The sequence below is a fragment of the Paenibacillus sp. LHD-38 genome (assembly GCF_031157315.1).
Lineage (GTDB): Bacteria > Bacillota > Bacilli > Paenibacillales > Paenibacillaceae > Pristimantibacillus.
In genome coordinates, this window is sequence record NZ_JAVIFU010000022.1 from 57,672 (window position 1) to 115,342 (window position 57,671).

General features: G+C 46.4%; 56 protein-coding genes, 4 pseudogenes and 1 other annotated feature (2 of these 61 cut by a window edge). Of the genes and pseudogenes, 16 read left to right on the forward strand and 44 right to left on the reverse strand.

Translation table 11 applies throughout. The features are described from left to right. The 3 genes from RCO25_RS19200 to uvrA all read right to left on the reverse strand — a co-directional run. A protein-coding gene (locus RCO25_RS19200) for a hypothetical protein (RefSeq protein WP_308997748.1) crosses the window boundary here: on the reverse strand, nt 1-167 show its 5' portion. It extends 121 nt beyond the left edge of the window; 167 of the gene's 288 nt are visible here — the first part of the coding sequence; its start codon is at nt 165-167; its stop codon lies off the left edge, out of view. A 137-nt stretch (nt 168-304) separates the two neighbouring features. Next, nucleotides 305-1,828 (reverse strand): MDR family MFS transporter, encoded by a 1,524-nt coding sequence (locus RCO25_RS19205; RefSeq protein ID WP_308997749.1) that lies wholly within the window; start codon nt 1,826-1,828, stop codon nt 305-307. Nucleotides 1,829-1,884: 56 nt separating this feature from the next. Continuing rightward, nucleotides 1,885-4,389, reverse strand: coding sequence for an excinuclease ABC subunit UvrA (gene uvrA, locus RCO25_RS19210; RefSeq protein WP_308997750.1), 2,505 nt, complete (start codon nt 4,387-4,389; stop codon nt 1,885-1,887). A gap of 204 nt (nt 4,390-4,593) precedes the next feature. On the opposite strand from uvrA, the gene RCO25_RS19215 reads away from it, so the two are divergent. Next, entirely contained in the window at nt 4,594-5,031 is a 438-nt protein-coding gene (locus tag RCO25_RS19215) for a MarR family transcriptional regulator (protein ID WP_308997804.1), read from the forward strand. Continuing rightward, nucleotides 5,028-5,162 carry a hypothetical protein gene (locus RCO25_RS19220; protein ID WP_308997751.1) on the forward strand — a complete coding sequence of 45 codons (135 nt, stop codon included), beginning with the start codon at nt 5,028-5,030 and terminating at the stop codon, nt 5,160-5,162. Before RCO25_RS19215 ends, RCO25_RS19220 begins: the two co-directional genes overlap by 4 nt. Nucleotides 5,163-5,288: 126 nt before the next feature. Here RCO25_RS19220 and RCO25_RS19225 read toward each other — a convergent pair whose 3' ends face one another. The 6 genes from RCO25_RS19225 to RCO25_RS19250 all read right to left on the reverse strand — a co-directional run bounded on the left by RCO25_RS19225 (nt 5,289) and on the right by RCO25_RS19250 (nt 9,955). Next, nucleotides 5,289-5,510: a helix-hairpin-helix domain-containing protein gene (locus tag RCO25_RS19225; RefSeq protein WP_308997752.1), complete on the reverse strand. Its 222-nt coding sequence runs from the start codon at nt 5,508-5,510 to the stop codon at nt 5,289-5,291. Nucleotides 5,511-5,531: 21 nt separating this feature from the next. Continuing rightward, nucleotides 5,532-6,062, reverse strand: coding sequence for a hypothetical protein (locus tag RCO25_RS19230; RefSeq protein ID WP_308997753.1), 531 nt, complete (start codon nt 6,060-6,062; stop codon nt 5,532-5,534). A gap of 152 nt (nt 6,063-6,214) precedes the next feature. Next, nucleotides 6,215-6,955, reverse strand: coding sequence for a C40 family peptidase (locus RCO25_RS19235; RefSeq protein WP_308997754.1), 741 nt, complete (start codon nt 6,953-6,955; stop codon nt 6,215-6,217). A gap of 230 nt (nt 6,956-7,185) precedes the next feature. Further along, nucleotides 7,186-8,352 carry an MFS transporter gene (locus tag RCO25_RS19240; RefSeq protein ID WP_308997755.1) on the reverse strand — a complete coding sequence of 389 codons (1,167 nt, stop codon included), beginning with the start codon at nt 8,350-8,352 and terminating at the stop codon, nt 7,186-7,188. 21 nt (nt 8,353-8,373) lie between these two features. Further along, complete coding sequence (locus RCO25_RS19245) at nt 8,374-9,186, reverse strand: HAD family hydrolase (RefSeq protein WP_308997756.1); 813 nt, start codon at nt 9,184-9,186, stop codon at nt 8,374-8,376. Then, on the reverse strand, nt 9,179-9,955 hold the full coding sequence (locus tag RCO25_RS19250; protein ID WP_308997757.1) for a DeoR/GlpR family DNA-binding transcription regulator: 777 nt from the start codon (nt 9,953-9,955) through the stop codon (nt 9,179-9,181). Before RCO25_RS19250 ends, RCO25_RS19245 begins: the two co-directional genes overlap by 8 nt. 212 nt (nt 9,956-10,167) lie before the next feature. Here RCO25_RS19250 and RCO25_RS19255 point away from each other — a divergent pair, with 212 nt between their 5' ends. Beyond that, nucleotides 10,168-10,893 carry a DUF421 domain-containing protein gene (locus RCO25_RS19255; protein WP_308997758.1) on the forward strand — a complete coding sequence of 242 codons (726 nt, stop codon included), beginning with the start codon at nt 10,168-10,170 and terminating at the stop codon, nt 10,891-10,893. Nucleotides 10,894-11,341: 448 nt separating this feature from the next. On the opposite strand, the gene asd is transcribed toward RCO25_RS19255, so the two are convergent. The 4 genes from asd to RCO25_RS19275 all read right to left on the reverse strand — a co-directional run bounded on the left by asd (nt 11,342) and on the right by RCO25_RS19275 (nt 16,561). After that, nucleotides 11,342-12,427, reverse strand: coding sequence for an aspartate-semialdehyde dehydrogenase (asd, locus tag RCO25_RS19260; protein WP_308997759.1), 1,086 nt, complete (start codon nt 12,425-12,427; stop codon nt 11,342-11,344). 146 nt (nt 12,428-12,573) lie between these two features. Beyond that, nucleotides 12,574-12,837 (reverse strand) — a binding site (T-box leader). Between the two features lie 139 nt (nt 12,838-12,976). Further along, nucleotides 12,977-14,224, reverse strand: a complete 1,248-nt coding sequence (locus RCO25_RS19265; RefSeq protein WP_308997760.1) for an ATP-binding protein — start codon at nt 14,222-14,224, stop codon at nt 12,977-12,979. A gap of 116 nt (nt 14,225-14,340) precedes the next feature. After that, on the reverse strand, nt 14,341-14,763 hold the full coding sequence (locus RCO25_RS19270; RefSeq protein ID WP_308997761.1) for a DUF1801 domain-containing protein: 423 nt from the start codon (nt 14,761-14,763) through the stop codon (nt 14,341-14,343). Nucleotides 14,764-15,085: 322 nt separating this feature from the next. Continuing rightward, nucleotides 15,086-16,561 carry a protein adenylyltransferase SelO gene (locus RCO25_RS19275; RefSeq protein ID WP_308997762.1) on the reverse strand — a complete coding sequence of 492 codons (1,476 nt, stop codon included), beginning with the start codon at nt 16,559-16,561 and terminating at the stop codon, nt 15,086-15,088. 346 nt (nt 16,562-16,907) lie between these two features. Between RCO25_RS19275 and RCO25_RS19280 the strand changes: the two genes are divergently transcribed. After that, a complete protein-coding gene (locus RCO25_RS19280; RefSeq protein WP_308997763.1) occupies nt 16,908-17,213 on the forward strand; it encodes a TipAS antibiotic-recognition domain-containing protein in 306 nt (101 codons plus the stop codon). A 26-nt stretch (nt 17,214-17,239) separates the two neighbouring features. Here the strand turns inward: RCO25_RS19280 and RCO25_RS19285 are convergent, their stop codons facing one another. The 13 genes and pseudogenes from RCO25_RS19285 to RCO25_RS19345 all read right to left on the reverse strand — a co-directional run bounded on the left by RCO25_RS19285 (nt 17,240) and on the right by RCO25_RS19345 (nt 30,265). After that, nucleotides 17,240-18,265, reverse strand: coding sequence for an ATP-grasp domain-containing protein (locus RCO25_RS19285; protein WP_308997764.1), 1,026 nt, complete (start codon nt 18,263-18,265; stop codon nt 17,240-17,242). Nucleotides 18,266-18,313: 48 nt separating this feature from the next. Then, nucleotides 18,314-19,111 (reverse strand): HAD family hydrolase, encoded by a 798-nt coding sequence (locus RCO25_RS19290; protein WP_308997765.1) that lies wholly within the window; start codon nt 19,109-19,111, stop codon nt 18,314-18,316. Beyond that, nucleotides 19,108-20,262, reverse strand: coding sequence for a cysteine protease StiP family protein (locus tag RCO25_RS19295; protein ID WP_374992134.1), 1,155 nt, complete (start codon nt 20,260-20,262; stop codon nt 19,108-19,110). The genes RCO25_RS19290 and RCO25_RS19295 overlap by 4 nt, the downstream gene beginning before the upstream one ends. A gap of 27 nt (nt 20,263-20,289) precedes the next feature. Next, a pseudogene (locus tag RCO25_RS19300) lies at nt 20,290-21,591 on the reverse strand (phosphoribosyltransferase family protein); the annotation flags it as partial. Further along, a complete protein-coding gene (locus RCO25_RS19305) occupies nt 21,533-22,738 on the reverse strand; it encodes an HpcH/HpaI aldolase/citrate lyase family protein (protein WP_308997766.1) in 1,206 nt (401 codons plus the stop codon). The gene RCO25_RS19305 and the pseudogene RCO25_RS19300, both read right to left, overlap by 59 nt. A gap of 99 nt (nt 22,739-22,837) precedes the next feature. Continuing rightward, nucleotides 22,838-23,632, reverse strand: coding sequence for a TerC family protein (locus RCO25_RS19310; RefSeq protein ID WP_308997767.1), 795 nt, complete (start codon nt 23,630-23,632; stop codon nt 22,838-22,840). Between the two features lie 24 nt (nt 23,633-23,656). Further along, nucleotides 23,657-24,931, reverse strand: a complete 1,275-nt coding sequence (locus tag RCO25_RS19315; protein ID WP_308997768.1) for a TerD family protein — start codon at nt 24,929-24,931, stop codon at nt 23,657-23,659. Between the two features lie 73 nt (nt 24,932-25,004). After that, nucleotides 25,005-25,583, reverse strand: coding sequence for a TerD family protein (locus RCO25_RS19320; protein WP_308997769.1), 579 nt, complete (start codon nt 25,581-25,583; stop codon nt 25,005-25,007). A 23-nt stretch (nt 25,584-25,606) separates the two neighbouring features. Further along, complete coding sequence (locus RCO25_RS19325; RefSeq protein ID WP_308997770.1) at nt 25,607-26,185, reverse strand: TerD family protein; 579 nt, start codon at nt 26,183-26,185, stop codon at nt 25,607-25,609. Nucleotides 26,186-26,263: 78 nt separating this feature from the next. Next, on the reverse strand, nt 26,264-26,845 hold the full coding sequence (locus tag RCO25_RS19330) for a TerD family protein (RefSeq protein ID WP_308997771.1): 582 nt from the start codon (nt 26,843-26,845) through the stop codon (nt 26,264-26,266). A 27-nt stretch (nt 26,846-26,872) separates the two neighbouring features. Beyond that, complete coding sequence (locus RCO25_RS19335; protein WP_308997772.1) at nt 26,873-27,466, reverse strand: TerD family protein; 594 nt, start codon at nt 27,464-27,466, stop codon at nt 26,873-26,875. 520 nt (nt 27,467-27,986) lie between these two features. Then, the gene (locus tag RCO25_RS19340) at nt 27,987-28,676 is read right to left on the reverse strand and encodes a response regulator (protein WP_308997773.1); all 690 of its coding nucleotides are present in this window, start codon (nt 28,674-28,676) and stop codon (nt 27,987-27,989) included. Beyond that, nucleotides 28,673-30,265 carry an ATP-binding protein gene (locus tag RCO25_RS19345; protein ID WP_308997774.1) on the reverse strand — a complete coding sequence of 531 codons (1,593 nt, stop codon included), beginning with the start codon at nt 30,263-30,265 and terminating at the stop codon, nt 28,673-28,675. Before RCO25_RS19345 ends, RCO25_RS19340 begins: the two co-directional genes overlap by 4 nt. A gap of 265 nt (nt 30,266-30,530) precedes the next feature. Here RCO25_RS19345 and RCO25_RS19350 point away from each other — a divergent pair, with 265 nt between their 5' ends. From RCO25_RS19350 to RCO25_RS19370, 5 genes are all read left to right on the forward strand, one after another. Beyond that, nucleotides 30,531-31,556 carry a Bug family tripartite tricarboxylate transporter substrate binding protein gene (locus tag RCO25_RS19350; protein WP_308997775.1) on the forward strand — a complete coding sequence of 342 codons (1,026 nt, stop codon included), beginning with the start codon at nt 30,531-30,533 and terminating at the stop codon, nt 31,554-31,556. A 73-nt stretch (nt 31,557-31,629) separates the two neighbouring features. Next, complete coding sequence (locus tag RCO25_RS19355) at nt 31,630-32,085, forward strand: tripartite tricarboxylate transporter TctB family protein (protein WP_308997776.1); 456 nt, start codon at nt 31,630-31,632, stop codon at nt 32,083-32,085. A gap of 15 nt (nt 32,086-32,100) precedes the next feature. Next, nucleotides 32,101-33,627, forward strand: coding sequence for a tripartite tricarboxylate transporter permease (locus RCO25_RS19360; RefSeq protein ID WP_308997777.1), 1,527 nt, complete (start codon nt 32,101-32,103; stop codon nt 33,625-33,627). Nucleotides 33,628-33,665: 38 nt separating this feature from the next. Further along, nucleotides 33,666-35,087, forward strand: coding sequence for an NAD-dependent malic enzyme (locus RCO25_RS19365; RefSeq protein WP_308997778.1), 1,422 nt, complete (start codon nt 33,666-33,668; stop codon nt 35,085-35,087). Nucleotides 35,088-35,224: 137 nt separating this feature from the next. Next, nucleotides 35,225-35,470 carry an HPr family phosphocarrier protein gene (locus RCO25_RS19370; protein WP_308997779.1) on the forward strand — a complete coding sequence of 82 codons (246 nt, stop codon included), beginning with the start codon at nt 35,225-35,227 and terminating at the stop codon, nt 35,468-35,470. 116 nt (nt 35,471-35,586) lie between these two features. Here the strand turns inward: RCO25_RS19370 and RCO25_RS19375 are convergent, their stop codons facing one another. Continuing rightward, entirely contained in the window at nt 35,587-35,832 is a 246-nt protein-coding gene (locus RCO25_RS19375; RefSeq protein ID WP_308997780.1) for a hypothetical protein, read from the reverse strand. Between the two features lie 98 nt (nt 35,833-35,930). On the opposite strand from RCO25_RS19375, the gene RCO25_RS19380 reads away from it, so the two are divergent. Beyond that, entirely contained in the window at nt 35,931-36,239 is a 309-nt protein-coding gene (locus RCO25_RS19380) for a thioredoxin family protein (protein ID WP_308997781.1), read from the forward strand. A 7-nt stretch (nt 36,240-36,246) separates the two neighbouring features. Here the strand turns inward: RCO25_RS19380 and abc-f are convergent, their stop codons facing one another. Continuing rightward, the gene (abc-f, locus tag RCO25_RS19385) at nt 36,247-38,064 is read right to left on the reverse strand and encodes a ribosomal protection-like ABC-F family protein (protein WP_308997806.1); all 1,818 of its coding nucleotides are present in this window, start codon (nt 38,062-38,064) and stop codon (nt 36,247-36,249) included. Nucleotides 38,065-38,500: 436 nt separating this feature from the next. Here abc-f and RCO25_RS19390 point away from each other — a divergent pair, with 436 nt between their 5' ends. Beyond that, nucleotides 38,501-40,363: a 3-oxoacyl-[acyl-carrier-protein] synthase III C-terminal domain-containing protein gene (locus RCO25_RS19390; RefSeq protein ID WP_308997782.1), complete on the forward strand. Its 1,863-nt coding sequence runs from the start codon at nt 38,501-38,503 to the stop codon at nt 40,361-40,363. Next, on the forward strand, nt 40,360-41,256 hold the full coding sequence (locus RCO25_RS19395; RefSeq protein ID WP_308997783.1) for a DUF6999 family protein: 897 nt from the start codon (nt 40,360-40,362) through the stop codon (nt 41,254-41,256). Before RCO25_RS19390 ends, RCO25_RS19395 begins: the two co-directional genes overlap by 4 nt. Nucleotides 41,257-41,437: 181 nt before the next feature. Here the strand turns inward: RCO25_RS19395 and RCO25_RS19400 are convergent, their stop codons facing one another. Together RCO25_RS19400 and RCO25_RS19405 are read right to left on the reverse strand one after the other, a co-directional pair. Continuing rightward, the gene (locus RCO25_RS19400) at nt 41,438-42,676 is read right to left on the reverse strand and encodes a TraB/GumN family protein (RefSeq protein WP_308997784.1); all 1,239 of its coding nucleotides are present in this window, start codon (nt 42,674-42,676) and stop codon (nt 41,438-41,440) included. Nucleotides 42,677-42,844: 168 nt separating this feature from the next. Then, nucleotides 42,845-44,458: an S-layer homology domain-containing protein gene (locus RCO25_RS19405; RefSeq protein WP_308997785.1), complete on the reverse strand. Its 1,614-nt coding sequence runs from the start codon at nt 44,456-44,458 to the stop codon at nt 42,845-42,847. A gap of 76 nt (nt 44,459-44,534) precedes the next feature. On the opposite strand from RCO25_RS19405, the pseudogene RCO25_RS35115 reads away from it, so the two are divergent. Next, a pseudogene (locus tag RCO25_RS35115) lies at nt 44,535-44,774 on the forward strand (IS4 family transposase); the annotation flags it as partial. Between the two features lie 117 nt (nt 44,775-44,891). Here the strand turns inward: RCO25_RS35115 and RCO25_RS19415 are convergent. Next, on the reverse strand, nt 44,892-46,646 hold the full coding sequence (locus RCO25_RS19415; RefSeq protein ID WP_308997786.1) for a GMC oxidoreductase: 1,755 nt from the start codon (nt 46,644-46,646) through the stop codon (nt 44,892-44,894). 154 nt (nt 46,647-46,800) lie between these two features. Here RCO25_RS19415 and RCO25_RS35120 point away from each other — a divergent pair. Continuing rightward, nucleotides 46,801-46,951 (forward strand): annotated as a pseudogene (locus RCO25_RS35120) (IS4 family transposase); the annotation flags it as partial. Nucleotides 46,952-47,093: 142 nt separating this feature from the next. On the opposite strand, the gene RCO25_RS19425 reads toward RCO25_RS35120, so the two are convergent. Further along, on the reverse strand, nt 47,094-48,071 hold the full coding sequence (locus RCO25_RS19425) for a ring-cleaving dioxygenase (RefSeq protein WP_308997787.1): 978 nt from the start codon (nt 48,069-48,071) through the stop codon (nt 47,094-47,096). A 59-nt stretch (nt 48,072-48,130) separates the two neighbouring features. Next, nucleotides 48,131-48,574 (reverse strand): MarR family winged helix-turn-helix transcriptional regulator, encoded by a 444-nt coding sequence (locus tag RCO25_RS19430; RefSeq protein WP_308997788.1) that lies wholly within the window; start codon nt 48,572-48,574, stop codon nt 48,131-48,133. A gap of 150 nt (nt 48,575-48,724) precedes the next feature. On the opposite strand from RCO25_RS19430, the gene RCO25_RS19435 reads away from it, so the two are divergent. After that, a complete protein-coding gene (locus RCO25_RS19435) occupies nt 48,725-49,363 on the forward strand; it encodes a M15 family metallopeptidase (protein ID WP_308997789.1) in 639 nt (212 codons plus the stop codon). A 226-nt stretch (nt 49,364-49,589) separates the two neighbouring features. Here RCO25_RS19435 and RCO25_RS19440 read toward each other — a convergent pair whose 3' ends face one another. The 9 genes from RCO25_RS19440 to RCO25_RS19480 form a co-directional block, all read right to left on the reverse strand. Further along, nucleotides 49,590-50,606: an LLM class flavin-dependent oxidoreductase gene (locus RCO25_RS19440; RefSeq protein ID WP_308997790.1), complete on the reverse strand. Its 1,017-nt coding sequence runs from the start codon at nt 50,604-50,606 to the stop codon at nt 49,590-49,592. Between the two features lie 196 nt (nt 50,607-50,802). Beyond that, a complete protein-coding gene (locus tag RCO25_RS19445) occupies nt 50,803-51,246 on the reverse strand; it encodes an Rrf2 family transcriptional regulator (protein ID WP_308997791.1) in 444 nt (147 codons plus the stop codon). Between the two features lie 130 nt (nt 51,247-51,376). Then, nucleotides 51,377-51,787, reverse strand: coding sequence for a VOC family protein (locus RCO25_RS19450; protein ID WP_308997792.1), 411 nt, complete (start codon nt 51,785-51,787; stop codon nt 51,377-51,379). 149 nt (nt 51,788-51,936) lie between these two features. After that, a complete protein-coding gene (locus RCO25_RS19455) occupies nt 51,937-52,845 on the reverse strand; it encodes an aldo/keto reductase (RefSeq protein WP_308997793.1) in 909 nt (302 codons plus the stop codon). Nucleotides 52,846-52,937: 92 nt separating this feature from the next. Continuing rightward, nucleotides 52,938-53,627: a type 1 glutamine amidotransferase gene (locus RCO25_RS19460; protein ID WP_308997794.1), complete on the reverse strand. Its 690-nt coding sequence runs from the start codon at nt 53,625-53,627 to the stop codon at nt 52,938-52,940. 113 nt (nt 53,628-53,740) lie between these two features. Continuing rightward, a complete protein-coding gene (locus tag RCO25_RS19465; protein WP_308997795.1) occupies nt 53,741-54,511 on the reverse strand; it encodes an IclR family transcriptional regulator in 771 nt (256 codons plus the stop codon). Nucleotides 54,512-54,687: 176 nt separating this feature from the next. Continuing rightward, entirely contained in the window at nt 54,688-55,101 is a 414-nt protein-coding gene (locus tag RCO25_RS19470) for a DUF2203 domain-containing protein (RefSeq protein WP_308997796.1), read from the reverse strand. 43 nt (nt 55,102-55,144) lie between these two features. Next, entirely contained in the window at nt 55,145-55,651 is a 507-nt protein-coding gene (locus RCO25_RS19475) for a hypothetical protein (RefSeq protein ID WP_308997797.1), read from the reverse strand. A 99-nt stretch (nt 55,652-55,750) separates the two neighbouring features. Then, nucleotides 55,751-55,879: a hypothetical protein gene (locus RCO25_RS19480; protein ID WP_308997798.1), complete on the reverse strand. Its 129-nt coding sequence runs from the start codon at nt 55,877-55,879 to the stop codon at nt 55,751-55,753. Nucleotides 55,880-56,015: 136 nt separating this feature from the next. On the opposite strand from RCO25_RS19480, the gene RCO25_RS19485 reads away from it, so the two are divergent. Continuing rightward, the gene (locus tag RCO25_RS19485) at nt 56,016-56,804 is read left to right on the forward strand and encodes an RNA ligase family protein (RefSeq protein ID WP_308997799.1); all 789 of its coding nucleotides are present in this window, start codon (nt 56,016-56,018) and stop codon (nt 56,802-56,804) included. A 40-nt stretch (nt 56,805-56,844) separates the two neighbouring features. Here the strand turns inward: RCO25_RS19485 and RCO25_RS19490 are convergent, their stop codons facing one another. After that, a complete protein-coding gene (locus tag RCO25_RS19490) occupies nt 56,845-57,429 on the reverse strand; it encodes a GNAT family N-acetyltransferase (protein ID WP_308997800.1) in 585 nt (194 codons plus the stop codon). Between the two features lie 48 nt (nt 57,430-57,477). Continuing rightward, nucleotides 57,478-57,671, reverse strand: a pseudogene (locus RCO25_RS19495) (N-acetyltransferase family protein) (it continues 332 nt past the right edge of the window).

Genomic DNA, 57,671 nt, shown 5'->3' on the forward strand with positions numbered 1-57,671 from the left:
TTCGGATAATGGCCGAGCTGCTTGGGTATTTGGAAGCCTGAAATAATATCGCCATGTTTGATTACATCGTTAAAGGGCGTCCTATCTTCAAGTGAATAATTTGGAGTTTGATTCACGGTAAGGTGAAGCGTCGCGTCACTAAATGGATTATAGGATGAACGTTTCAAATTAGACCTCCTCGAATCTCAATACCCATAATGTACCATTATTTACAAGTAGATGGAAGGCGTTGTTTAATTTTTCTACCCGTAGCTTATTATTCAATACGGAGCAGCTGCACACGTTAGTTCCGAAACCATCTTAGTTAATGTGAAGCTGAATATTCTTTAAGTTCGGCTGCTGGGTCAAATTTCTCTTTGCTCATGGCCAATGCTGCCACCAGAGCGATAACAGAAGGAATGATTGCCCAAGCAAAGGTATGGACAATTGAAGCGGAGAGCGCCTCAATAATTTTATCAAGAACCTCAGTAGGAATTTTTTCACGCGTTTCCGGTGTTAAGATTTTACGAGGATCGCTTAGATCGACGCCTTCCGGCATTTGGGCACCGCTGCCGAACATGGAAGCCAATTTATTCATAAACACATGACTCTGAATAATACCGAATACCGTTATACCCAGCGTCATACCCAGTGATCGCATAAAGTTAAGCGTAGAGCTTGCAGAGCCGCGCTGCCTTGCAGTGAAGCCATGGATCGCCGCATTGCTTAATACGGAAAATGACGCGCCGATTCCTAAACCGACCAAAATCATAAAGACCGTGACGATGAAGCGCGAAGAACCGGTCGTTAATGTGGTAAGGAGAGCAATACCGATGACAAGCAGCGCTAATGTCGGAATCATGATAGAGCGGTACTTAAACTTAGCAAGGAAGGAACCGCCACCCGCGGCAGTGACGACGGACCCGAGCATCATCGGAAGCAAAACTAGCGCCGAATTCGTAGCCGAGCCGCCAAGTACGCCTTGAATAAAGATTGGAATGTAGACAGAGGCAGTAATAAACGCTGCAGCACTAAACATTGCCATTATGTTACTCGTAGTATAGAGACGATTCTTGAACATGCCGAAGGTGATGATCGGTTCCTCGGCACGGCGTTCGATAAAAATAAAACCAATGATCAGTACCGCAAAAGCGGCGAATAAACCTAAAATCATACTGGAATCCCAAGCATATTCCTTGCCTCCAAGCTCAAGCGCAAACATCAGGCAAACGATTGAGGCTACAAGCGTAAATGCGCCAAGATAGTCGATTTTTTGCTTGGAATGCTCGACCGACTCTTTGTAAAAGAAAGCAATCATAACAAATGCAATGAGTCCCAGCGGTAAGTTGATGTAGAAGATCCAAGACCAATTGATATAATCCGTAATGTAACCCCCGAGCAGCGGGCCAAAAATACTGGATAGACCAAATACGGCGCCGAATAAGCCGCCCATCTTGCCGCGTTTATCCGCAGGAACCACATCAAACATGATCGTAAATGCGATAGGCATGAGAGCCCCTCCGCCAATACCTTGAATCGCGCGATAAATAATCAGCTGTTCGATTGTGCTCGCCGTACCGCATAAGGCAGAGCCGGCCATGAATACAATAATCCCGAAAATGAAGAAACGCTTGCGGCCGTACATATCCGATAATTTACCGAAAATCGGCATGCCCGCCATCTCTGCTACCAAATAAGCAGAAGTCACCCACATCAATTTATCAAATCCGCCTAAGTCCCCGACGATCGTGCCGATTGCTGTTGCTACAATGGTATTATCCATCGATGCCATAAGAATGGCGAGCAGCAGACCTCCAAGGATAACGCCCCTATTATTTTTTTTTGCCATCTTCTCTTATTCCCTCCGCTTAAAAAGCAATAAAATTCTCATACGTTCCTCTATCATCAAAGACCTTCGTCCAAAACCCGTTTCAGGAACATGCCCGTATAAGAAGCCGACACTTCAGCTACCTGCTCCGGCGTGCCTTCGGCTACTAGTCTGCCACCGGCGACGCCGCCTTCAGGACCGATATCGATCACCCAATCCGATTCGCGAATCAGTTCCAAGCTGTGCTCAACAACGATAACGGTGTTTCCCGTATCGACCAGCTTATTAAGCAATACTTGAAGCTGTTTAATGTCTGATGGATGAAGGCCGGTTGTCGGCTCATCGAGCAGATAAAGCGTATGGTTCTTGGAAGGCTTGCTCAGCTCTTTCGCCAGCCTGATCCGCTGTCCCTCGCCGCCGGATAAGGTTTTGACCGATTGGCCCCATTTCAAGTAGCCAAGCCCAACCTCGCACAGCATCGCGATTAGACCTGCAATCTTGGACTTCGACTTCAGGATCGGCAAGCTTTCCTGCACCGACATATTCAGCAAGTCCGAGATGGAGAAGCCTTCATACTGAACCAGCAGCACCTCTTCGGTAAACCTTCTGCCCTTACAGTCGTGGCACTTCACCTCTAAATCGGGCAGGAAATTCATATCCACGGACAGCACGCCTAGACCTTGGCATGTCTCACAGCGTCCTCCTGGCGTATTAAATGAAAAATGCTTCGAGGTCAGTTTTCTTTCTTTTGCCTCTGGCAATCCAGCGAACAACTGGCGCAGGTGCGTAAATACATCGGTATAGGTAGCGACATTCGAGCGCTGCATTCTCCCCATTGGCGTTTGATCAAAGATAACGATATTGCCCACTTGCTCCAAGCCCGTCATTTCCTTGCATCCCGTTTGCTTCACATCATTCGGAGCCCCTTGCGCAAGGATATCGAATACAAGCGTGGATTTGCCCGACCCCGAAACCCCAGTCACGGACACTAGGCATCCAAGCGGTAAGGAAACCTCAGGGATACTAATATTGCGAGCCTGAGCTTCCCAAATCGTAATATGCTGTCCGTTCCCTTTCCTGCGGATGCGAGTGGGAGCCGGGAGCCTTTCACCTCTCAAATAGGCTCCTGTTACAGAAAGCTCGCTTGCCATCAAATCCTCCAGGCTGCCTTCACCCACAACGGTCCCGCCGTATAATCCAGCTCCCGGGCCGATATCGATAATATGATCGGCAGCACGCATCATCTCGACATCGTGCTCGATAACTAGGACTGTATTGCCCAGATCTCGCAGCTCCTGAAGCACACGGATAAGGCCAAGCGTATCCCGAGGGTGAAGACCCGTCGTCGGTTCATCCAGAATATACAGCACGCCTGTCAGCCCTGAACCAAGCAGCGAAGCAAGCCGCAGCCGTTGTGCTTCTCCGCCGGACAATGTTACCGTCTGCCGGTTCATGGAAAGATAGCCGAGGCCGACATCCATAATCCGCTTTAACCGTTTCGGCATATCATGGAGAATTGGCTCAAGAAGATGAAGCCCTTCTAACGGAATCACCGCTTCCAATCCTCTTGTCCACTCATATACATCGCCGAGCGACCAGTCCGAAACATCAGTGATGGATGCATCAGCTACCCGAACAAGTCGAATTTCTTTCTTTAAGCGAGCTCCGTGGCATTCGTGGCAGAGCTGTTCATGAAAAAATCCTCCGTCTTTTTCCTGTGCGCCCGATTCTCCCTCTTTCTCCTTGTAACGCCGCCATAATCCAGGAATAACACCTTCAAATTTAGTGCCCTGGGCCGGCTTCACATTCGGATAATGGCGCTTGAATGCCTCACTCTCAACTCCGTAGTACAGCAAATCACGCTGAATTTCACCGTAATCTTTCAAAGGCTGGTCAGGGTCAAGCTCAAATCCATAATGCTTTCCTGCCGCAGCTAAAATACGGGTCTGAATATCGCGGTGGACGCCGTTCAGAGAGGCAACTCCACCTCCGCGCAAGCTGAGCTCCTGATTGAAAACAGCCGCTTCATTAATGCTTGCCACATGGCCAAGCCCACCGCAAGCAGCGCATGCTCCCTCCGGCTTATTGAAGGAAAAGTGCGACATTCCCAGTTTCTCCAGCTCCGTATTGCAATGCGGACAGCTCATCGACCGGTGGTTCATATCCTCGTCTTCCTCTGCCAGCAGTCCTGCCGGCTCAAAGGATGGCGGGATGCTGCCGCTGCAGCATGGGCATATGCGCTCCCCCAGTCTAGAAAAGATAAAACGGACGTACGTGTATATGTCTGTCACAGTCCCGACCGTCGAGCGCGGGTTCCGGTTAGTAACATGCTGTCCGACGCTGATGGACGGGGACAGTCCTTCGATAGACTCAACCTTCGGCTTGCTAATCGAATCCGATGTCAAACCCATGGATTCCATATACTGTCTCTGGCATTCCCGTTGAAGTGTATCCATGGCAATCGTTGATTTGCCCGAACCCGACGGACCTGTCAGAACAACCAGCTTGTACTTAGGAATCGAAAGTGAAACATTCTTTAGATTATTCTCCCGCGCACCCTTTATAACAATGGCTTCTTTCACAAAATATCCTCCTCTTGCTCTATGCCTTTGCATTTTAGTTATGAGTTCGATAAAATTAATTTGATTAATCATACGCCAATCTAGTATCTCGTTAATCTAATATCTCGATAATCAAGATATATTACATTTTAGAAGGAGGGTTATCCTTTGTCAAGCGACAGACAAGATCAACCAACTGAACTGCAAGAAAATTTCACCTTACGCATGCGAAGCTTAGGAAACCGAACGGTACTGTACCAGCAAAATGTGGCTGCTTCACTTGGGTTATACAATAATGATTTTTTATCCGTAGATATCCTGCGCGAAAAAGGCCCTATCACCGCCGGTGAGCTGTCAAAACTAACTGGGCTCGCTACAGGCAGCGTAACTTCCTTAATCGACCGTCTTGAAAAAAACGGCTTTGTCCGCAGGCAAAATGATCCAAATGACCGTCGCAAAGTGATTATTGTCCCTCTGTATGAACATAAAGAAGAGGTGAGCAATACGTATATGCCGCTGCATGCTTCAATGGTGAAACTAGCAGCCTCCTACACGGACGAAGAGCTTAAGCTCATTACAGAGTTTTTAGGCAAAGCAAGCGATGTCCTAGAAGAGCAAATTCATCAGCTAAGCTCCAAGACAAGCAGTAAATCTTCTTCATGAACCCTCTATGTATTTATATCAGCCCTTCCTCCGGATCTAACGATACGTCTGACGTTTACATTCCGGAGCCAGGAACGGATCCGATGGATGCAATCGAAGAAGCCATTCGGCAGAAGCTTGATGGGAAATAATTAATGCTATTTAATATCATCAAAGCCCAACAACCTTTTAAGGCTGTTGGGCTTCTTTTTGTTCAAACAATTTCCACATGAGCTTGTACTAAAGATAGCGCCTTTCACTATTCAATCCATGTAATTTTATGATTTCTTGGCAAAAGACAACCCTTTCTCTTTAAGAACTTCATTCAGTATCCTCACTGCTTTTGGTCCCACACAATGTAACTTCAAAATTTCCGCTTCAGTAACTTTTTTAAATTGTTCTAGTCTAGAATACCCTGCATTCGTGAGAGCACGTGTAGCAGGCTCACTTATCTTGGGAAGATCGCTTTTTTGTGTTATTTTATTGACATTGTCCATCATTCAATTCCATCCTTTCTTAAGTTATGCGAAACCTCTGGCTTCTTCGAGAACCCTATAAACGTAGTATTCAAATGTCTCTAATATCACCATGTAATTTTCTGAATAATTAACTACAAAGAACACGCTTGTTAATACGGTAGCTCCTAATGGTAACCATTTCAATATTTTTGCCTTTGAATTCTTTAGATAAACAATGTATACAACTAAAAAAATTAATATCGTTAATATCGATAGATAAAAATATAATGGTTTCGGATATTGATAATCTCTTAACATAGCTCTCTCTTGTTCCTTATGAAATCCATCTGGATATCCTTTCCCAGATACATATACGTCTATGATATCTAATTCGTAAAGATTATACTTACCCATAAAATCATATTCTTTTTTGGTAAAACCCAAAAGCTCACTTAATGATAAAGATGCTTTGATATGTGTAGCAATCGATACAGAGCTTACGATAATGGGTATAAAAAATAGAATGTTAAAAAGAATAAAAAAGATAGCGCGATATAAATGACGTCGCAATTGTGCACATCCATTCGTTTTCAACAGAATAACATCTAATTTACTAATTTTCTATTATTGAAGTTTTGGAGAATGGATGTCTAGTGCTGCAGCAACTGCAAAACGATCAAAAACTCCGCCCACTAATGGACGGAGTTCTAAGTCTTCTTATTCTATTATCTACTATTATCTATCAATTACAAAACTCTACGCGCGCTGACGTAATGGCTTGACCACCAGCCGGAGCTTAAGCTGTTAATGGCAATCCCATCGACAGACGGCGTATTATGAATAAATTTCCCGCTGCCCATATAAATGCCAACATGATTAATAACCCGGTTGTTGCTGCCAATCGTATCAAAGAAGACCAGATCGCCTTTGCGAAGGTTGCTCTTGCTTACAGCAGACCCTTGGCTTTTCTGAGCTTGTGTTCCCCACTTTAAATCTACCCCAACCTTCGCGAAGATGAATTCCGTAAAGGACGAGCAGTCAAAGATAAGACGGCTTGGGTTTCTCGTGCCGAAGTCGTAGCTCACACGGCCTTTGTAGCTCTGTGCAAGGCTGATAACCCTATCGGCCTTTGAGCTCGAAGCTGTTTGACTGCTGCCGCTGCTGCTGCTGCTACCATTGTAGTTTGTATATTTGGAATTGGCCGATATGTAACCGGTTTTATTATCTTTGGTGCTTACCTTCAGCCAATAGCTGTTGACCTTGGAGATGACGTTAATGCTCTCGCCTTTGGAGATGAGACGGATCACCTTTCCACTGGTGCTCGGCTGGGATCTGAGATTTACCCCGATCTCGACTTTAGTCTCATAGGTAATGGCTGCTTCAACTTTAGATGTAAAAGGTGCTGGTGCTATCCCTAAAGCACTAAACCCGATAATCGCACTCATCCCGACAATAACAATCTTCTTTTTCAGTAATTCTAGCTGCATTTATTTGTTGCCTCCCATTCGTTTGATTAATAACTAATATAGCAGGAATTATGTTACCTAAATAATTCCTATGAGAACAAAAACCTAGCATTAATAGGAGATTGCACCTTTTTATTAAAAAATAATGAGAGTTGTCTAATCTTCGCAACCCATGGGAATCGCACGCAAAATAGGGATGGACCCGTCGATTAAATGACGAGTTCATCCCTTCGTATCCCCAATAATAATTCCTATATATTCCCTTTTTTATCCACTTTGATTAAGCAGATAAACATGAGTAAAGCAAATAAGACGAGAATCCAGATTGTTTTTCCGGCTTGAAAGTGATCCATGCTCCAGCCGACCAGCAAGGGCAGTACCGCTCCGCCAACTCCGCCCGATGCGATAAGAATGCTTGTCGTTTGTTTCGTATTTCCGGTGAACACGCGATTAGCGAATACGAGTACGATTGCGAAGATGCCTGATAAAAAAAGCCCGATCAGTAACACGAATATGAAAGCGACCATAGCGTTCTTAACTAGAGCAGTACAAATGAGAAAAATAATTGCACCTAAGGTACTGCCGATCAGAAACCGGTTATAGTTGACTTTCTCGGCAATCATCCCTGAAAAAACTCGTCCAGTGACCATAGCTATCCAAAAAAATGTAACCGAGAGTGTCGCGTCTGAAGTATTCAAACTAAAATGTTTTACAAATATCGATGGCAGGAAATTAATAATACTTGTTTCAATCCCGACATACAGAAATACGAAACCTATAAAGAAAACAAGCTTAGTTAGACGAAATTGCTGTTTGCCCATTTTAGGTGAGGCTTCAGCATTAATTGCCGGGCTTTGATACGACGCATCACTGGCATTATTATTATTCTCTATTTTCTTGCTCCAGAGAGCCAAGTTAATGATGGCGACTACGATGACAACAGCAAAGGACCGATTCCACGAATGCTGCGCAATTAGGAAACTGGACATAAGCGGCATCAACAACGCCCCGACTCCAAATGCTACCTCCAGCTTGCTCATCGTTACGGCGCCATTTTTAGCAAACTCCAATAAGAAGGCCCCAATAGCCGTTTGAGTTATTCCAAATCCAAACCCGTTTAAAGCTACAAGCAGCATAACCAAGTACCAATGCGGGTGGAATAATAATGCGGCGTGCACGATAACTAAGCTGAGCACCCCTATTATGATCGTTCGCTGATACCCTATACGCAGGGACGCTCTCGGTGCCGCGACAACCCCAATAAAGAAACCCACGAACTGGGCAAAAACCAGTTGTCCCCCGCTGCTATAATTCCGACTGTAGTGATGCAGCATCTCCGGTAACAATGCGCCCAAAGCAACCGTTGCAAGTCCGATCAGAAAATAAGCCGCGCAGCCTAACCAAACCATCCTTTTCATTCAATCAGCTCCTTTCATTACCTATCGGCTAACAAAAGAACGATTATATGAAATGATCTGATTAATTGCTTCTGCTACAGAATGAATGACATTATTCGCTTGGTTTCTTACGTCGACATGGCTGCCGCTCATGGCAAAGCTATGCTCCGTTATGGCAAACATGGATAGATCATTGAAGGAATCGCCTATGCAAGCCACTTCATTTGGCGATAGACCCAGCTCTTTGATCAAAAGCGTTAACCCGACCCCCTTCGAGACACTTAACGGCATCACATCAAGGCAATCTTTGTCGGATATAAACGTTTCTATTTCACCTTCAAATAGGCTATCTAATTCTGTCTTCAATTGAATCAATTGATCAATCTCGCCAAAGTAGGATATTTTACTGCAGCTTATTTTATCTTCTTTTATTGCTTCTTCCAAATCGCCGCGTACGGCACAAGACGTCAAAATCCGTGATTCATATGGATACGATGCGTCCGTGCGTTTCGTTATATAGAAAGAGTCATCCGTACAATGGATAAAGTTTATAAAATGATCGTAATGGCGTGTTGTCTGAAGAATTCGAGAGGACACATCCGCTTTGAATTCGGAGGAGGTCAAAAGTTTAAGATCCTTCTTATGAATAGTGGCTCCGTTTTGCCCTATTGCATGATAACAAGAATTAAATTCCTGCATGATGATATTGATTTCGGACTTCATCCTACCTGATGCGATGCAAAACTCAAATCCATCGCCGATAGCTGTTTTCACGGCTAGGAGATTACTATCATTAATTCGACGTGTATGGTCTATTAAAGTACCGTCTAAATCACTTACAATCAGTTTAATCATCGTTTTCCTCCTCCGATACGACTAATAATTCCACATGATTCTCTGCAAATTTATCCATCATTTCCCGATTCGGTTTTTGATTCGTAATCAACAAATCAATCGCCTCTAAGCCCGCTATTTTGTAAAACATTTGATCACCGAACTTCGTATGGTCAGCCAACACAATGACTTGATTTGCCCGTTTAATCATTTCGCGCTTAACAACGCCGTCTTCCTCATGCGGATAAGATAAGCCATTAGCCGTAATCCCGCATGCGCCAAGAAATAATTTATCCACCTGATAATCGGCCAACTTATCAATCGTTGCGTTCCCAAATAGAAAACGATGCTGTGAGTGCAGTTCACCGCCCAATAAAATTGTTCTTACCGTTTTTTTTCTGGATAGCACGTCTGCAATATCTATCGAGTTGGTAACGACAACGATATTTTCGGCCATTAAATTTTCCGCAGCGAATTGAACGGTAGTTGATGCATCCATCATAATAAAGTCTCCGTTTTTCACAAGCGAAGCCGCAAAATGCCCAATCTCACGCTTCTCGCCGGACTCTCTAACCAAACGCTCTTTATACTCGAAGATTTCCTTTGTTTTTTTCGGTAAAACGGCTCCTCCGTGCGTACGAAGAATTAGGCCCAGCTCTTCCATCTTCAATAAATCCCGACGCGCTGTATCTCGGGATACCTCGAATTGTTGACAAATATCTTTGATATCAATGCGTTCATGTTGATTCAAGTGCTCCATAATCGCGTTTATCCGCTCTTCTTGAAACATGCGTAATGTCCTCCTCGTTCATAGCGATAAGCTTTAAAAGCCAAAGTAGCATATAAGGCATTATACTTCATTATTTAAGTCATTACAATTATTTATCGTCTTTTATGCATCATTTGATTAAATTTACATCATGGGAATAACAATTACCAAATAGTGCAAATTAAAATATATATAACTTGTCAGCTATAAGAATTTTGGGGATGTGACTGGAATTGGATTTTTTTGAGAGTCAGGAATCATTATCTAGTATCGAGTGGATCTTAAGAAGTATCGTTAGCTTCGTCTTTTTGCTGCTTGTAGTCAAAATGATGGGACAACGCTCCATTTCTCAATTAAGGCTCCTCGATTTCATTGTTGCTATGACCTTAGGTAATATTATTGCCCATCCTCTTTCAGATGAGAATTTGGGATTAATGGGCTCTATGATCACCACCATTACTTTAATTTTGTTATATGTATCAGCAACGTGGTTGAGCTTGAGATGGCCGTTATTCAAACGATATCTTGATCCGCCGCCGCTTAAGCTCATTGAAAATGGTCAGATTCAATTTCATAACCTAACTATTGCAAGAATCTCTATTGATTTTTTATTCTCTGAACTTCGAAAGGAAAAAGTGGAGGATGTACAAAAGGTATCCCTTGCAGTATGGGAACCGGGAGGAACTATATCCGTTTTTGTAACCCCCCAATACCAACCGCTTACTCCTGCAGATATGAAGCTTCAGACTCAACCCTTTACGCTTACGCGGCCTATTATCTTTGAAGGTAAAGTCGATATGCCGCTGCTTAAAGAACTCGGAAAAGACCTTTTCTGGTTAGAAAAAAAGATAGCACCTACTTATGCCAATATCCGTGATGTGATATTAGCGACTGTTGACGACAACGAGAACGTGCGATCTACTCGAATCCTAAAGAAAAGACCTCCCTATAACCATTAGAAAAAGGCAGCTCTAGCATGAGCTGCCTTTTCCTATTGGTTATTATTTCACATAGTGTAGAAAGATAGAAAAAAATGAAGCGATACAACAGCCACAGAAGCATGAAGTAAAACATTCATCCAAACCTTGCGGGCTATCTTAAAATCTTGCACCAACATGATGATTGACCATATGAAAATAATTGCAAAAGCGATTTGAAGTAGAATACTAGGCATAATATAATAACCTCCCAACACTTTATCATAGTTTAATATATTATGAACATGCGGGAGTTGTGCTTCTTTCTCTCTACTATTTTCGCTATAATTTCGTTATTCAACTGGCCATTAACGTAATAGACTGCCGAAATATCGGCAGCCCTAAGTCCATTTAACTGAAAACAGCAAGCTCCCGAAATGATCAGAATGCTTGCTGTTTTGTCTAACTATTCAAGTAGATGTGAATGCTTCTACTTTGCCTGAATGTACCCTTCCGCTTTAAGCAGTTCAGCGATCAAAACAGCACCGCCTGCCGCTCCACGTAATGTATTATGCGATAGTCCTACAAATTTATAATCGTATATGGAGTCCTCACGCAATCTTCCCGCCGAAATACCCATACCGCGCTCAATGTCACGATCAAGCTTTGTCTGCGGTCTGTTCTCTTCTTCAAAATAAGTTATAAACTGTTTTGGCGCGCTTGGCAGATTAAGCTCCTGCGGGCGCCCTTTGTATTTCAGCCAGCGATCAAGAATTTCTTCTTTCGAAGGTTTTTTCTCGAACTCTACAAATACGGTGGCCAAATGTCCATCCAATACAGGAACGCGAATACACTGCGTTGTAATTAATGGTGCGCTTGCTTTAACAATTTCATTATTTACAATGCTACCCCAAATGCGAAGTGGCTCCTGCTCGCTTTTTTCTTCCTCGCCGCCAATATAGGGGATAACATTGTCTAACATTTCAGGCCAATCGGTAAAGTTTTTGCCCGCCCCCGATATCGCCTGATACGTCGATGCCACCACTTTTGTTGGTTTGAAATCCAGCAATGCGTGAAGTGCTGGCACATAGCTCTGAATCGAACAGTTGGGCTTAACCGCAATAAATCCGGTCGAGGTTCCAAGCCGCTTTCTCTGTGCAGCTACCACTGCCAAGTGCCCTGGGTTAATCTCTGGAATAACCATTGGAATATCAGGAGTCCAGCGGTGAGCCGAATTATTGGAAACAACAGGCGTGCCCGTTTTTGCGTAGGCCTCTTCCAACGCTTGAATGTCAGCCTTTTTCATATCAACCGCACAAAAAATAAAATCAACCTGATTGGCAACCTCCTCCACTTTCGAAGCATCCAGAACGACGATGTTTTTCACTGCTTCGGGAATTGGGCCCTGCAACTTCCATCTGCCTTGTACAGATTCTTCATACGTTTTTCCTGCCGAACTGGCACTAGCTGCAATGGCCGTTACCGAAAACCAGGGATGCTGATCCAGCAGTTGAACAAACCGCTGGCCCACCATGCCCGTTCCTCCTACAATGCCCACATTCAATTTTTTTGTCATATGATATTCAATTCCTTTCAATTTCGCATAATCTTCCCTAAATAAAAAATATTCAAAAAATCCGATTTAGTGTACTTTATGTTGAATGTAAACTGTATTTCCTTTGCACCAATAAAAAAAATCCCACCCCCAAGACTTTAGTCAGTCTTAGGGACGAGATTTGTATACTCGCGGTACCACCCCAAATTCGCTAATATGTCGCCATATTAGCCTCTTCGAGTACGGCATTACCAAGTAATGCTTATACTCTAGCTCTGTAACAGGAGCTCCTGGCACACCATCCCCCTTTATCTTGGGTTCCGATATGCTGCTCTGAGTCTTTTTTCAATAAGGAACTCTTACTCCTTTTCAGCTAACGGAGCTCTCTGTGAAAGAATTCATTTATTTACTCTTCTCTTCGTCGCATTTGATTATTGATTGCGATTATATTACCAAATAACTCTTATAAGGTAAACAAGAATTTCGAAAATTAGAAAACATTACATATTTGATCGTTGCCTGTCCGTTAGTTGAGCGGTAATGAACAGTTCTCCCAGCTGTTAGGCAGCACTAGGCCTTCGGAATCCTCGCTATGATCTCTGTTCCAACCTCTCGTTCACTGAGCACTTTTATCTTTCCCTTGAACGATTTGATAATCTGGAAGCAAACCATCATACCTAATCCAGTGCCGCTCTCCTTCAAGGAATAATAGGGAGAACCGAGTCTTTCTACTTCCTCTTTCGACATCCCGATTCCCTCATCTTTCACGCGGATTTCCACATGCGAATCATCCACTGCGATACATGAGGCCCAGATCGTCCCGCTAACAGGCATAGATTCAATTGCGTTTTTTATGATATTAATTAGGAACTGGTTCATTCTTTGGGCATTTCCGTGAACTAAACAGTTACTCTCGATGTTGGTTTTAATAGAGACATTTTTGCTTAACGCATAGTTTTGCATCAGAGTCGCGGCTCGTATTAGTTGATTGCCAACGTCCACGTCTTCATTACAATCCGAGGGCGGCTTTCCCAAGGTCAAAAAATTGTGAATGATATTGTTCGCTTGATCCAATTCTTCAATAGACAGTTTAATATACTGCTTCTTGTTATCAGGCAGATCGGGCGTATCAAGGAGCTGAAGAAAGCCCCGGGCTACCTGCATCGGATTACGGATTTCATGGGCAAATACACCTGTTAAGTTACCAATCAGTCGTAATCTTTCAGCATTTTGAAGTTCTTTACGCATCATATGGATCTCTGCCATGTTCTCATTTAAAGCGGTTAACAACCAAGCCAGACCAGCAGCACAACCGAAGTGAAAAAACATCATGGTTAAGCTCTCTGTTGTAATTCCCCTCAGCACCGAGACTAAAGAGGCGCCCACGAAGCAATAATACGCCGATAGCATGACTGCTATTTTAATTCGCTTGTCTTTTGATACGCTTACGAATTTCTTCTGAAAATAAAAGATAACAGAGTATCCAAGAATGATACTCAGCAGAGAGCTGTAAAAGCCTGGATCCACGCCTAAATTTAAACGATATAGAATGATCAATACGGCTAAAAATAAACCTATTTGTCGACCGCAATACAGTGTACCGATCAGCAAGGGAACGATTCTGAAGTCATGCTGCATTCCGTTTCCGTAGCTTATTGGGAATGACATACATAGTAGAACTGAACTCCCCCAAAGTATGGCCAAAAATAGGTTATTATTTTTTGCGATTCGAATATGGCCTAACAAATAAGCTTGGTAAATGCCAACAGGCACAATGACTAATGATAACTGCAGCAAGAAGTCCTTGATTATGCTCAAACGAATCCACCTTACCGTCCATTCATATCACGTGGACATGCAACTTTTATCTAACATAACACCCAATACTGCCATTTTTCAACTATCGTTTCCGTTAACAAAGCTGCACTACCGATTCAATGCTCCGGATACATCTCATTTATAAACTTAACAGATTGGTTTATCATCGCTTTCAAAACGTCAACATCAATGTCAGTTACTTTATTGATATAGACACATGCTTTGCCTGCAGTATGCTTTCCGAGATTCTGCAACAGCGCATCCCGCTCCGTGTCGCCAGTTAGGATATAAAGACTTACCTTTGCCTTTCTAGGTGAGAAACCAGCGAGCGGTGCAACTCCTTCGTGACCGGAGTCATACCGGTAGTGATAGGAGCCAAAACCAATGATGCTGGGTCCCCACATTTTTGCTGGGTAACCTGTCGTTTCCGTAAATATATCTAATAGCTTATATGCGTCTTCGCGCTTCTTAAGATTCTCCACATTTTCAATAAATTCAATGACGCTGTTGTCGGTTTCTTTTGTTTTCTGTTCGTACATCGTAATGAAATCTCCCTTCAATAGTTGATCTATAAATGTAAAGTTACAAAATCATATAATTTGGAAGCTTTACATCAATACTTCTTCAAATATTCCCCAATATCCTGCCCTTTAGCACAATAACCTGGCCACGCATCGCCCCATTACCAGCAATAGCGATACATTTACAGGCCCTTCACTTTAAAAGAAGGCATTTTATTGCGCTATAGATCGGCTTTTACAAAAAAACGTAAAAAAAGGGCCAATTCCTATGCCCTTTTTTTGTAATAATCCAATATGAATATTTTCTTGAACAGGAATGGATTGATCTAAAGCTCCGATATCAGGTACCGCAAAAGGTTCGGTAAGGGAGACTGGATTGCGCAGGCAGTGTGGAGTACTCAGCCTGTTCGGGAGAGTGCGCGTAAGGGCTCGCTAGAACATCAAGAAGCCGCTCCATCACGCTGTAGTCTCCTTGATTTACTGCGGCTTCTAGCGCCTCTTCTACCCGGTGGTTACGAGGTATTAACGCAGGATTGCTGTTCCGCATCAACTGATGCGAGGCATCCTTTGATTCCTGCTGCCTCCCAAGTCTCGCCTGCCATAGCTCCTGCCACTGCACAAATTCCGTGCTGCCGAACAGGTCCGTATCCTCCGGTTGATCAAAAGTTAAAGCACGGAAGGTATTGGTATAGTCCGCGCGGGAGTTCTGCATCAAGCCTAATAGGCTTACGATAAGGGATTCATCCTCTAGCTCTTCATTAAAGATCCCCAGCTTCGCTCTCATTCCCGCGATCCAGTGATGGTGATACAATTCGCTAAAATCTGAAAGTGCATCCTCGGCTAATTCCACAGCCTCTTCCTCGTTGTCATGCAGCAGCGGCAATAGGGTTTCAGCGAATCTCGAGAGATTCCACACTGCTATATGCGGCTGATTGCCATAGGCATAGCGGCCATGAATATCAATCGAGCTAAATACCGTTGCTGGAACAAACGCATCCAAGAAGGCGCAAGGACCATAATCAATGGTTTCTCCGCTCAAGGCCATGTTGTCGGTGTTCATCACCCCGTGAATAAAGCCAACAAGCTGCCATTTAGAAATTAGCACGGCCTGACGCTTGATGACTTCCTTAAGCAGGGATAGATAGCGGTTCTCATCAGCTTCAATCTCTGGAAAATGTCTTTGCAAAGTATAATCTGCCAAGTCCCTGAGATCCTCGGTTGATCCCCATTTTGAAACGTATTGAAAGGTGCCGACGCGCAGGTGACTTGCAGCCACACGGGTCAATATTGCCCCTGGTTGCTTGGTTTCCCGGATGATTAACTCACCCGTTGTTACCACCGCAAGGCTTCGTGTCGTTGCAATACCAAGCGCATGCATGGCTTCGCTGATGATGTATTCACGCAGCATCGGCCCAAGTGCCGCTCGGCCATCGCCCCCGCGGGAGTATGGCGTTCTGCCTGAACCCTTAAGCTGAATATCTACCCTCTCACCTTGAGGAGTAATTTGTTCGCCAAGCAGCAAAGCCCGGCCGTCCCCTAGCATATTAAAATGCCCGAATTGATGCCCTGCATAAGCTTGAGCAAGAGGCGAAGCGCCTTCAGGTATTTGGTTGCCAGCAAGTTCCGCCGCCCCATCCTTGCTTTGCAGCGCTTGGACATTCAAGCCCAACGATATGGCCAATGGTTCATTAAGAATGATCAGCTTTGGTAAGCTAACGGGTGGAGGGGTCATTTTAGTGAAAAATGATTCCGGAAGACGAGCATAACTGTTATCAAAATTCCAGCCTGTTCCTATTATTACATTTTCCTCTGCCATCGTTTCTCCTCTTCTTTTCTTTTTGTATTTTAATACTAGCTTTCACATCAAACAAAAATCATAGGCATTCTGAAATTGTGTGATCTATTCGCTATGTCAACTACACTAATCAGCCACTTTATTGTTTACTTCTGCCAATTTATTATACACTTTCTATACATGCATAGCGCTCTTTATGTACCCAGCCATTCCTTCATGAACTGGTTTATCTACTGTAGATCCTTCATTTCTACCAATACGATGCACTGGAGGTTCAACGCAAGATGCTTCAGGAGAGACACGGCAGACTGGATAGCATGTTGGAAACGCTGGATAAAACAATCAGGCAAAAAAAGGAGAGGTTGATGTGGCGAGCATAGAGAAATTGACCGAAGACGAGCAAAAAGCTATAGGAGGAGAAATGAGCACTCTTTACCGAAAGTTGGCAGACATGCGCAGCATGTCTGCCGAATCGGCCAAACCTCAAACGGCAATGAAAGATTGGTATGTATTGCTGAACCTAACTGGCAGCTATTCGCTAGAAGCGTTCAATGAGCTCTGCCAGCTGTATGCGAAAGACCCTCGAATCGTGAAAAATATCAAGCCCTACGGAGAAGAATTATCCGTATTTCTCCACGATGCGATAGCCTTCCACGTCGATAACAAGCTCTAAACTTGATCCGAGGCTGTTAAGCTAGCTTACAGCTGATTAGCCGGCATCAATAACGGCTGCTCCACATAGCCGGCTTGTATGCCGAATTGCGGCTTTGGCCGTTCAACTGTTTTGCCTTGCAGCGCTTGAACCGCCAAATATGGCATGTTTACGCCAGACAGACATGTAATGTATAGACCGCCGGACATACGCGGATTGATCTCAAGCAGCTTAGGCACGCCTTTGTTGTAGCGCACTTGAATATTGAAGGCGTACGGTATGCGCAGGCTTGCCGCAATGCGTTCCGCAATATCCAGCAGCTCGGCCGATTCTTCAAGCAGATACGTTCTTCCCGTAGATTTGCGGCGCGGAATGGCCGTTAGCAGCTCACCCTCGGCCGTCGCTACGCAATCGATGCTGTATTCCGTTCCATCGAGCAGTTCCATCACCATCAACGTGTCGAAGTGGTCCGTCAACGATAACGTCTCATACGCCTGCTGGAATGTCGTCGACAGCGTCACATAGCCATAAAGATCTTGAAGCGGATCACGATCATTATCGATGATCCGAAAGCCCATGCCGCCTTCAGACTTTGTCGGTTTGAAACACACTTTATGTCCAGCCGCCGTAAGCTCTTCATAAGCTTGTTTAAACTGCTCGGCCGTATTTACCACACGGTAGTCGGGAATGGTCACCAGATCTTTCCCTCTCAGCGCTTCATAAAATTTATCCTTTTCAATCATTGCGTCCAGCAGCTCAATATCACGGCAAACCATCACTTTCGTGCCGATCTCATCAAACAGATGCGCATACCTCGATATTTCTTCCATATGCAGACGCGGAATGAAAATATCGATTTTGTTTTTTCGGCAAAAATCCACACAAAAATCGACGTATTCCCGGCCAAATACAGCCGGCTCCGTTCCAATATGATCAGATGCCAGCAAGGACATATGGTTAATATCGGGATGGGTGCCATAAAACTCAAAGGACTCCCCGTCCGGGTTGTTCCGAATCATATTAATATAATGGTACGCTACCGAAAACCAACGATTCATATACACGCGTGTCATATCTAAATACCTTCTTCCCTGTCATTAAGAATCATATTGCTGATGCGTTCATGATCTGCGTGCGTGCTCTAGGATGGAATCAAGCAGCTCCTCAGAGGCAAGCGCCCCCTTGGCTTTCGTAAATTGAATATGTGGATGCTCCGAATAAAATCGGCCTAATTCACCGTGAACGGGCGAGATCGCGTAATCTGCCGCTAGAAGCAAGCTCTCATCGAGCAGGCTGTCACCTGCCGCATACACAAAGGAAGACCCCAGCTTCTCCTTCACATATTGAATCGCTGCGCCCTTGCTTACCTTCTCGGGAACCAAATATATTTTGCGGCCTTGAAGCGAGTAGCTCCAGCCATGCGAGGCAAGCCGCTGCTTCAGCTCCTCCAATGATTCATGCGGCAGATTCTCTCTCTCCACAACGATGGAATAAAACAGCTCATCGCAAAGATCATTTGATTTCACCCAATGCGAGGAGGAGATTTTGGCAAAGAGGTCCGCAATCGCTGAGCTTTCCGCACAATGCTGCTTAACAGCTTCGCGTACAAGGTTATGCCATTCCTGGTCGATTTGCCCGTTTACAAGCACGGTACCGCCGTTGCTCACAATAACATATTCAGGACGGAACTGCTCTTTAATGCCGAATATTCGGTTGAACTGCTCGGGTATACGCGTCGTTACCGGAACGAAACGCACAAGGCCAGTCAGCTCCTGCAGCTTCTGAATGGCCGGCTTTGTCATATAAGAAATATGCCTGCCCTCGTACAGCTCGACCGGAACCATATCTTCAATCGCTGTCTCGCCCTTCGATCTTACGGAATAGATTAACGTTTGGTCTAAATCGCTCGCAAAAATCATTCCGAATCCCCCTTCAAGGCTTTAATAATGCCGCAGCAGGAATAGGACATATCCGGATACTCCTCCACGGGTACGCCGCGATCCTTTGCAAGCAGCAAAATATGCTTGAGATTAGGGTTATCCAATCGGTCCACAAGAATTTTCCAAGGCACCCGCCGCAAGAGAACACGGGTCGTCTCGCCTACGCCAGGCTTAATGAAATTGATATCGCTTATCCCAAAAGCACTCTGGATACGCATAATATCCTGCATCCCCCGCCAAGTGATTTCATTTTGTTCAGAACTCCCTTCCATTTGAAGGGCTTCTGCCTTGGAATCGGATGCTGTCTGCTTAAAAAAAGCAGAAATCGTATCAACGAATACGCGTGATTGATCTGCTTTTTCCCATTCCTTATAATACTTCGCACCGTGAAAATCTTCTGCTCCGATCAAATCGCCGCGCAGTACGGTCCGGCTGATCAGACCTGACACGGTCGCATTCAGACATGCACTTGGGATAAGAAAATCCTCTCTCGTCCCAAACGTACCCGCACAGTATCCAGGATCCGCAAGGACAGCCAGCTCGTCGCTCAGCTCGATTCCATGCTTTTGTTTCATAAGGCCGCACGCCGCAATCAGCACCTTCGTAATAGCGCCCTTGCCAGTCCAGCCGTCTACAAATTGCACATGCTGATTCGGATGGTTCTGGTTGATATAAAGCAAGGCGTTCTCGTCAATGCCTTTGCCTCTAATAATCGAAAGGCTGTAATGCGAAATATCTTTGCCGTATACCTGCTTGATATAACGCTTGATGAGTACGCCAATCGGGGTTCCGCCTCTTGCCAAGGATGCAAGCACGATATCAAATCCATGCTTCTGAATGATTCGTTCCGATACGGTGCCCACCGCTTTGGCGATTCGCTCCGCAGAGTCGCTGAGCGTAGCTTGGAACAATTGCAGATATTCAGCGGTTGGCTGATATTCAATCGGCAGGCTTTCCGAGTAATGGCCGCCTGTCTGCATGGCCGCTTCTCGATCCTCCGTACGCTGCTCTAACGAAATGTCGCTAAGATCCTTCAAGAGAAAGGTAACATCCCCTTGCTCATAGCTCCCTATGGGCGCAGGATCAGCAAGCTTTTTCCGGCTAAAATAAACGACATGCACCTGCGGAATTCCGAGGGACAGCAAAACCTTCTTCAGCTCTGCCATTTGATCATCCGCTACTTCCCGCTCCATGAATATAAATATTTCTTCATAATCTCCGCGTGGAATATTATACATAAAGTTCATGACATCAGCATGCTCAGGGGAAGCATAGGGGTAAGCGGATCTAACCGCGTAATGTTGATCGGAATCCGGATGAATGGGGCTGCGTGTACTGGATTGATACCAAGTGTCCGTGCCAAGCTCAGCAGCTACGCGCATTGGAATGTACATAAACTCTCCCGTTCCCATGCAAAGCGTCCTGCCGCCCGTTCTACGCTCCCGCAGAAGCCCAGCAGCCTTTTCTACTTCCTTGTCCAGCAGCTCGCTCTCAGCCGTCGATAAGCCGAAACGTCCCGTATGCTTTAGATAAGAAGCCTCGCCGTTCAAGGCAGAAAAGCCTGCAAACTGATTATTCAAATACACGAAATTAATCGCCGGCTCCTGTTCGTGGTCCCGCTTCTCTTTCTGATGAACTGTGCTTTCAACAGGCGTACCCGAGACCGTAATCTGCCCAGCTACCAGCGAAAGGCAATCCACGGCAACGTCCAGCTCCTGCTCCAGCTCGCTGAAGCGCAGAATATCCTCATCGGAACGCCAGTCCAGCAGGCTTGCTACAATATAATTCTTCTTACCGTACCTTGCGTGCAGGTCATGAATGATGTTGATCGCTGTTTTACCCGTCGTCATCTCATCATCCACGAGTACGATCGTTTCGGCTTGCTGAAAAATATCCGGATCATTGGCATAACACCGATGAGTCGTCGCATGGGAATGCTCTTCTTCAAAATCGATACAAGAGGTCCAATACGCGATGCTCTCGCGAGTCGTATGCAAGAAGGCCGCTTTGCCGTCAAACATGTCGAACATGCTGTGTCCAAGCGCTGTTGCGGTTTCCGCAAAGCCAATGAACAGCGTCTTATCGTTCACCTTCATTTTGTTTCGCTTCATCTTCTCATAAATGCCGCCCGCTGACTCCGGCGCTTCGAATGCATGCAGCAGCTGCTCCATTCGAATCGGCAGCGCTCCGCCTTTAAACTGCTGATACAATAATCCGAGTGCCGCTCCTGATAACAAGGAAACATGAGGCTTTACCGGAATATGCTTGCCAAGCACCTTGCTTACGAACAAGAAGCTTCGTTTTTTGTTGATACGGGCCGCCATTTGGAACAGCCGCTCCAGCGGAATATGGAAGGCGTTGCTCGTCACCTTGATCGTAACCTCTAAATCCCCAATAATATTATACGATTGCAGGTTCCCGTTCTTCTGCGAGTAAGCAGGTGAAGTTTTGGTTTTCATTTAGCACCCCATATATGTTCGATCTGATCAATATTCGTTTGGCCCATGTCATATGCGGCTTAAACTCATTCATTTTGTTCGAATAACGGCTTTTCATGACGCCTAGATCACCTTGGCTATTTTCGATAATGTGCAGGGCGTCCATATACTCCTCATGCGTTACGACAAGCATGGCTTGTACCGGTTTTATATGTGTCGGATGAATAATCGTTTTACCTATAATGCCGTTTTCCTTATCCATTGCTACTTCGCGAATAAGCCCGTCCACATATTTATTGATATAATCCATTCGTAAAATACGGCCGTGCCTTCCCATGCTCTCCTCAAAAGGCGTTTGCCTTAGCTGCGGCTTGAACACGCGATCGCTCTTGAAATACTCCCATACCGGTCCCGAGATCACATAATGATTATCCATTCTGCCAAATACATTTACGATATCAGCGATGCAATCACGAATAACCGCTATGTCATAGATCGTATGATCCGGACTTCTTCGAAGCCCAAAGAGACTGGAAAAATCAGTGGCGCCGATTCGTACGTTCAGCACATATTCCTTATACTCATTCAGCAGCTCCGAAATGCCAAGCAGCGTTTCTATCCGCTTCTCCCGGTATATAACGTCCGCGCTCTCCAAAATAGGCATGCCGTATAGCGTTGAACTGGATGCTGCATTTCTTTGATTAAACTCCGCGAGCAATCTTAAATACTCCCCGCCGGTTTCCAGGTTGAATTTAGGGAATACGATCCCCGTCACATATTGAATTTCCTCACCAAAGTAGGACAGCAGCCGTTTGAGCTGATCCACGGAGCGTATCCTGATGAAAATAAGAGGAATATCGTTTACATGCAATAAGCCTATCGAAAGATATCTTCCTATGGTCAGTAATGTCGCTTTCAGATTCTCCTCAGCATATTCAAGTTGATTGTCGCCTACTGCATCTTCAAGGTCTATCACCATAGACACGAGCCCTTCGTGTTTATCGGCTACCAAATCATCTGCTATATTATCCTTGGTGGCAGGCATATAAAGCGCCGCACCAATCGCGTGAGCAATTATTTCTTTATCAGCATTATTATTGAACTGAATCGGAAGGGAGTAAAAGAAATGCTGCTCTTCTTCATTGGTAAGATAGTTGAAATACCTCAAAGCGATCCCTCCTAAAGGTTTGGTAAAACAAGCTGAGAGTGAAAAAATATCCCTCGCGTTCCATTGAGGGATATTTCGATAATCTAATTATTTGCTTAGTTAGACGGCTTTTGAGCCTTTTTTATTTCGTACCGCGCTAAAGATTAGCGTACCGCCGAATACAGCTATGATTAAACCGAAGAAGAATGCATGAGGCACATGCAAGTCGTATGCTCCGCCGATCATTTTCGCTGCAATCAAGATAATGAGAATGAAGGCAGCCTTCTCGAGCTCTGGGAACTTATCGATAAGCCTGAGGAATACTTGGGCCACGCCGCGCATCATAAGAACGCCGAGAATACCGCCCAGGAACAGAACCCAAACCTCTTCACTCACGCCAAATGCAGCTAGAACGCTGTCGATACTGAACGCAATGTCCATGATCTCAACGGCAAGCACCGTACGCCAAAAGCCGTAGCCTTTGTTTTGTACCACTTCTTCTTCTTTTTCGTTCCCCTTCTTACCGATATACGGAAGAAGCGGAATGCCGCCAACCCGGGCAAGCTTGAATTCGAGATGGAACAAATTGCTTAACGCAATCCATAATAAGTATAATCCGCCCGCGACTTTAATCCACGTAATCTGAACGAGATAAACACCGACCCCAATCGCCACGAAACGGAATACATAAGCACCGATAATCCCGTAGAACAAAGCCCTCTTCTGCTGCTCCTTTGGTAAATGCTTAACCATGACCGCTAGTACCAGCGCGTTATCTGCCGATAGCAGCCCTTCTAAAAGGACCAAAGTTGCAATAATCCCCCAGTTTGTAGGATTAGTGAATACCGTCAATAAATTGTCCCATTGAAAGAAGCTGCCAAAGTTCGCTATTACGCTTTGAAAAAAATCAACCATTCTTTACAACCTCCGAATATTGCATTATTTGCTTCCTTGGACCCATCTAAGCCCCCAGTTATAAGCCTCGTCGAGCTCTCGATGCCCTGAGAAATACTGAACGAGACGCTGAATACTGAAGGTTTGATCGCTCACGTTCTCGATCATCGCGATGGCACACATGCCTTTGCGATTGTTGTGCTCGTCCATCCGTACCTCTATATCCGGTCCGCCGGATTGGGAGATGGTGACAACGCCCGCTGCCTCCGCCCAGTTTGTGGCTCCTTCATAGATATACGCATAGATGACGACTCTTTTAATCTCTGACACTTTATTGCCGTTTATTCTCAGATTTTCACCTGTCGATATGGAGCCTGTCCGATCGTCGCCGTCAAGCGAAACGTATGGCGGCCTCGAGAAGTCGCCGAAGCTGTTGCCTAACGCTTGAACAGAGCCCTTCATGCCGTTCTTCAGCTCATACAAGCAGCCTACATCCAGATCGACACCGCCGCTTGATCGTCCAAAAAACCCCTTAGGGGCTTTCTTTTGATTCCAATTCAAATTCACAACGATCTCGCCTAGCGCACCGGCGCCTTTCTGCAAGTTGATTACATCACCGCGCTTGGTTAATGAAATCTTGCTGAGGCTAATTGGAGCGCTCTTAGGCTCCGTAATGACGGGTTCAGGAGGCTTTGGCGGAATGATTGGGGCCTTCACCGACGCTGGCGGCGGATTAGGGGCTGGCGCATCAGGCTTCACCTCAATGCCAAAGCTCTTGCAAAGCGCTGCCAGTCCGCCCGAATAACCTGAACCGATCGCATTGAATTTCCACTCGCCATTATATCTATATAAATCTCCTACGACAATCGCAGTTTCGATAGAGAAGTTTTTTCCAAGTTCATATCGCAAAATTTCGCGCCCTGTTCCTTCGTAAATGACACGGATATAAGCATCATTCACACTAGAAAAACTTTGTCTCTTTGCTTCCCCATCATAAATGGTTAACGTAAAAGAAATACGTTCAATCGCTTGAGGCACATCGTTAATGCGTATCATAACTTGTTCCTGATCGGTTTTCCCGGCTAAGCTTCGTTTATTGTCACCCGCCATCTCGATCGAACCGCTTGTATCCTTGGGGTTTCCGTAAAAAATCAAATCCTGATCCCCTGCTGCTTTTCCGCCTGCCCGCAATAAAAACGCCGAGAAGTCAACGTCTACCCCCGCCGCGCTGCTCCATCCCATGCCAACAAGCAGGTTTTTAAAGGAAGGATTGTTTTTGGTTATATCGGCCTTCTGACCTTTCATTAGGGAGAGCTCCATGCGTTGACCGCCTTTCAGTAATTGTAGAATAGGGTGACAAATCTGCACCCTGCCACCCTAAACTTCATATGGCTTACACGGATAGACCATAATTGCGGCAAAGCGCCGCTAGTCCGCCTGAGAAGCCGGAGCCAACCGCTTGGAACTTCCAATCCGCGCCATGCCGGTAAAGCTCGCAAAATACGATCGCGGTTTCAACGGAGAAGTCTTCTCCAAGATCGTAACGAAGCACTTCTCTTCCGTTAGTCTCGTCCACTAAGCGAACAAAAGCATTCGAAATCTGGCCGAAGTTTTGATGCTTGGTCTCAGCATCATGAATAGTGACGCTAATTCCAATTCGCTCAATGTGAGCAGGAACCTTTGCAAAATCAATTTTGATTTTCTCGTCGTCCCCGTCGCCCTCGCCTGTACGGTTATCGCCTGTATGCTCGACTGCGCCGCCATAAGCAATCAATGCGTTATAGAATACAAAATCCTTCTCGTCCTTGGCCTTGCCATCCTGGTGCAGAAGAAATGCGCTCGCATCCAGATCAATTTCACCGCCGCCAGTATACTTGTTCGTATCCCAGCCGAGACCGAGAACAACCTTCGTAAGTCCTGGATTGGTTTTGGTAAGATCAATCCGTTGTCCTTTGGAAAGATTAATGGACATCGTTTATTCCTCCTTGAAATGAGCTAGGTTTGAACGCCAAAATCCTTACATAGTCCTTCTAGACCGTTTTGATAACCGCTGCCTACGGCGCTGAATTTCCAATCGCTATTATAACGATAAAGCTCCCCTACCACGACAGCTGTCTCAACCGAGAAATCCTCACCCAAATCGTAGCGGATTAATTCCTCGCCCGTTTCCTCATTTACGACACGAACATAAGCGTTAGCGACCTGACCGAAGTTCTGGTTTCTTTGCGCGGCGTCGTGAATCGTAATGCAAAAGGCTACCTTCTGAGTATCAGCGGGCACGGCGGATAAATTAATTTTTATGTTTTCATCGTCGCCAGCGCCTTCTCCGCTTCGATTATCGCCGGAGGAGACGATGGAGCCGTTTGTATTCGATTTATTATTGTAAAAAATAAAGCCGCTCTCGTTATTTACTTTACCGGATGCATTCAAACAAAAAGCTGTCGCATCCAAATCAAATGTATTGCCGCCGTCGTATTTATTAACGTCCCAGCCGAGGCCTACGGCAATTTTGGATAAACCGGGATTCGATTTGGTCAGATCGACCTTCTGCCCTTTAGATAAATTTACTGGCATGAAAATGCCTCCTCGTGGACTATGGCTACTTTAAAAAAGGGCCGCCGCCGGCGACCCTTTACGGGTAGTGAAGTGCAATTAATTAGCAGCTAGGCCGAAGTTGCGGGCAAGACCGCCTAAGCCGTCTTGGAAGCCGCTGCCGATTGCGCTGAATTTCCATTCGCCAGAATGACGGTAAAGCTCACCGACGATTACAGCTGTTTCTACGGAGAAATCTTCTCCAAGATCATAACGGATTAGTTCCGTTCCGCTTTGCTCATCTACGATACGAACGAAAGCGTTGGATACTTGTCCAAAGTTTTGGCTGCGCTCTGCTCCATCATAGATTGTGATGCAGAATGCGATTTTTTCTGTTTCAGCAGGTACGGCAGAAAGGTCAACGCTTACTTGCTCATCGTCGCCATCGCCTGCGCCTGTACGGTTATCGCCTGTATGAACAACCGAACCGTTGCTGTTTTTTGGGTTGTTGTAGAAAATAAAATCAGACTCGGAACCGGCTTTGCCTTGTCCATTCAAGCAGAAAATGGAAGCGTCAAGGTCAAAGTCTTTCCCGCCGTCATATTTATTAGTATCCCAGCCTAGACCTACAGTGATTTTCGTAAGACCTGGGTTTGTTTTCGTAAGATCGATTTTTTGACCTTTGGATAAGCTAATCGCCATTTGAAATGCCCTCTTTTCTCAATATAATTATTGGTATTGACGAGCAAGGATATCAACGTGAGGAGCATGAGTGCCTTCCCCAATTGCACTAAACTTCCATTCACCACTGTGTCTGTAAAGCTCACCTACGACCAAAGCCGTTTTACCCGAATAATTTTCCGTCAAGTTAAAGCGAATTAACTCTTGATTGTTGGCCGGATTAACGATTCGTATAAACGCGGATTTGATCATGCCAAAATCTTGACGTCTGGATTCACATTCATAAATGTTAACCACGCAAAGGATTTTGTGGATATTAGCAGGTACCTGGTCTAGCTGTACGATGATTTGCTCATCGTCGCCGTCGCCGTCACCCGTAATGTTGTCGCCCGTATGAACAACTGAACCGTTGCCGTTTTGCTTATTGTAGAAACAAACGAGATTCTTCTCGCCGCCAAGCTTGCCGTTTTCGTCGAGCAGCAGCGCTGAAGCATCACAGTCCACGTTTGCCGCCTTCTTCATTCCGAAGAAACCGCCTTTAACTTCAGCAGGATCCCAGCCTAAGCCAACGATAACTTTGCTAAGACCAGCATTGCCCTTCGTTAAATCTATCTTTTGACCTTTTACGAGAGAGATAGCCATTGTATTTGCACCCCCTTAATATCGATTTGAAATACTCTACCCATCAATACGCCTATTCGACATGCAAGTTCCAAAAAAAAAGTGAGGTCATTACATTATTCTACAAAAGCTGAATATTACCTCTTCTTTGCGGCGGCTCGGCATGGAATAAACGGCATGGCAGTGAACGCTCCGAAGCGGAGCAGCTCTGCATCAATTTTATAACAAACGTCATACCAATTACAAATTCCTACAAATAAAGAAACATCATGCTGGCTATTAGACAAGGTTTGTTCCGGAAGCCAAACGGACTTCTAAAAAAACGTCTGATCTGCTTCTTCTTATGCAAAAAAAGACTGGAAAAATTAGAGCATTAACGAGATAATTATAGGTGTAAATATAATGATGCGAGGTGTTCGAATGGAATTTATAAAAAAGAATAAAACCAGTCTCATTTTTGGTGCCTTGCTCCTCATTAACGGTTTATTCTTATTGTCGCTTGTCCTTTCGAAACGTTAAAAAATCCGACTCCCAACGATGGCTATTCCGTTCTCTTATATACTCTCTCCGGCCTTCCAACTGTTCCATAGGAGATATCGGCAACCAATTCGCCCTTGGCCACAAAATACTCCAAGTATCTCCGTGCGGTCGTGCGGCTGAATCCGGCCTTCTTCCCAAGCTCCTCCGCGGTCAGCACCTCCGGACCACCATGAATGAAAGTGATGATCTTCTCACTCGTTATCTTATCGATCCCTTTAGGGAGGTAGTTATCCTTGTCCGCTCTATCGCTCATTCCCCACAGCAACTGATCAATTCCCTCCTGATCCACTTGCTTATTCGCTCCACCGAGCAGCTTCATTTGGTTATGATACTTTTGATAAGACTTCAGCTTCTCTTGAAAACGTTCAAACACAACCGGTTTGATCATAAAGTCATACACGCCGCCGCGAATGGCCTCCCGTACCGTATCAAATTCCTTAGCAGCCGTAATGATGATAACATCCGTAAACGGGTTGTTTTTCTGAATATAATGTAGAAGGTCAAGTCCATTCATATCGGGAAAATATAAATCGAGCAGAACGAGATCCGGGGCCAATATGTCCAAATGCTCGTGCGCCAGCTGCTCATCTGTTGCAATTCCAACCACTTCGAATCCTTCTATCTTTTCCACAAACCGGCGATTAATCTGCGCAATTCGAAGATCGTCCTCAACAATGACCACTCGTATCATAGCTCTCTCTCCTTTTCTTTTGGAATAACAACGGTAAATATGGAGCCGCCCTGTGAACGGGAATGGAAGCTAATATGTCCCCGTAATTGCAGTAAAGCCTGTTTAACAATGGCAAGACCGTAACCCCGATTAACCTCATGCTTCGTGGAAAAACCCACTTCAAACAAACGATTTGCAGCGTCCTCCGCTATGCCGACCCCATTATCTTCGATGACGATCATTAATTCATTACCTGCATCCGTCAAAAAGACCCTTACTGTTTTATTGTCATTGCTTGTGGCAAGCACGGCTTCCAGCGCATTATCGATTAAGTTACCGATGATGGTTACGAGATAATTACGGCTTATACCACTCGGAATATCTTTAAACGTACTTTTCGCATCAATTTCTAAGCTCACTTTTAGTTCGTTAGCACGGTTAAACTTACCGATTAGTATACCGCCAATAATAGGGTCCGGAATCTCCTGTAGTAGAAAATGAATAAGGTTTTGATGAACATCCGTTTCATGCGTAATGATATCCATCGCTTCCTGATACGATTCCAGCTGGATGAGCCCGTATATCGTGTACAACTTATTAGAATACTCATGCGTTTGCGAACGCAGCGCTTCGGTGTATCGTTTCACTTGCGTCAGCTCCTCCGTTAAACGTAGCAGCTCGGATTTGTTGCGAAAGCTGGATACGGCCCCCACCACTTGGTGATGATGATCGAAAATCGGCAGACGATTGACCACAACCATACTATCGTTTATGACCATTTCTTGATCGATTTCCGCATTGCCGGATTTGATAACCTCGAGTAAACGAGACTCAGGTATAACGTCCCATACATGCTTTCCGGCAATCTCCGTCTTCTCAAGCGGATCGATTAGCTTTAAGGCGGTTTGATTGGCAAGCGTAATTGTTCCCTCTTTATTAACAGCGATGATCCCTTCATGAATGGTTTCCAAAATAGCTCTCTTCTCCTGATATAACAAGCCGATTTCCTTAGGCTCGAGACCATGAATGGACCGTTTCACGCCGTTCGCAATCGCAATCGCTCCTCCGCATCCAACCATAAGCGCTATTGCCGCAAAAAAGATCATCGCATTCCGGTAGGTTGCGGCCGATTTATGAATGTCTTTTACTAAAATGCCCACCGAAACAATACCAATGATTTGATTATGATCATCATAGATCGGTGTCTTCCCCCGCAGCGATGGCCCCATCGTACCAACTGCCTCCGAAATAATCGATTCGCCGTTTAGCACAGGCCCGTTGTCTCCCCCGACCATTTCTTTCCCTATTCGGTCCGGCAGGGGATGAGCATAACGAATACCTTCCTTGTTTCCAATGACAATGTACTCGGCATCCGTCTCCAAGCGAATCTTTTCTACGATGGGTTGAATGATTGCTGATGGGTTTTCCTCGTCAAAAGCTTCCTTTAAAACATCCATTAACGCCACTGTCTTTGCTATTTTAAGTGCAGATGCGCCCACATTCTTCTGCAAAGTGGTTACCAACATGCGCTCAAAGCTAAAGGTTAGCGCGATAATAATGACGAATAAGAGCGTCCCAATTAACAAAATAAGCCTTGTTTGTAATCGCATACAATTACCTCCTTGCCAACGAATATCTGATCCGAAAGCTGGCATTGCCTTTATTGTATTCTACATATTTCCCTGAACATAGCCCCCTGAATCGATTATGCCCGTAATTTTTATGAACAAAATTAACAATATGATTAGATTTCAACTTATGTGGTTATTCTGTTCAACTCATATTAGCGATGCTAGTATGAAGCTACAAGTTAAGTAAGCGCTTTCAATAAAGTGCATGCGCTTACTCGATGGATACCAAAGGAGGAATAATCGAATGGTACTCAAATCAAATAATTGGAAAACGATAATAGTTGCAGCTTTTGTTGCCGTTAGTCTTACAGCTTGCAGTGGAACCGCATCGAATGGCGGGGGCTCGGATGCTGCCAATTATCCGGAGAAGCCTATCGTGATCACAGCGCCTTCAGGAGCCGGCGGTGGTTGGGATAAGACGGCAAGATCACTTACCAAGGTACTCGGCGAAACGAAACTGGTCGATCAGACGATGACGGTCGAAAACAAGCCCGGCGGCGGCGGCACCGTATTTTTGGCTGAATACGTAGCAAAAGACAAGGATGACCCTTACAAGCTGTTTGTTAGCTCACCGCCTATTCTAATTAATTATCTCAAAAAAGAAGGAAACAGTCCGTATGGGTACAAGGATGTCACCCCGCTCGCGCAAATAACGAAGGACTTCGGCGCAATCGCTGTTGCTGCCGATTCCAAATACGATGATCTTCAAGCTCTAATTGACAGCATTAAGGCAGATCCTTCGAAGGTTACGCTTGCGGGCGGTTCGGCCCCTGGATCGATGGATCATTTAATTAGCGTTTTACCGGCTTTTAAATCAGGAGTCGACCCGAAAACGATCAAATATTTGTCCTATGACGGCGGGGGCGAAGCCATTACCGCTTTACTGGGCAATAATGCGGATGCTATCGGAACCGATATCTCTTCACTCGGCAGTTATTTGAAATCAGGCAAAATCAAAATTCTTGCAGTGACTTCAAATGAACGGCTTGGCGGCGACTTTAAGGATGTACCTACTTTAAAAGAGCTTGGCATCGATGCGGAATTCACGATCTGGCGCGGCGTGTTAGGCCCGAAAGGCATGACGGAAGAACAAATCGCGTATTGGGACAAAACATTAAAAACGCTTTCCGAAGATGAAACCTGGAAAAAAGAGCTGACAGCGAATGATTGGGCGAGCGAATACAAAAACTCAACCGATTTCGCAGCTTTCCTAGCCGACCAAGAGATTGTTGTTCAAGAGCTGTTAACGGCGCTCGGCATGCAAAAGTAATCGAATGTTCAAGCGCAAGGGAGGGAGCATGTGTCTCTCCCTCTCTTTATTTATTCCTTGGAGGTGCATCACATTGAACAAAACATTCGATCGATATGCCAGTATTATATTTTTCCTTCTAGGAATCGGTTTTATGTGGCAGAGCACGACCATTAGCTCTTCCGCATATGGCAGCACGGTAGGTCCAAATATTGCCCCTTTCGGCCTTGGAGCCTTTCTAGTTCTTTTAAGCCTGCGTTTATTCTACGAAGTATTGAAGACAAAGAATCAAAGCAGTAAGGAACAAAAGCTCGATTACAAAAGGTTTCTAATCATCTTCGCTGCAGCTTTTTTATATGCGTTCTTCTTGGAAACGATCGGTTATATCATCGGAACCTTCCTCTTCCTCCTCACCAGCTTTCAAGTATTGGAAAGAGGCAAATGGCTGAAGTCGGTCGTGATCTCCGGATTGTTTGCAGTAGGCGTTTACGTCATCTTTGTCGTCATTCTGGAAGGTTCAATGCCGGGCTTTCCTTCCTGGCTATCGTAACGAGGAGGTACATGAATGGACACATTACAGTTTCTTGCAGATGGTCTTGCCACCGCCTTTCAATGGCATAATCTGATGTTCGCTTTCATAGGCGTGTTAATTGGTACAGCCGTAGGGGTACTTCCTGGTATAGGTCCCATGAGCGGTGTCGCGTTGCTTATCCCGGTAACGGCATCGATAACAGGCGGATTAGCACCGGAAGCGGCAGCAACAAGCTCCATTATTCTTCTGGCTGGGGTCTATTATGGAGCGATGTACGGTGGATCAACCACCTCCATCTTACTCAATACACCGGGAGAGTCCTCTTCCGTCGTGACAACCTTAGACGGCTATCAAATGGCCAAGCAGGGCCGGGCTGGGGCTGCCTTATCGATATCTGCGATCGGTTCTTTTGCTGCAGGACTGTTCGCCGTCATTATGCTTATTGTATTAGCTGAACCGTTATCGAACGTTGCAATTAAGTTCGGACCCGCGGATTACTTTTCCTTAATGCTTTTTGGATTATGCGCAGTCAGCGGTTTAGCCGGAAAATCCATTACGAAAGCTTTAATTATGACGGTGCTTGGATTACTTCTGTCCACAATTGGCATGGATACGGTATCGGGTGTCGCAAGGTTTACTTTTGGCATTCCGCTGCTCTATTCCGGCCTCGAGTTTTTGACCGTTGCGGTCGGCCTGTTTGCTTTGGGTGAAGTATTCAAGACCATATTGGAGAATGAATACTCCTCGGGCAAAATAGCGAAGATCGGGCGTATTTCTCCGACAAAACAAGATTTAAAGGATAGCGCAGGACCGATTGCCCGCGGGTCTGTATTAGGCTTTTTTGTTGGTATTCTGCCTGGCGGCGGTGCCACATTGGCTTCTTTCTTCAGCTATATTTTGGAGAAAAAAATCAGTAAGAATCCTGAATCATTTGGCAAAGGAAATATCGCCGGCGTAGCTGCCCCTGAATCCGCTAATAATGGAGCATCCGGCGGAGCTATGATCCCTTTGCTTGCTTTAGGCATACCGGGATCGGGTACAACCGCTATATTGATGGGCGCTTTTATCATGTATAACATCCAGCCAGGCCCTTTGTTATTCGAGGAGCATCCTCAAGTGGCATGGGGGTTAATTGCCAGCATGCTCATCGGAAATCTCATTTTGCTTATTCTCAATATGCCGCTTGTGAAAGTTTTTGCCAAGATCATTCAAACACCGCCAAAATACTTGATACCGATCATCATAGCTATTTCCATTTTTGGCGTATATGCCGTTCAAGCGCAGATTTTCGATCTCATGCTGCTTCTTGGCTGCGGAGTTGCCGGGTTCCTTCTGGTCCGGAATGATTACCCTTTAGCCCCCCTAGTCCTCGGTTTAGTTCTAGGGCCGATGATTGAAAATAATATGCGCAGAGCGTTAACAACTTCTAACGGTGATTTTATGATTTTCCTGCAAAAGCCGCTGTCTCTCGTTTTTTTAATTATCGCGGCACTTTGGATCATTGTTCCCATCTTGTTGAAAAAGAGAGGGAAAGAGGTTGTAGTTAACGAGGAAGGTTAACAAATGGATCATGATGAAATTATCAGATGGAGGTAGCTATGGATAACAATAGACTCGGTGGAAAAAGCGTAATTCTCAGACTCGAAATGAATACGAATGAGGTTCATTTTGGTCAGGTCGCATCCTCCATATTCGAAGCAGGTGGAGATCTCGTGGCCATCGACGTCATTCAGACCAGCCAAAATGTGACGGTCCGGGATATTACGATAACCGTAACAGATACGGTCGATATTAGCATTATTACAGAAACGATAAAAAGCTTACACGGTGTCCGGCTGGTGAATATTTCGGACAGAACGTTTCTGCTGCATCTTGGCGGGAAAATCGAAACGAAGCTTAAAGCGCCGATTCAGAACCGCGATGATCTCTCACGCGTTTATACACCCGATGTAGCACGCGTATGCATGGCCATTCATGAAGAGCCAAGAAAAGCTTTTACATTAACGATCAAGAGAAACACCGTTGCTGTCATTTCGGACGGAAGCGCCGTCTTAGGGCTTGGCAATATCGGTCCTTATGCGGCTATGCCCGTTATGGAAGGCAAATCGATGCTTTTCAAGCAGCTGGCAGACGTCGATTCCTTCCCTATCTGCCTGAACACGCAGGATACCGAGCAAATCATTGCTGCGATCAAAGCCATCGCCCCCGGGTTCGGCGGGATCAATCTTGAAGATATTTCTTCTCCCAGATGCTTTGAAATCGAACAAAGACTGCGCGAGGAATTAGATATTCCTGTATTCCATGATGACCAGCATGGCACAGCGGTCGTATTGTATGCGGCTTTAATCAATGCCTTGAAAATCGTAAACAAATCCATTCGTGAGATCAAGGTGGTCGTTTGCGGAATCGGAGCGGCTGGCATAGCCTGCAGTAAAATTCTTTTGTCCGCAGGGGTTAAAAACATCATTGGCGTGGATCGTCAAGGCGCCATAACAGCCGGAACCGCTTATGACAATGGCATGTGGCAGTGGTACGCGGAGCATACCAATCCTAATCGCGTTCAAGGCACTTTACAGGAAGTCATTCGGGGAGCTGATGTATTCATAGGCCTTTCTGCGGGAGGACTGCTTCGCCGGGAAGATGTAATGGCGATGGCGGATAGACCGATCGTGTTTGCAATGGCTAATCCGACACCCGAGATTAAGCCCGAAGAAGTAGAAGATATTGTCGGCGTAATCGCCACCGGCCGTTCGGACTATCCAAATCAAATTAACAATGTGTTATGTTTTCCGGGTATTTTCCGCGGTGCTTTAGATTGCAGAGCTACTACCATTAATGAGGAAATGAAGCTTGCGGCTGCCGAGGCCATTGCTTCCGCCATCTCCGATGAAGAAAGAAGCCGGCATTACATTATTCCGAGCGTCTTCAATCAAGCTGTCGTAAAGGCCATCCGCGATCTCGTAATCCAAGCCGCTATAAAGACGGGCGTCGCTCGAAGAATACCTCGAGAGTATAGATGATGCAAGCGTAAACGGCTGTCGCCGTCCTTGGCGGCAAAAGCTCGTTTCGCGGTGAAATATCAGCTTATTTATAAATGTGAAACTTATAAATTCTTATATTGTAAATAAAATAACAAGTGATGAACGGAGGTTGTTTTATGAAAGCTGAAATTCGAGGTATTGTTGACATAAATCAAACTGCAGCCGAATTTAAATCAAGCATCGTCCTTCGCATCAGTGATAAGAAATTCGTCGACGTCAAAAGTATCCTTGGCCTAAGTATTTCACTTTACAAAAACCTTGCGTATAAGCTTGAAATTCATGGTGCCGATGAGGAAGAAGCCAAATCCGCCATGGTCGATGTTTTTAACAAATATCATCTTCATGTGGAGGTAAACCGATAATCGCCTGTTCTGTCATGTAAGAAAGAAGCGAGTGATTTCCACTCGCCTCTTTCCCCGCGTTTACCTTTACGGCCCCGTTCCCACACTCGTAACGAGCCAGAAGGGTCCGTGCTTTTTCAAATAAAAACCCCTAGCTCATCCCCCGTAGTCCGGCTCATAAACCCGCTGACGTTGTATAAATGGCCATATTGGGCATCCACTCTGCCCATTGTTGTAATCTCAGCTTTCAAGCTGTTAATTGGCTGCAGGCTCTCTAGAATATGTCTGCGTATCGTCCACTCTGGCGATAGAAAGGTAAGGAGCCACAGGAATATCATCACAATTGCGGCGCTTATAAAAATGATCCTCTTCTTCGATATCATCGTGCTCTCCCCTTTAACCATGCATGCATTCAATCATTATTGTATATCGCATGCGAATCGAGTACATTACAACTATATATACCTAAAGGAGAACGACGATGGCTATCCAAGAAATAGATGAAGCTTCCTTGCAGAAAGTCATGCAGGATGAAAGCGGCAAAGCTGCCGTATATTTTTTCACACCCTTATGCGGCACATGCAAAATCGGCGAACGCATGCTAGAAATTGCTGAAATGACCGGCATATCCGTTCCGCTTCATAAGCTGAACATCAACTACGCGCCACAGTTGCGCGAGCAATGGAAAATTGCAAGCGTACCCTGCTTAGTGCTGATTGAGAATGGCAAGCCGGTCCAGAAGGAATACGCGATGAAATCGGTTGACCATGTCTATCTGATGCTGAAATAACTGCATCTTATAGATTGCTTAATTGTGCGCGAATTCGTCGGATTTCCTGCAGCAGTAACTGCTCCTCCTCCAGCGCCTCCGGCTGTCCGCTGCTCATTAGCTGCGTCAATCGAAGCTGCAGCATTTCCCGTTCGTTTTGGTTCAGCTGCTCCTCGGGAGAAAGCAGGCGGCTTCGATCCTTTGCGATGTACTCCTCATAGGTGCCCGGGAATAAGCTCGGCTCCTTCGTCCCATCCATCACGAGCAGGCGATTGGCCGCTTGGCGGATTAAATAGCGGTCGTGAGTCACAAGCAGAACAGCGCCGGGATAATGTTGAAGCGCCTGTTCAACCTGCTCTCGCGTGCTAATATCCAAGTAGTTCGTCGGCTCGTCGAGCACGAGCAGATTCGCTTTGCCAAAATACAGCTTCAAAAACGCCACCCGGCATTTCTCCCCCATGCTTAAATCGCCAATCCGTTTAAACACATCTTCCTTTGAAAATAAAAAGCAGCCCAAAATCGTCCGCGCATGCGATTGTGTCATTTGCGGCAGCATCAGCATGCTGTCTAGAATCGTCGTCTTGTTATCGAGCTGATCAAGCTCCTGCTCGAAATAACCGATTCTTACCTGCGGGTGAATCGTTACGCTGCCTGCGCTTGGTGTTAACCTTCCGGTGGCAAGCTTAAGCAGCGTCGACTTGCCCGCTCCATTCGGGCCCAGAACAGCGAGGCGGCCGCCCCGTCCAATAGAGAGGCTAAGCTGGCTAAAAATCGGTTTGCGCCCGTCATAACCAAAGCTGACGCCGTCCATGCGCAGCAGTGTTGCAGCCGCAAATTCATCCGTCTCCAGCTGCATGCGCAGCTGCGGCTCCTCGCGAGGCTTCTGCACCTTGTCGCGGTCTAATCGCTCCAGCGCGGATTCCTTCGCGTGCAAGCGCGATACGTTTTTCTTCGACTTTGACCGAAGAAAATCATTTTGGCCCGCAGCCTTATGCGCTTGATGGAACCATTCCGCATACATCCGTATGCTCTCGAGCAGTTTCTCCCGCTCCAGCTCCTGCTTCTTATGCAGCGCCTCCTGCGTCCTCAGCTCAAGCTCTTTCTGCGTCTTGTAGTCGGTATAGCCTCCGGGATAACGTCTGCAGCCGTGTCTCTCCAGCTCCAGAACCGTCGTTGCCGTGCGGTCGATAAACGTCCGGTCATGCGAGACATACACAATTGTTCCTGGATATGACTGCACCCATTGCTCCAGCCAATCCAGCGCGTCCGAATCCAAATGATTTGTCGGCTCATCCAGCAGTACAAGCTTTGGCTCCCTAACCATGAGCGCCGCGAGCTGGGCTTTCGTTTTCTGTCCGCCGCTTAATTGCGAGAATGCCACGTCCCACAAAGAGGTGTCGAGGCTTAACCGGGTTAAGCTTCTCTCCACCCTAATTTCCCAACCGTATCCATCCAGCTGCAAATACCTTTCATACAGCTCGCTGTATCGGTTTAGCTGGTCCTCGCTGGTCTTAGCGCCCTGCATTTCGTCCGTAAGCTTTGCCATCGCATGCTTCAAACAGAACAATTCATCTGAACCCGCCTGTACGAATTCAAGCAAAGTAAGCGAAGAATCAAGCTGCGCCTGCTGGTCCAGCCAGCCCCACTCCTCAAGCGGCAAGAGGCGCTGCACCTCGCCGCCATCCAGCGATTGCCTGCCGGTCAAACCCTGCAGCAGCGTCGTTTTGCCAACGCCATTGCGTCCGAACAGCGCGAGCCGCTCGCCCTCCTTTACCTCGAAGCTTATATTTTCGAACAATAAATTGCCATCCCATTCTTTACTCACCTGTTTAACCTTTAATAGCATCAAAGATCATTCCCCATTTCTGAAAACATAATAAAAAACCGTGGCCAGCGGCACACGGTCGAATACGCAGGGGAATATCAGGTAAACGAAAATAACGATGTGTCACCCTAATACATGAAGGGTAAACATCTCGTATCTATCGCTGCTGATTGACCTTTCATAAGCCCCCAAATCGACGCACGTATCCCTGACCGGTTCTCGCAATTCGAGAACGCCGCTTGTACTTAAACAAGTTGATTACAGGAATCGTGTACTTACTTCATCGGCTGGGTTACCTCCGTCAGTCATCAGTTTTGATATGCGTTTATTATAGCGGACCGTTGAATACATATTCAAGCCTAACTTTTCATACGGTACCAAATAAAGTTAGTACTAGGATTAAAACGCTGCATCAACGATCATTAGATCTATAAAACATTCCAATTGGAGGTGCTTCATGAACCCGGTTTATATTACGAGCATCGGTAAGTTTCTACCCGGCCCGCCTGTCGGCAATGATGAAATGGAGGATTACCTCGGCAAAATAAACGGCAAGAGCTCCAAGTCGATGCGGCGCATTCTCGACCAAAATAAAATACGCTTTCGGCATTATGCAATAAATAAAGAACAAAAGAGCCTTTACTCTAATGCGGAAATGGCCGCTCTTGCTATACGCGATGCGCTTCTTCGAAACAAAGAAGCCTTGGATAACAAAATTGATTTTCTCGCAGTCGGCACGACGCAGGGCGATTTGTTAGTTCCCGGCTTCGCCAGTATGGTTCATGCCGAAACGAGTCTCCCTGTCATGGAGGTGGCCACCCATCACGGCGTATGCGCCAGCGGCATGCAGGCGATGAAGAACGCCTACCTGCATGTGCAATCAGGCGAGCAGCATACAGCAGTTTCCTGTGCCAGTGAATTGCCAAGCCGCGTATTCAAGCATACGAGATTTGAAGCGCAGACAGGTCTTTCTGATCGCCCCGTGCCTTTCGATACCGACTTTCTGCGTTTTATGCTGTCCGATGGCGCAGGCGCAGCCGTGCTACAGCATCAGCCTGCGGCAAGCGGCCTGTCGCTGCGAATCGAATGGATCGACAACAAATCGTACGCCAACCTGTATGACGTCTGCATGTATGCCGGATCCAATAAGGAGAATGCCGAGCTTGCAAGCTGGCTTGACTATGCTTCCATACAAGAGGCCGCGAACGACGGTGCGGTTAATTTAAAGCAGGATATCCGGCTCGTGAATGAAATGCCAAAGGTGGGCGTCAACCGCTTCTTCGAGCTAGTGGATGAGGGCAAGGTTGATCCTGCCGCGATCGATTGGATGGTTTGCCATTATTCCTCGCATTTTTTCCGCGATGAGATCTTCAGGCTGCTGCAGCTTGGCGGACTCACGATCCCTGAGGAAAAGTGGTTCACGAATCTATATACGAAAGGCAACACCGGCGCGGCGTCGATCTATATCATGCTGGAGGAGCTGCTGAATGATGGACATTTAAAGCCCGGCGAGCAGGTGCTTTGCATGGTGCCGGAGAGCGGCAGATTCCAGACCTCGTACATGCTGCTTACTGTAGTAGGGTCCTCCAATGAAGACAGTGCCGTATTTGAGGAACGCCAGCCCGAGGCTCCGCATCTGGAATACAATGAGGCCGATGAAGTTCAAGCCTATCTGGTCAGGCAGCTCGTGCAGGTATGGATTGATTTTGAGCAAAAGCTTGCACATGTTCCAGTTATCCATAAATTGTACAACAATAAATTCACGCTGGATGATTATAAGGCACTAATGGAAAATATCCGCCAGCAGGTCATTGACGGCTCGCAGTGGATCGCCCGCGCCGCTTCTTATATCGCCATCGAGCACATTGATCTTCGCTCGACGTTTATTGCGCATGCACGCGACGAGCACCGCGACTTTCAAATATTGGAGCGCAACTACGTTGCCGTTGGCGGGGATTTGAGCATGATTCAGTCCGGTGAGAAAAATATCGGAAGCGAGGCGTTATCCGCTTATTTATTCCAACGGGCCAGCCGTGAAAATCCCGTGGATCTCATCGGCGCGATGTGGATCATCGAGGGACTCGGCTGCCGGATGGCGCGCTACTGGGGCGAAATGATTCGCGATCAGCTTGGTCTCAGTGATGAGGAAGTCTCCTTCCTGCTTTACCACAGCGACTCCGACGAGAAGCATTTCGAGCGGCTGGAGGCGGTCGTCCAGCATCCTATGCTGACTGCCGACATCGCAGCGCGTATCGTGAAAACGGCGAAAACGACAGCTAGGCTGTACCTGCTGCAGTTAGAGGAGCTGGGAAATGTATGAGTGACGCCGATTACTTCAAAAATATGCCGCATGACAAAAACGATCCGAACCCGTTCCTCGCCATCTATATGGATCAGAGCATCCCCTTTAATGAGGAAGCAAAGGCAGCTTACCTCAAGGACTGCTCCAGCAAATCACGGCAATTTCTATTGCCCGTGCTGCGGCCCTTCGCGAGGCTGATGATTATCGTGCTGCAAATTTATAAAATCATCGTGCCGAAGGCGCTCACGTCTTCCCGCCTGCTGCACCGCGTGCTGCATTTCGGAATGAAAACATTCGTGAGCCCGAGCGCCAACTTTATGATATTGCGACATTTTTATCTCGGCTCGGAAGTGCTCGGCTTTATTCGAGACAATGTTCCCGGCGTCCAGATCGAGATGAACCCGCTAAAGCCAACTCATCTTGGGCCGGTTAAGGATGATCTTTTTTTGATCCACGACCTGAATTTGTACAATTTTGTCATTAATCTTAACCGAGAGCTGCGCGAGAAAGGAATCGAGGTAACGAAGCAAGAATTGCTTAATTTCAATGCGATTACCTCTTCTCGCGTGCCCATTGAGCCAATGCCAAGACGTTGGACCAATTTTATGGATTTAACGACAGCAATTGAATGCTTTACGCCCGTTTACCAAATGTTCCTGACAGACAATGATTTCTGGCGGGCAACCAATTCGCTGCAGCTTGATGAGACAATCGGCATTCTCGCTTCCAAAATTATCGGCAGCAACGATCGGCTTGCGCTTATCAACAACAAGCATCCGATGGTGCCGCTAACGACGCTGAAGGCAGGCTTTCGGCTTGTCCTGCATGGCCTGGCGACAGAGCAGCTCCACGCGCTGCTCGTTGAGCTTAAGCTGAAGCAGCAGGCCGTAGCAGGAAGCGTAAGCCTCTAGCCCTTTTTAGCCTTTCAAGCGTAACACTTTTGCCGTCCTCTGCGGCAAAAGCTCGTTTCGCGGAGAGATAGAAGCAGATTTATTAGTGAAAACTTATAAATTCTTAAGTATGCACAAAGAAACAAGGCAGCCGCCGCGTCCGCGGGGCTGCCTTGTTTTTGCTTATGACTATCTTTCAATATTATTGGCGAGTTACCGTAAAGCCCTTTTTCTCCAACAGCGGAACTATGCCGTTCTCGCCCAGCATGTGGGCAGCACCCACAACCACAAAATAAGTTTTGCTCGTACTGTCGTTCAAATAGCCCGTTATTTTCTCTACCATTGGTGCGTTACGGTCTGTCAGCAGCGCTTTATTAAACTCTTCGTTAGCCGAAGTTGCCTCGGTCAGCTCAAGCAACTGCTTCTCGTCGCCGGTTACCCACATATCCGTAAGCGCATCAATGCCGGAATCCTCAGCATAATAATTCTCGATTGAAGCATTTACCATTTCCTCTTGCAGCTCGTCAGAGAAATGATCGAACATTTGAAGCTGATATTCGATCGACTCCAGCTCAAGAATCGGCTTTTTGTTTGCATTCGATTGCTCTAGGAAATGCGCGTCGATCCCGATTCCCGCATCATAGCCCGATTGCGTTGTCGACAGAAAGTCGATGGTGGAAGATACGCTCCATGGCTTATAAGTATCGAGTGCATTTTCCGCCGCGCCGTTCTCTTTCAAAATTTCGCCCAGCTTCTTGTAGGCTTCATCTGAAATATGATCTTTGAGCGTTGTGTTATCTTTGTATACGCTTAAATCCATGACAAGCTTTTGTACATCCGCATTGTTCATTTTTGAAATATCAGCCTCTACAACGAGATAGTCCGACGCTTCATATGCGTCCTGAATTTCTGGGCGGAGCGGATACATCGCTTCATTCGCAATATGTATCGAGCCTAGCAGATAAACGGTGCTGCCCGCCTTTTCAACCTTCCATAGGAAGCCGCGGCTCGGTTCTTTTACCTGCAGTGAGATTGACCGCTGCTCCTTATTCCATGTCACCTCATAACCTGCTGCTTCGCTTACCGTACGCAAAGGAATATAGGCGGTGCCTTTTACAAGCCTAGGAGCGGCAAGCAAACCTTGCTCCGTCTCGTTAACCATTGCTCCCAGGTTGTCGATTTGGAATAAAAGAACGAGTCCTTCTTTCTTTCCAGTTATGACTTTGTTCTTCTGATCCCATGTTACTTGGAAATCAAGCTTTTGCAGCAGCAGCTTTGCGGGAACTAGGGTTGTCCCCTTTTCCATAATAGGCTGTAAGCCGCCCAACTGCACCTGCTCGTCCTCGACCCATACGGAAATGGGCTTAGCCTCTGCTTGAATGGTAGAAACGAATGAAAATAATAGAGCTAATGATAAAAATAATGCCGAAAGCTTTTTCATTTGCGGCTCTCTCCCCTTCTTCAATCCATGTTACGCATCACACTCTCATTCCATATTTTACATAAAATTGCCACGCAAATGCCAGTTCGGAAAATACGAATCTAGTTTTCGTTGCAACTCTTCCAGCTAATCGCATATAATGCGGCTTCCTATAAATCAGCTGCTGCATTACAAAAAACGATAGCCCAAAAACCGATCCGCATTTCTCATGCTTGCCCATATATCCGGACTTTCCCCGCCCACATACCAGTAGGCTAATCCTGCTAGCTTGGCTTCTGCTGCCAGCTTGTATTTGGCCGTTAAGGAGCGTCCGTCCTCAACCCAAATTTGATGTTTCACGCCATTCTTCACATAAGCAGCCGTATACTGGCCTAATTTCGCATCCCATTTTGGCTTAATCGCATACTTGCTCATAATTGTATTTTGCTGATCCAGCGAAATGAATTCAGAAGATTCTACGCTTCCGTCTTTCTTCAAATCCCAATCACGGTTATAAAAAGGCAGCGCCAAAATAACCTTTTCGCGGGGTACTGCTTTGACCAGCTTGTTGACTGCAGCTTCGTCAAAGCCTAAGGATGCGTTAGGACCCGCTATTGGGCTTCCGCCCCAATGCTCGTCATAACCCATCAATACGACATAGTCCGCTTGCACGCCAAGCGCGGAGTAGTCAAACGCATCCGTCCAATCCGTCCCGCGGTCTGGAGATACATCAATCGAGAGCGTGATGTTCATCGCCTTCAGCTTCTTTGCTAATTCCGTTACGAATGCGGTCAGCGCTGCACGGTCCTGCGGGGCTACATTTTCAAAGTCGATGTTAAGCCCGTCAATTCCGTATTTTTTGGCATAGGCCGCAAGCTTGGATACCAAGGTGCTGCGTGAAGCCGATTGGGACAAAATCTGATGAGTCATGTCTTGGTCGGACCGATTGCCGACGAGCGCCCAAACCTTTTTATTATGCTTCTTTGCCCATGTGACAAGGGAGGGATCCGCGTTATCGGACAGTTCACCCGAAGCTTCTATAAAGAACCAACGTGGAGACAAGGTGTTAACGTTGGACTGCAAGATATTGTTTTCATATTGCTGCGTCGTCTGGGCATACTGCCAGCCGAGCTTAATCGACTCCTTTGGCTTAGCGGCAAGCTCTGCTGCCCATTTCTCGTTTTGCAGCACCCGATGAATCATGACAGCCGTTTCCTGCCTCGTTATCGGATCTTCAGGACGGAAATACCCATTGCTGTCACCCTGCATAAGTCCAAGGCTGCGCACCGCTGCTACGGATGGAATCGCCCAAGCCGCAATGCGGGCGTCATCGGCAAAACCCGCTTTTGCGCTTGTGCCATTATTTTGTTTTTTCAATACCCGTGTTAATAATACGGCAGCCTCCTGCCTTGTTACGGGCTTAGCCGGCGCAAAAAGGCTTGTGCTTACGCCATCCGCTAAGCCCAGCTGCACGGCTGCTTGGATCCAGCCATAATACCAAGCCTTCTTCGCTACATCGGTGAACGGAGTGATGGGGCTGGCTGCCTGCTCGAGTCCGAGCAGCCGGTCCAGCACTGTAACAAACTCGGCTCTCGTAATCGACGCAGCAGGAGAGAAGCTGCGCCCGGACGTTCCCGTTATTATTTTTTTATTATATAGATCAATGATTTCCTGCTTTGCATAGCTGTTTGATATATCATCGAAAGGCAGCAGGCTTTGCGCGCCAACCGTATGCACCGAAGCTGTGATCATGCCAAACAGTACAAATGCCGTAACTACGAATCTATTAAAAATATGCTTCACGAGTACCCTCCTAAAGAGACCAATCCTCGAAGCATATCAAACTTTCTTCTATTACTCATTGCTAAATTATTGGTAGAACAGGACTTATCTTGTTGGCGGACGCCGTTTAAACCTGCAAGAACTTTACTATGAAGCCATCCCTGTTCAGGGAAAGAACAATGGTATTCTGCGTTCCATTCGTACTGAATTGTCCCCTGGCATTCCAGTCACGATGGTATTCGTGCGCCATCGGTCGAATAAGAAAGAACGGCTTGCCATTTTGTGTACCAATCGCACACTGCCAGAGGATGAAATTATTCGGATCTACGGAATTCGTTAGGACATTGAAGTGTTCTTTAAGTGCGCCAAATCCTTGGTTTTTCATAAAATGATGGTAACTCTTTATAAAACTTAAGGGCTTTATCTTGTACGTATTTATCATGTCATGAACTTGTTATTCCCGGCTTCGGATATAGTCCGCCGTACGAATGGCTAGTGCGACGGTCGTAAGTGTTGGATTGGCGCCTCCTATGGGAGGGAGAACACTGTTATCCGCCACATAAAGACCGCTTATCGCGTGAATTTGTCCATACCGGTTGGCAGCGGAGGTTAAAGGGTCGTCTCCCATGCGACTTGTTCCGAACTCATGGTAATCGGCGCCTGGCAGAACCCGGCAAATGTCGGGTTGACCGTTAGATCCAAACCAGTTAGGTTGACTCGCGATGGAAGCTTGCCGCATACCAGCCTCCATACGCCGGATCACTTCGAGATCCCGAGGGGAATAAGTAAGTCGGGCTTTAATGGTTGGTACGCCGTAGATATCTTTGTCTGAAGGGTCCAGGAATACATGATTCTCGTAACGGCTTTCCATTTGACCGAAGCCAAGTAAAGAGATTTTCCACTCAGTTTGCGAAGGTTTAATCTGAAACTGCTGGTACCAGTTGTACCAAACATCTCCCCCGGGACCGTGGATTTGAATTTGATAGGGCCGATCCTCCGATTGTGGAATGAGTATGCCGAGAACACCGGAAATTTCCGGAAAAGCCGAGGTATCCAAACGGATGGTTGTCGAAAGAAAGGTATGATGACTCAAATAATGACCAATTGCACGTCCAGGAATGCCGGAGTTGAGAAGCAAACGCGGTGTTTGATAAACGTTTGCGGACAACACAACTGTCTTTGCTCGGATTATAAATGACTTTCCATCGGGTGTCATCACCTTTACTCCGGCAGCTTTTGCCCCATCGGTCAGCACTTGAACGGCTCTCGCATGAATGGCCAAATCGAAGGCTCCAAGATTCATCGCTTTGGCTAGGAAAAGAATAGAGCTAAACGCTGGACTCGAATGGATCTCGCCAAATCGGGTTGGCTGCAGATCAATCGCGAACGGGAGACCCGTGACATTCGCAAAGCCTTTGAAACGAAGCCGTTCCAACAAAATTTGCTGAATCGTCGATTCCTCCGTATAGCCCTTTGAGACATTCATCACTTCTTCAGCCAAATTGTAATAGGGCTCCATTTCCTCCGGGGTTACCGGCCATTCCTTTTTCATTAGAGAAGGAAGAACGCGCGGGCTGACTGTTCCCCAAAACAACGTTTTTCCACCAAGAGCAATGACCTCTCGTGCAGACGGCAAATCGGGCAGCATTTGTCCGATGGGATTTGAAATTTTTGGATTTAGAAAATAGTCGCCGGAAGTAGCACTGCCCAGTGTCGGAATGTTCCAATAATGGGTGGGCAGCATCAGCCCTCCCGCCTCCACAAGCCCGACCCGTTTTCCGCTGAATCCCCATTGTTCGCACAAACGCCAGAGAACGGCACCTCCACCGGCCCCCGAGCCGACAATAAGAACATCATATTCCTTCTCGGCCATCTTTTCGACCGGAATGTGAGGAATCCAATTATCCATATAAGATACAGGCTCGGTCGAGCTGCAATCAGGCAAATCCAGTGCTGCCGATACGTCCGCCGCGGGCAGAGGGATTCGCACGCAATGTCCGCCGATTTCTATACCAGGGTCGATCAATTCGGGATTTAGCTCCAATAATTTTTCTACAGGGATCCGAATTTTGGACGCAATGTCTTGTAGAGTATCTCTCCGATCGGCGACATAGATTCGCAACAAAGCATCACTCCCTTTATCCATTCCTATATATAGATCATTCTTGTTCTTTAGATAAATAATCACCTCATTAAATTTATATGTCATTACAGTTTATCCACATTTCGGTTTAAGTTCTTCTTTTTCCGAAATACAAAGAACCACTGCCAGCGCGGCAATGGCTCTTTGTTCGCTGCAGCTAACGCTAACGGTTTGCTACAATTGCATCTATTTCACTCTTCAGTAACAAATATCTATGCACGCTTCTCAAAATAGGACCGACCACCGCACATTAGGCGGCTTGTTTCACTTGCTTTGTGATGAAGTAAATCAATTAGATTGGGCGATAATGGATCTCCGGTTTGCCCTGTTACATCAAGGCTTACCTGCCCAATTTAAGCTGCGAAAGTTGAGTTAAAAACTTACCTATCCTTGCATTTTCAAAAAAAACGACCGCTTCCCCATGCCAAGCGGGAGACGGTCGTCTTTGTTATTGGTGCTTCAACCAACGGCTTCGTGCCTTGTTATGAATACTCGAAGCCAAGGTCCGCACGCTTATTCGTTCGGTTTGGTATGCAGCGGTTTTAATCTGGACTCAATTTGCGCACGCTGCGGTTCTAGGAATGGAGGCAGCGCCAGCGATTCTCCCAAGTGGTTAATATCTTCATCCGTAGCAAATCCAGGACCGTCAGTGGCTAGCTCAAACAAAATGCCGTTCGGCTCGCGGAAGTACAGCGAACGGAAATAGTAACGGTCAACGAAGCCGGAATTCGGAATTCGGACTCCGCGAATATGCTCGATCCACTCGCGAAGCTCCTCATCGTTATCAACTCGGAACGCTACATGATGCACGCCGCCATGGCCCTGCTGCTCACGTGGCAGATCATGCCGCTCTTCGATATGAACTTCAGCGCCGCTGCCGCCTTCACCGGTCTCATAAACGACGATATCCGGCTGCCCGGCAATCGTAGACGGGTACTTTCCTTTTTCTCGGAATCCCATAAGCTGTGTCAGTACGAGTACGGTAGGCTCCGGGTTTTTGACCGTTAGCTGCACTGGACCAAGGCCAAGAATGCCGTATTCAGCCGGAACCATGCTTTTCTCCCAAGGAATACCGCCCTTAACGCCTTCGTTATGCTCATCGGACACGAGTACAAGCCGTTGTCCTTCAAAATCTCGGAATGCAATCGTTTGGCGGCCGGCCCGTTCAACGATATCGTCATGATCAACACTGAATTGCTCAAAGCGCTCCTTCCAATAACGAAGCGCGGCATCGCCTGCCACCCGAAGGGACAGAGAAGAAATACTGCTTGTGCCAGCGCGGTTTTTACCTGTCATAGGGAATTCGAAGAACGTAAGCTCTGTTCCCGGATTTCCCTTCTCATCCCCGTAAAACAAATGATAAACCGAAGTTTCGTCTTGGTTAACGGTTTTTTTGACCAAACGAAGGCCGAGCAGCTGCGTATAAAAATCAAAATTACCGGCAGCTGTGCCTGTAATGGCGGATACGTGATGGATACCTTTGAGTTGCATAAGAACAACCTCCCTCAATTGTTAGTAAAGCCTATACGTTTCTTTTATGACGTTTACTTTTAACTTTGTATTTTCTTTAGCAATTCGAGCAGTTGCCTCTTCTCTTCGCGGTTAAGAGCAGTATACTGCGCAGCCTGAAACTGCTCCTGCACCGGAACGACATCATCGAACAGCGCCTTGCCCTTTTCGGTTAACGATACGTATTTGGTCTTCCAAGCTTGCTCGCGCTCGATATATCCCAATTCCTCAAGCTTGCCAAGCAGCTGCGTAATATTTCCTTTGGTGACAAAAAGCTTATCTGCCAGCTGCTGCTGTGTCAGCCGGTCATGCGCGCCTACCTGCGCAAGCACATCAAACTGGGCAGCGGTCAAGCCCCATTTCTTCAAATGCTGATGCGTTTCTCGCAGGCTATGGTTATACACACGCGATAAACGAAACCATATCATTAAACCTAATCGCTCATCGCGTTTGGATAGGAAAGGTTCTGAATCATTTTGATCCATTTGACCACCTCCTGCTTTCGTTCTTGTTATCAGTTTAGATCTAAACTGATAAATTGTCAACGATTGACCAGCATTCCCCTACCCTGGACTAGGGCAGCCCGATTAACAATATGATAAGATAAGCGGATACAACACGTAAGGAGATTTTGCATGCTGGAACGAAATCATTTCTCTAATCAGCCGATTCCAATTGGGCGGACACAGCTGGACCTCGCGGCAAAAAATAAACGCAGACGGAACCGGTTACTGCTATTCATTATTTTGGCGCTCACCGCTGTTCTATTGTGGAAAGTCATCCTAACCTTCGAGCCGTACGTACCAGAGATCGATATTAAACCCGCTCCTCCTGTTACGGAGCTTCATCCTATCGTATTTGCGAAGCAAACCGAGCTGATCGCCGAAGCCGGGAAAGCCGGGATTACCATCCTCATAACGGACGGCTTCCGCTCCAGCGAAGAGCAAAATGCGATTTATGCCAAAGGGCGCTCTACAGAAGGCAAGATTGTAACGCAGGTGCAGGGTGGTCATTCTTATCATAACTATGGGCTCGCCATAGATTTCGCGCTTCGGACCAAGAAGGGCGAGGTCGTATGGGATATGAAATATGACGGCAACAAAAATGGGAAAGCAGATTGGATCGAGGTTGTCGAAATAGCCAAAGGTCTGGGGTTTTCCTGGGGTGGCGATTGGGATAACTTTCCGGATTATCCACATCTGCAAATGGATTTCGGCTTCTCCATACGGCAGCTGCGCAATGGACTTCGACCGCCTGCGGAATCTGCGGAATAAGCCATCGCGCAAAAAAGAGTGCAGACCTTTAGTGGTCCGCACTCTTTTCTCAGTTCTTCAGCCCTGCTGCCGTGCATAAGTACCCGCTCGGGAAGGCGATAGCAAGCGTAAACGGCTGACGCCGTCCTTGGCGGCAAAAGCTCGTTTCGCGGTGAAATATAAGCATCGTATAAGGTTGAATTTTATACTTTCTTATATTTTAAAGAAGACAGCAGATGTCTGTTTATTAAAGTCCTGCTACAATTTCATAGGAACGCAAACGTGCCTTATGGTCAAAGATATGAGCCGCTACCATAATTTCATCGGCTTTCGTCGCCTCAATATACTTCTTCAGCTTGCTGCGGACAGTGTCCGGTCCTCCAACAATGGAAGAACCAAGCTGCTGCTGCAGAGCAATTTTCTCCTGCGGCGTCCAGACAGTATCCATATCTTGAACCGGAGCAGGCAGGGGCCCGCGAGTGTTACGAATAAAGGATAGGAACAGCTGCTGCATGGACGTAGCTAAATAGGCAGCTTCTTCATCCGTATCAGCAGCGACTACGTTAACAGCAACCATCCCTTTGGGTTTATCGAGCACGGCTGACGGCTTGAAGCTGCTTCGATATAGATTCATCGCCGGGACAGTGAAGGTAGGCGAGAAATGCCCCGCGAAAGCGAATGGCAGGCCAAGCTGAGCGGCTAACAAAGCACTGAAATCACTCGAGCCAAGCAGCCAAATCGGAATATCCAGTCCTTCGCCAGGAATCGCCCGCACGGGCATACCCACCTCTGAGCTGGATGGATCAAGAAAAGCGCGCAGCTCCGCCAGCTTCTCAGGGAAGTCTTGGCCGTTGCCTCCTCTGCTCCCCCGAAGCGCTGCTGCAGTAAGACCATCGGTACCCGGCGCGCGGCCAAGTCCTAAATCTATGCGGCCAGGAAATAAGGATTCGAGCGTACCGAATTGTTCCGCGATAACAAGCGGCGCATGATTCGGCAGCATGATGCCGCCTGACCCTACTCGGATCGTCGACGTTCCAGCCGCTACATGGCCGATCACGATGGATGTAGCTGAGCTTGCAATGCTTGGCGCGTTATGGTGCTCTGCAAGCCAATAACGGTTGTAGCCCCATTTTTCCGCATGCTGGGCAAGATCTAAAGTATGACGCAGCGATTCGGCCGCAGAGCCGCCTTCAACAATCGGAGATACATCTAGAACCGATAACGGGATATGAAATGACGAATTTGTTTGGGTATACTCTGACATGGCACTCATCCTTTTTGTTACAATCAGAGCTGCTTCTATTGAAAGAAACGCCCTCCAACTGTATGAATATTAGATACATATTACACGAAAAAATTCAGATCACTCGTCTAAGCTATCTCGCTCAATAAGCGGTAATACACTGGCTGTTAGCATGATTACCGCCAATTATGAGACTTCTAGTTGTTGTCATGCTTTGTTACGACTGCTGTGCCTTTTGCTGCAGTTGGCATTTCCGGATTTTATCCAAAGCGGTTTGAAGCGTATTCTTCTCCAGATAGGCTACATAATGCTGCTCTGCTTCATAGAAGAAGTGATCCATAACGCCTTGAATATTCGCGGATACAAGGCAATCCTCATCCGGATTCCCCGAACACCAATGCGGCTTCAATGTGCCGCCTGAAAGCGCGCGATAAATTTGAGCCAGCGTAACCTCTTCCGGCTCGCAGTTCAAAATATAGCCGCCGCCGATGCCTTCCTTTGTCTTCACAAACCCGTGCTTCCGCAGCGTGCTCATAATTTTGCGAATCCGTGTGGGATTCGTTGACACGTTACGAGCGATCGTCTCGCTGCTGGCCATATGATCAGGCAAATAGGCTAACAGCACTAAGCTGTGAACCGCTACCGTAAATTCACTATTCATATTTGCATCTCCCTCTCAAGAAGGATACTGTAATTTTATTGCATACAGTTGATAAAGTCAAACCTTCTTAGCTAAGCATAGCACAGAGAGAAGGTACTGGTATAGACCTTCTCTCTGTGCTACCCCTATCCTATTCCGCTTGATCGGATGGCTGCTGCCACACTTGATATTTGTTACCGTCCGGATCCTTGAAATTTAGCTGCAGCCCGCAGCTTCCCTCATTCCGTAATTCCTGCTCTACCCATACGCCTGCTTCCTTCAGTGAAGCATGCAGCGTATGGATCTTATCCGTTTCAAAGCATAGCGGGAACATTTCAAAAGCTTGCCCGTCTTCCTCCCAGCCTGTTGTCGAGAAAGTAAGCGGCGTCATATCAGGACTAGGGAGTAGAAACAGCCAACCGCCTTCCTCCATCACCATAATGGCTCCACGCCCCGATTCCACCGGCGAACGCAAACGCATGCCGAGCACCTGCTCATACCAATCCGCCGATTTCTTCACATTTGACACAGGCACATATGCGCATTCAATTCGTTTTATCATGGTTTAACATCTCCCTTTGTTTTTTAGAGTTACGTTTATATATGATATATGACTAGAAATGAATGACGCATTCGTGATTCTCCCACACGTCAAACCCATTGGCACCCGGATCATGCTGCGAAAATATATCCTTCGTTAACGGGTTTTACCTACCGGTGTTGTTCGTAGCGATTGTTTTTGCTCAAGATGCGAATGGCCTCAACTTCAGCTGCCGTCAGCTCCTTAGCATCGCCTGCGGCAATATTGTGCAGCAGCTGTTCCAATGAGCTTGCTCCGGGGATAACGGAAGCCACGGCGGGATTTGCTAACGCATATCGAATGGCCCTATGCGCCATGTCACGCGGTTCATCCCCAGCTTCGTTTAAAGCGCTGCGCAAAGCCGAAAGCTCTTTCTTGTCATAATCCAAATACCCTTTCGCTTCCTTCGCTGCACCGGCATCGGTTAATATCCCTTTCGCTACCGGTCCGCGGGCGATTAAGCTGATCCCTTTCTCCGCCAACAGCGGCAGCACTTGCTCCTCGGGCCTTCTATCCAAAATGCTATATTGGCTCATCACGCTGACGATATTCGACCGCTCCGCATATTCCCTTATCACGTTCGGGCGGATCGAAGAAATGCCGTAATACCGTATGAGTCCTTCCTGCTTGAGCTCCTCGAATGCCTCAATCGTTTCTGAGATCGGATCCTCAAGCGTTCCGCCATGCAGCTGGTATAAATCGATATAGTCCGTTTGCAGCCTTCTCAAGCTATCTTTGACAGCCGACTTGATGTACGCCTTTGACGGGTCCCAGGACCAGCCCTCCTTGCCTGGTTCCCATCGATTGCCGACCTTCGTGGCGACTAAAATATCCGAACGCCTGCCGCGGATAGCCTCGCCTACGATCTCCTCATTTAATCCCTCATCATAGAGATCGGCTGTATCAAAAAAATTAATCCCCTTATCAATCGCTTCGTGGATGAGGGCTATCGCTTTTCCCTTGTCTTTACCGAGCGACATACAGCCAAGGCCGATTTCACTAATGTAGAGCTCCGATTTTCCCAGACGATTGCGTTTCATGCCTCAGCGGCTCCTCTCATTACCATACATATATTTCCATTATATTAGCCTATGCTCCTATTATCAAAACAATTATGATACTCAAACCTTCATTAAAGGCTCACGCTAATTTGATCCAAAATGTGGTGAAGCGCCTTAAGAGACTGCTCGCTTTGTTCAAACCGGCTGCGAATTTGCTCCGCCGTCTGAATATAAGGCGCCTCAATCAGCTCGGATGACCAATGCTCAAACATCGTTTCCATACAAGCCGGCGTCGTCTCCAAATGAAATTGCAGACCCAGAACATGGTCACCGTAGGCAAAAGCCTGCACCTTGCATGCCTCCGAATAAGCGAGAAGCCTCGTATCTTTCGGCAGCGCAAACGTATCGCCATGCCACTGAAACGATGTAAACTCCTCCGGTAAACCAGCAAGCCATGAATGCCGTTCCACTGTGCGATTGATCACATGCCAGCCAATTTCCTTATATTCGTTTCGGCATACAGGACTGCCTAACAATTCGGCGATCATTTGAGCGCCAAAGCAGATGCCGAGCACTTTTTTACCAAGCTGCATGGCCTGCTGCACAAATTGCTTCTCCTGAATAAGCCACGGATAACGTTCCTCTTCATACACACTCATCGGACCGCCGCAAATAATAAGCAAATCCATTTCATGCATCCATTCCGCATTAATTTCAATAGAGGGATCCCGCATAGCCAGCTGATGCCCCCTCAGGTCCGTCCAGGAACGAAATGCATATTCATCATCAAAATCAAAATGTTTAAAAGCAACAATATTCATCGTTCCATTCTCCTCCAATATACGCCGGCTGCGCTTATTGAGGATTATTATAATCTCGATATTTGATAGAAGTAATAACTCTTTCCCGAATAGTGGGATAATGATCAAATAAATTACCGATTAAACTTATGGCGATAGCCAAGCTCATCTGAAATCAGATCCGCGTATTTTTTGACGAGCACACTATTTTTCTCCATCGTATCTGCAGTAAAGCGTAGAGAAGGACCAGCGACGTTCAAGGATCCGATCACCCTGTTCTCATATGAAAAAATCGGGGCACCTATACCGGTCGTCCCCTCCGTTGCCTCACCTTCAGTAACGGCATAGCCCTGCTTATGAATCGTTAAAATCTCTTCTTCTATGTAATCCCGGGACAAAGGCTTTAACGAAGGAACCGTATCCCAGTCTACCTCAGCCAGAATTGCCTCTTGTGTTTTTCTTGGTAAATAGGCCAGAATTACCCGATTGGATGCGCCGATGAATAGGGGGAGCTTAAGCCCGATTGGCTCAGATATTTTCAAAATTTGCGGGGAGTCAACCGAATCGATATAGACGCCTTCCCCATTTTCACGGGTAGCCAAATAGACCGTTTCTTTCGTTTTCTGGGAAAGCTCCTCCATAAACGGCCGCGCCACCGTTCGCAGCATCAGGCTGTCCCACATGAGGAAGCCGTATTTCATGATGGACAAGCCCAGCTTGTACTTCTTCGTCTTCGCGTTCTGAGCGACAAAGCCATGCTCCATTAAGGAGCCTAATATGCGGTGTACGCTTTGAACGGGCATGTCCAGCTCCCTGCTCATTTCCGTGACGCTTAATTCCTTCTCCTTCCCTTGCGGAAGCAGAAGGTCAAGCAGATGGATCGCCTTCGAGATGACGCCTGACATCGCGATTCTCCTCTCTTATCATTCAAAATTAACTAGTGCCGGTGATGTCACAATTTATTTTAAAATAACCCAAAGAGTCCCGCCGCTTCCTCTGCGGGACTCCGTTATTATCATTACACTCAATTGAGCAACATGCGGATCGACTAAGAGCATATATCCTGGCGGTCATTTATAATTTATTCATGAGGAAACGGCTTCCTGCCGATAAACCCGTCATGCAGGCCATGATAATGGCTAATTTGTTCTTCTCCTTCTTTCCAGCATATCAGAATATCCTCGCCATCCAGTACCGCTGGAAAATCAATCAGGCCGGGATTGATCATTTTTAAGAGTACGCCTTTTCGCGAAAAATTTTCAATTAACAGGTCCGCCTCCATCTTCATGAATTCCAATTGGCTTTCCTGTTCAAAAAAAGGATCCTTTCCTCCTTGGCCAAAAGCTGAAGCTTGCTCTAAAGCCGCCTTCTCCTTCTGATAGTCCACGTATTTATCCTCAAACGTTGCCGTTAATTGTTGAAGCTGCCGTAAATCCTTTTGCAGCTCAGGCAGCAGCTCGTTGGCTTCGCTCAGTGTAAAGGTTCGGTTTCCCATATGCGTCCACTCCTTATTATCCGATTGCGCTTTTTTTTATATCCTACCCTATCGGCAGAAGCCTGTCTAATCCAATTGCGCTGATCAGCATCCGTTCTTTTTTGTTGCCTAAGAGTTGAGCCGGCCAATCTACAAAGCCACCGTCTCCAATGTTAATAATGGTGCCGTTTATGACCGTTCTAATCGTAAATTGAAGCCCTTTATAATATTGATTCTCTTCGTTGTCCTCAATTACGGAAAGCTTAATCTTAATCGATTGATCCTGTCCGTACTGAATAACCCGTTTAAGGAGACCGTCTGTATCTTTATATCCGCTTCGTGTGCTGAGTATAATCTCGAGGTCAGCCTGAAACAAGGCTTGAAAGAGTGATTGATATACATAAACATGCTCCCAGAAGGCTTGCTTTTCAAACGAATAAGAGCCTTGATCAATAATTTTATTCTGATCAACTGCAGCAACAACGGAGCAAGACCCTATCGGTGCTGTAGGCGATAGCTGGATTGGGGTAAATGACTGGCTCTGCGCAATGTTCAACATATCGATTTCCAACTGCTTGAGCGCCAAGGGTTGAACAGCAGCCGGCTTTACAAATCGATTGACCTCATATTTTTTAAGCAGCTCTTTTGGGCTTGCTTGTATTGTTTTTTCTCAGAACACTTCAAGCAGCAGACTGTTCAAATCCGATGCCGGAATTTGATCTGTCAATAATTCAATAATCTTCTCTTGACCCAGTTCCCGAATGATTCTTTGAAGGTTATGCGACTTTTCTTTTTGCACATCGCTCGCTCCTTTATAAAATTTTACGCATTAGAAAGGACTACCTTGTGTTATAACGAATTATACTCTATTGCTGAACTGGAAAATACTTCGAGGACATGCTTATGTTTTATTATTGAAATCACTGTTTAGGGAGATGAAGCGAGTGGATCTAAAGAAAATAAACTCTTTAACCAAATACCCGAGTATCCTTACCTACCATAAGTTAGGCGAGAAAGGTCGATTAACCGAGTCGCTTTGCGAGGAAAACGGCCTTCTTCATGAATCGGATCGCTTATACGTTTATGAAAAAGTTGACGGAGAAAATGCGAGAGTAGTCATTTTCAAAAACGATAATAATGAAATCGATTATTTGATCGGCTCAAGGGAAGAGCTGTTATATGCAAAAGGAGACCGGATTGGTAATCCTTACGGCAGCATAGCGGAGTTTTTGAAACCTATAGCCGAGAAGCTGCTTCCTGCTGTATTTTCAGAAAATGATTGGGCGTTGACCGTCATCTATCAGGAATCCTACGGAGGAAAGACCAAGGCGGCAAAAAATTATACGGATAACAAAACGCAGGATTATCGTTTCTTCGATGTATTTTCTTTAACGCAGGATGAGCTTAATCATTTGATGTCTTTGCCCCAGGAGAAAATTGCAGAATGGCGTGATCACGGAAACCAGCCTTTTTATAATGAGGAGGAGAAGCTGCGGTTTATTCAAACTTTCGACTTATCCTATGCCCCTCTCTTAATAACCGAACAAGGCTCCAACTTCCCTAGGACACTCGAGGATACCTACGCCTTCTTAAAAAACTTTGAGCAAACAAAGGTAGGCATTGACGCATCAGGGAAGTCGGAAGGAATTATTGTCCGTTCGTCAGATCGGAAGCAAATTCGAAAAATTCGGTTTGAGGACTACGAGAGGACTTTTAGAAAATAAGCAGTTAGCGTTGCGCCATTACAATTTTATAATTGAAATATTAATATTCTAACGATTTCACCCTGGAAAATATCATAGTATCCCGGAGCGAGCCCTCGGCATCACATTTTTCCTTGCGAAGGATTCCTTCTAATGTGAAGCCGCTTCGCTCCGCTACTCTAGCGCTTCGAACATTACGAGAGTCGCAGCGTATTTCAATACGGTTAGCTTCTAGCTCTTGTATCGCAAAATGAGTGATCGCTTCAACCGCTTCGGTGATATAGCCATTTCCGCTGAAAGCAGACCGTACCCAATAACCGATTTCAAATTTCCGCGCTTCCCAATCTATCCGATGGAGACCGCTGCTCCCAATTAATTGTCCCGTTTCCTTGAGAAAAAGCAGCAGCATCAGATCCGAACGCTCCAGAAACCTGATTCTAGACCTCCTAATAACCATCTCGGACTCCTCGAGTGTTGGGCTATGCACAGCCCATGGCATCCAAGGCAATAATTCCGCCCTACTTTCCTTAACCGCCTCATTTAACTTAACGCCATCTCCCCATAACGGTGCTCGGATAAGGAGGCGGCTGCTTTCAAAACTTTCGGGTACTGACAACAGCAAGAGATTGGAATGCAAATCACTCATATTGATAAGCCTCCTATTATAGCTGATGCTTATTTCATTGCTATCCTGTTACAGCGTCAAACTTTTGTAGTAATAGACGGTATCATGAAGCTTACCGTCTGCAGATTTTGCATACCGGGGAATCCGTCCTGCTTCAATGTAATCCATTGAACGATATAACAGGTTAGAGGGGTCATCAGCCCGTGTGTCTAGTACAATAAGGCTGCGGTTTTCCAGTTTAGCCCGTTCTTGTCATTAGTAAG

Bases quoted from the DNA above. Each gene is read 5' to 3' on its own strand.
- asd (WP_308997759.1), bottom strand. From the start codon at position 12,427: ATGACAAAAAAATTGAATGTGGGCATTGTAGGAGGAACGGGCATGGTG.
- RCO25_RS19460 (WP_308997794.1), bottom strand. From the start codon at position 53,627: ATGAATATTGTTGCTTTTAAACATTTTGATTTTGATGATGAATATGCA.
- RCO25_RS19225 (WP_308997752.1), bottom strand. From the start codon at position 5,510: ATGATGGACAATGTCAATAAAATAACACAAAAAAGCGATCTTCCCAAG.
- RCO25_RS19250 (WP_308997757.1), bottom strand. From the start codon at position 9,955: ATGTTTCAAGAAGAGCGGATAAACGCGATTATGGAGCACTTGAATCAA.
- RCO25_RS19445 (WP_308997791.1), bottom strand. From the start codon at position 51,246: ATGAATAGTGAATTTACGGTAGCGGTTCACAGCTTAGTGCTGTTAGCC.
- RCO25_RS19310 (WP_308997767.1), bottom strand. From the start codon at position 23,632: ATGGTTGATTTTTTTCAAAGCGTAATAGCGAACTTTGGCAGCTTCTTT.
- RCO25_RS19425 (WP_308997787.1), bottom strand. From the start codon at position 48,071: ATGCAACTCAAAGGTATCCATCACGTATCCGCCATTACAGGCACAGCT.
- RCO25_RS19335 (WP_308997772.1), bottom strand. From the start codon at position 27,466: ATGGCTATCTCTCTCGTAAAAGGTCAAAAGATAGATTTAACGAAGGGC.
- RCO25_RS19440 (WP_308997790.1), bottom strand. From the start codon at position 50,606: ATGTCAGAGTATACCCAAACAAATTCGTCATTTCATATCCCGTTATCG.
- RCO25_RS19315 (WP_308997768.1), bottom strand. From the start codon at position 24,931: ATGGAGCTCTCCCTAATGAAAGGTCAGAAGGCCGATATAACCAAAAAC.
- RCO25_RS19485 (WP_308997799.1), top strand. From the start codon at position 56,016: ATGAAGCGAGTGGATCTAAAGAAAATAAACTCTTTAACCAAATACCCG.
- RCO25_RS19330 (WP_308997771.1), bottom strand. From the start codon at position 26,845: ATGGCGATTAGCTTATCCAAAGGTCAAAAAATCGATCTTACGAAAACA.
- RCO25_RS19325 (WP_308997770.1), bottom strand. From the start codon at position 26,185: ATGCCAGTAAATTTATCTAAAGGGCAGAAGGTCGATCTGACCAAATCG.
- RCO25_RS19350 (WP_308997775.1), top strand. From the start codon at position 30,531: ATGGTACTCAAATCAAATAATTGGAAAACGATAATAGTTGCAGCTTTT.
- RCO25_RS19375 (WP_308997780.1), bottom strand. From the start codon at position 35,832: ATGATATCGAAGAAGAGGATCATTTTTATAAGCGCCGCAATTGTGATG.
- RCO25_RS19205 (WP_308997749.1), bottom strand. From the start codon at position 1,828: ATGGCAAAAAAAAATAATAGGGGCGTTATCCTTGGAGGTCTGCTGCTC.
- RCO25_RS19215 (WP_308997804.1), top strand. From the start codon at position 4,594: ATGCGAAGCTTAGGAAACCGAACGGTACTGTACCAGCAAAATGTGGCT.
- RCO25_RS19400 (WP_308997784.1), bottom strand. From the start codon at position 42,676: ATGAAAAAGCTTTCGGCATTATTTTTATCATTAGCTCTATTATTTTCA.
- RCO25_RS19370 (WP_308997779.1), top strand. From the start codon at position 35,225: ATGAAAGCTGAAATTCGAGGTATTGTTGACATAAATCAAACTGCAGCC.
- RCO25_RS19455 (WP_308997793.1), bottom strand. From the start codon at position 52,845: ATGAAACGCAATCGTCTGGGAAAATCGGAGCTCTACATTAGTGAAATC.
- RCO25_RS19240 (WP_308997755.1), bottom strand. From the start codon at position 8,352: ATGAAAAGGATGGTTTGGTTAGGCTGCGCGGCTTATTTTCTGATCGGA.
- RCO25_RS19395 (WP_308997783.1), top strand. From the start codon at position 40,360: ATGAGTGACGCCGATTACTTCAAAAATATGCCGCATGACAAAAACGAT.
- RCO25_RS19490 (WP_308997800.1), bottom strand. From the start codon at position 57,429: ATGAGTGATTTGCATTCCAATCTCTTGCTGTTGTCAGTACCCGAAAGT.
- RCO25_RS19270 (WP_308997761.1), bottom strand. From the start codon at position 14,763: ATGTACGAACAGAAAACAAAAGAAACCGACAACAGCGTCATTGAATTT.
- RCO25_RS19365 (WP_308997778.1), top strand. From the start codon at position 33,666: ATGGATAACAATAGACTCGGTGGAAAAAGCGTAATTCTCAGACTCGAA.
- RCO25_RS19390 (WP_308997782.1), top strand. From the start codon at position 38,501: ATGAACCCGGTTTATATTACGAGCATCGGTAAGTTTCTACCCGGCCCG.
- RCO25_RS19245 (WP_308997756.1), bottom strand. From the start codon at position 9,186: ATGATTAAACTGATTGTAAGTGATTTAGACGGTACTTTAATAGACCAT.
- RCO25_RS19380 (WP_308997781.1), top strand. From the start codon at position 35,931: ATGGCTATCCAAGAAATAGATGAAGCTTCCTTGCAGAAAGTCATGCAG.
- RCO25_RS19275 (WP_308997762.1), bottom strand. From the start codon at position 16,561: ATGGCAGAGGAAAATGTAATAATAGGAACAGGCTGGAATTTTGATAAC.
- RCO25_RS19435 (WP_308997789.1), top strand. From the start codon at position 48,725: ATGCTGGAACGAAATCATTTCTCTAATCAGCCGATTCCAATTGGGCGG.
- RCO25_RS19470 (WP_308997796.1), bottom strand. From the start codon at position 55,101: ATGGGAAACCGAACCTTTACACTGAGCGAAGCCAACGAGCTGCTGCCT.
- RCO25_RS19415 (WP_308997786.1), bottom strand. From the start codon at position 46,646: ATGACATATAAATTTAATGAGGTGATTATTTATCTAAAGAACAAGAAT.
- RCO25_RS19340 (WP_308997773.1), bottom strand. From the start codon at position 28,676: ATGATACGAGTGGTCATTGTTGAGGACGATCTTCGAATTGCGCAGATT.
- RCO25_RS19450 (WP_308997792.1), bottom strand. From the start codon at position 51,787: ATGATAAAACGAATTGAATGCGCATATGTGCCTGTGTCAAATGTGAAG.
- RCO25_RS19430 (WP_308997788.1), bottom strand. From the start codon at position 48,574: ATGGATCAAAATGATTCAGAACCTTTCCTATCCAAACGCGATGAGCGA.
- RCO25_RS19235 (WP_308997754.1), bottom strand. From the start codon at position 6,955: ATGCAGCTAGAATTACTGAAAAAGAAGATTGTTATTGTCGGGATGAGT.
- RCO25_RS19465 (WP_308997795.1), bottom strand. From the start codon at position 54,511: ATGTCAGGCGTCATCTCGAAGGCGATCCATCTGCTTGACCTTCTGCTT.
- RCO25_RS19220 (WP_308997751.1), top strand. From the start codon at position 5,028: ATGAACCCTCTATGTATTTATATCAGCCCTTCCTCCGGATCTAACGAT.
- RCO25_RS19285 (WP_308997764.1), bottom strand. From the start codon at position 18,265: ATGACACGCGTGTATATGAATCGTTGGTTTTCGGTAGCGTACCATTAT.
- RCO25_RS19320 (WP_308997769.1), bottom strand. From the start codon at position 25,583: ATGTCCATTAATCTTTCCAAAGGACAACGGATTGATCTTACCAAAACC.
- abc-f (WP_308997806.1), bottom strand. From the start codon at position 38,064: ATGCTATTAAAGGTTAAACAGGTGAGTAAAGAATGGGATGGCAATTTA.
- RCO25_RS19345 (WP_308997774.1), bottom strand. From the start codon at position 30,265: ATGCGATTACAAACAAGGCTTATTTTGTTAATTGGGACGCTCTTATTC.
- RCO25_RS19290 (WP_308997765.1), bottom strand. From the start codon at position 19,111: ATGATTTTTGCGAGCGATTTAGACCAAACGTTAATCTATTCCGTAAGA.
- RCO25_RS19360 (WP_308997777.1), top strand. From the start codon at position 32,101: ATGGACACATTACAGTTTCTTGCAGATGGTCTTGCCACCGCCTTTCAA.